The organism is Pedobacter nyackensis (assembly GCF_900176505.1).
Classification (GTDB): Bacteria; Bacteroidota; Bacteroidia; order Sphingobacteriales; family Sphingobacteriaceae; genus Pedobacter; species Pedobacter nyackensis.
Map to the genome: position 1 here is coordinate 173,014 of NZ_FWYB01000004.1, position 57,671 is coordinate 230,684.

Annotated in this window: 38 protein-coding genes (2 of these 38 only partly in view); 17 read left to right on the plus strand and 21 right to left on the minus strand. The window is 40.0% G+C overall.

The annotated features are described in order from the left end of the window. On the minus strand, window positions 1-145 hold the 5' end (the start) of the coding sequence (locus B9A18_RS10550; RefSeq protein ID WP_235005292.1) for a Fic family protein. It extends 677 nt beyond the left edge of the window; the window shows 145 of its 822 coding nt (coding positions 1-145); its start codon is at window positions 143-145; the stop codon falls past the left edge of the window. Between the two features lie 145 nt (window positions 146-290). On the opposite strand from B9A18_RS10550, the gene B9A18_RS10555 reads away from it, so the two are divergent. The 3 genes from B9A18_RS10555 to B9A18_RS10565 all read left to right on the plus strand — a co-directional run bounded on the left by B9A18_RS10555 (window position 291) and on the right by B9A18_RS10565 (window position 3,286). Continuing rightward, entirely contained in the window at window positions 291-671 is a 381-nt protein-coding gene (locus B9A18_RS10555) for a PH domain-containing protein (RefSeq protein ID WP_084289253.1), read from the plus strand. A gap of 46 nt (window positions 672-717) precedes the next feature. Further along, window positions 718-1,434: a YqjF family protein gene (locus tag B9A18_RS10560; protein WP_084289254.1), complete on the plus strand. Its 717-nt coding sequence runs from the start codon at window positions 718-720 to the stop codon at window positions 1,432-1,434. A gap of 184 nt (window positions 1,435-1,618) precedes the next feature. Then, window positions 1,619-3,286, plus strand: a complete 1,668-nt coding sequence (locus tag B9A18_RS10565) for a hypothetical protein (RefSeq protein ID WP_084289255.1) — start codon at window positions 1,619-1,621, stop codon at window positions 3,284-3,286. Here the strand turns inward: B9A18_RS10565 and B9A18_RS10570 are convergent. Genes B9A18_RS10570 through B9A18_RS10610 form a run of 9 tightly spaced genes read right to left on the minus strand, consistent with a single transcriptional unit; the run spans window position 3,276 to window position 12,843 of the window. After that, on the minus strand, window positions 3,276-4,757 hold the full coding sequence (locus tag B9A18_RS10570; protein WP_084289256.1) for an FGGY family carbohydrate kinase: 1,482 nt from the start codon (window positions 4,755-4,757) through the stop codon (window positions 3,276-3,278). The two genes, B9A18_RS10565 and B9A18_RS10570, sit on opposite strands and share 11 nt — an antisense overlap. After that, window positions 4,757-5,731, minus strand: a complete 975-nt coding sequence (locus B9A18_RS10575; RefSeq protein ID WP_084289257.1) for an ABC transporter permease — start codon at window positions 5,729-5,731, stop codon at window positions 4,757-4,759. The genes B9A18_RS10570 and B9A18_RS10575 overlap by 1 nt, the downstream gene beginning before the upstream one ends. A 1-nt stretch (window position 5,732) precedes the next feature. Beyond that, a complete protein-coding gene (locus B9A18_RS10580; RefSeq protein ID WP_084289258.1) occupies window positions 5,733-7,238 on the minus strand; it encodes a sugar ABC transporter ATP-binding protein in 1,506 nt (501 codons plus the stop codon). A 6-nt stretch (window positions 7,239-7,244) separates the two neighbouring features. Beyond that, window positions 7,245-7,877 (minus strand): DUF2291 domain-containing protein, encoded by a 633-nt coding sequence (locus tag B9A18_RS10585; RefSeq protein WP_084289259.1) that lies wholly within the window; start codon window positions 7,875-7,877, stop codon window positions 7,245-7,247. A gap of 1 nt (window position 7,878) precedes the next feature. After that, a complete protein-coding gene (locus B9A18_RS10590; protein WP_084289260.1) occupies window positions 7,879-8,811 on the minus strand; it encodes a D-ribose ABC transporter substrate-binding protein in 933 nt (310 codons plus the stop codon). Between the two features lie 39 nt (window positions 8,812-8,850). After that, window positions 8,851-9,813 (minus strand): transketolase family protein, encoded by a 963-nt coding sequence (locus tag B9A18_RS10595; protein WP_084289261.1) that lies wholly within the window; start codon window positions 9,811-9,813, stop codon window positions 8,851-8,853. A gap of 10 nt (window positions 9,814-9,823) precedes the next feature. Next, entirely contained in the window at window positions 9,824-10,651 is an 828-nt protein-coding gene (locus B9A18_RS10600) for a transketolase (RefSeq protein ID WP_235005293.1), read from the minus strand. Between the two features lie 17 nt (window positions 10,652-10,668). After that, window positions 10,669-12,075 carry an L-fucose/L-arabinose isomerase family protein gene (locus tag B9A18_RS10605; protein ID WP_084289263.1) on the minus strand — a complete coding sequence of 469 codons (1,407 nt, stop codon included), beginning with the start codon at window positions 12,073-12,075 and terminating at the stop codon, window positions 10,669-10,671. Between the two features lie 3 nt (window positions 12,076-12,078). Beyond that, window positions 12,079-12,843: a DeoR/GlpR family DNA-binding transcription regulator gene (locus B9A18_RS10610; protein WP_084289264.1), complete on the minus strand. Its 765-nt coding sequence runs from the start codon at window positions 12,841-12,843 to the stop codon at window positions 12,079-12,081. A 535-nt stretch (window positions 12,844-13,378) separates the two neighbouring features. On the opposite strand from B9A18_RS10610, the gene B9A18_RS10615 reads away from it, so the two are divergent. Both B9A18_RS10615 and B9A18_RS10620 read left to right on the plus strand, forming a co-directional pair. Beyond that, complete coding sequence (locus tag B9A18_RS10615; RefSeq protein ID WP_235005294.1) at window positions 13,379-16,690, plus strand: SusC/RagA family TonB-linked outer membrane protein; 3,312 nt, start codon at window positions 13,379-13,381, stop codon at window positions 16,688-16,690. Window positions 16,691-16,755: 65 nt separating this feature from the next. Beyond that, complete coding sequence (locus B9A18_RS10620) at window positions 16,756-18,810, plus strand: RagB/SusD family nutrient uptake outer membrane protein (protein ID WP_084289265.1); 2,055 nt, start codon at window positions 16,756-16,758, stop codon at window positions 18,808-18,810. A gap of 78 nt (window positions 18,811-18,888) precedes the next feature. On the opposite strand, the gene B9A18_RS10625 is transcribed toward B9A18_RS10620, so the two are convergent. From B9A18_RS10625 to B9A18_RS10655, 7 genes are all read right to left on the minus strand, one after another. Further along, window positions 18,889-19,434 carry an RNA polymerase sigma-70 factor gene (locus tag B9A18_RS10625; RefSeq protein ID WP_084289266.1) on the minus strand — a complete coding sequence of 182 codons (546 nt, stop codon included), beginning with the start codon at window positions 19,432-19,434 and terminating at the stop codon, window positions 18,889-18,891. Between the two features lie 91 nt (window positions 19,435-19,525). Beyond that, window positions 19,526-21,535, minus strand: coding sequence for a thioredoxin family protein (locus B9A18_RS10630; protein WP_084289267.1), 2,010 nt, complete (start codon window positions 21,533-21,535; stop codon window positions 19,526-19,528). 19 nt (window positions 21,536-21,554) lie between these two features. Continuing rightward, entirely contained in the window at window positions 21,555-23,111 is a 1,557-nt protein-coding gene (locus B9A18_RS10635) for a hypothetical protein (RefSeq protein WP_144009456.1), read from the minus strand. Window positions 23,112-23,140: 29 nt separating this feature from the next. Further along, window positions 23,141-23,860 carry a DUF4843 domain-containing protein gene (locus tag B9A18_RS10640; protein WP_084289269.1) on the minus strand — a complete coding sequence of 240 codons (720 nt, stop codon included), beginning with the start codon at window positions 23,858-23,860 and terminating at the stop codon, window positions 23,141-23,143. A gap of 24 nt (window positions 23,861-23,884) precedes the next feature. Continuing rightward, entirely contained in the window at window positions 23,885-25,318 is a 1,434-nt protein-coding gene (locus B9A18_RS10645; protein WP_084289270.1) for a RagB/SusD family nutrient uptake outer membrane protein, read from the minus strand. Between the two features lie 14 nt (window positions 25,319-25,332). Next, complete coding sequence (locus B9A18_RS10650; protein ID WP_084289271.1) at window positions 25,333-28,806, minus strand: SusC/RagA family TonB-linked outer membrane protein; 3,474 nt, start codon at window positions 28,804-28,806, stop codon at window positions 25,333-25,335. A 74-nt stretch (window positions 28,807-28,880) separates the two neighbouring features. Beyond that, window positions 28,881-29,954 (minus strand): FecR family protein, encoded by a 1,074-nt coding sequence (locus B9A18_RS10655; protein WP_144009457.1) that lies wholly within the window; start codon window positions 29,952-29,954, stop codon window positions 28,881-28,883. Window positions 29,955-30,530: 576 nt separating this feature from the next. Here B9A18_RS10655 and B9A18_RS10660 point away from each other — a divergent pair. From B9A18_RS10660 to B9A18_RS10715, 12 genes are all read left to right on the plus strand, one after another. Beyond that, window positions 30,531-33,443, plus strand: a complete 2,913-nt coding sequence (locus B9A18_RS10660; RefSeq protein ID WP_084289273.1) for a SusC/RagA family TonB-linked outer membrane protein — start codon at window positions 30,531-30,533, stop codon at window positions 33,441-33,443. Next, on the plus strand, window positions 33,443-34,969 hold the full coding sequence (locus tag B9A18_RS10665) for a RagB/SusD family nutrient uptake outer membrane protein (RefSeq protein ID WP_084289274.1): 1,527 nt from the start codon (window positions 33,443-33,445) through the stop codon (window positions 34,967-34,969). The genes B9A18_RS10660 and B9A18_RS10665 overlap by 1 nt, the downstream gene beginning before the upstream one ends. Next, entirely contained in the window at window positions 34,969-36,084 is a 1,116-nt protein-coding gene (locus B9A18_RS10670) for a fasciclin domain-containing protein (RefSeq protein WP_084289275.1), read from the plus strand. Before B9A18_RS10665 ends, B9A18_RS10670 begins: the two co-directional genes overlap by 1 nt. Before the next feature lie 27 nt (window positions 36,085-36,111). Next, complete coding sequence (locus tag B9A18_RS10675) at window positions 36,112-37,218, plus strand: DUF5007 domain-containing protein (protein WP_084289276.1); 1,107 nt, start codon at window positions 36,112-36,114, stop codon at window positions 37,216-37,218. Window positions 37,219-37,236: 18 nt separating this feature from the next. Continuing rightward, window positions 37,237-40,371, plus strand: coding sequence for a SusC/RagA family TonB-linked outer membrane protein (locus B9A18_RS10680; protein ID WP_084289277.1), 3,135 nt, complete (start codon window positions 37,237-37,239; stop codon window positions 40,369-40,371). Between the two features lie 11 nt (window positions 40,372-40,382). After that, window positions 40,383-41,930: a RagB/SusD family nutrient uptake outer membrane protein gene (locus B9A18_RS10685; RefSeq protein ID WP_084289278.1), complete on the plus strand. Its 1,548-nt coding sequence runs from the start codon at window positions 40,383-40,385 to the stop codon at window positions 41,928-41,930. A gap of 19 nt (window positions 41,931-41,949) precedes the next feature. Further along, on the plus strand, window positions 41,950-42,669 hold the full coding sequence (locus tag B9A18_RS10690) for a fasciclin domain-containing protein (RefSeq protein ID WP_159452627.1): 720 nt from the start codon (window positions 41,950-41,952) through the stop codon (window positions 42,667-42,669). A 37-nt stretch (window positions 42,670-42,706) separates the two neighbouring features. After that, window positions 42,707-44,329 (plus strand): DUF5008 domain-containing protein, encoded by a 1,623-nt coding sequence (locus B9A18_RS10695; protein WP_084289280.1) that lies wholly within the window; start codon window positions 42,707-42,709, stop codon window positions 44,327-44,329. Window positions 44,330-44,373: 44 nt separating this feature from the next. Beyond that, a complete protein-coding gene (locus tag B9A18_RS10700) occupies window positions 44,374-46,068 on the plus strand; it encodes a LamG-like jellyroll fold domain-containing protein (protein ID WP_084289281.1) in 1,695 nt (564 codons plus the stop codon). A gap of 31 nt (window positions 46,069-46,099) precedes the next feature. Beyond that, window positions 46,100-47,134, plus strand: coding sequence for a hypothetical protein (locus B9A18_RS10705; protein ID WP_144009458.1), 1,035 nt, complete (start codon window positions 46,100-46,102; stop codon window positions 47,132-47,134). Further along, a complete protein-coding gene (locus B9A18_RS10710; RefSeq protein ID WP_084289283.1) occupies window positions 47,131-48,171 on the plus strand; it encodes a PKD domain-containing protein in 1,041 nt (346 codons plus the stop codon). The genes B9A18_RS10705 and B9A18_RS10710 overlap by 4 nt, the downstream gene beginning before the upstream one ends. Before the next feature lie 197 nt (window positions 48,172-48,368). Continuing rightward, window positions 48,369-51,377: a LamG-like jellyroll fold domain-containing protein gene (locus B9A18_RS10715; protein ID WP_084289284.1), complete on the plus strand. Its 3,009-nt coding sequence runs from the start codon at window positions 48,369-48,371 to the stop codon at window positions 51,375-51,377. Between the two features lie 73 nt (window positions 51,378-51,450). On the opposite strand, the gene B9A18_RS10720 is transcribed toward B9A18_RS10715, so the two are convergent. The 4 genes in view from B9A18_RS10720 to B9A18_RS10735 are tightly spaced (at most 33 nt apart) and all read right to left on the minus strand, a layout consistent with a single transcriptional unit that may run on beyond the window. Further along, window positions 51,451-53,874, minus strand: coding sequence for a glycoside hydrolase family 95 protein (locus B9A18_RS10720; RefSeq protein WP_084289285.1), 2,424 nt, complete (start codon window positions 53,872-53,874; stop codon window positions 51,451-51,453). Further along, window positions 53,871-55,163, minus strand: a complete 1,293-nt coding sequence (locus B9A18_RS10725; protein WP_084289286.1) for an MFS transporter — start codon at window positions 55,161-55,163, stop codon at window positions 53,871-53,873. The genes B9A18_RS10720 and B9A18_RS10725 overlap by 4 nt, the downstream gene beginning before the upstream one ends. Window positions 55,164-55,196: 33 nt before the next feature. Next, entirely contained in the window at window positions 55,197-57,419 is a 2,223-nt protein-coding gene (locus B9A18_RS10730) for a DUF7133 domain-containing protein (protein ID WP_084289287.1), read from the minus strand. Window positions 57,420-57,432: 13 nt separating this feature from the next. Then, a protein-coding gene (locus tag B9A18_RS10735; RefSeq protein WP_084289288.1) for a ThuA domain-containing protein crosses the window boundary here: on the minus strand, window positions 57,433-57,671 show its end. Its footprint extends 505 nt past the window's final position; only the last 239 of its 744 coding nucleotides appear in the window; the start codon falls outside the window, past its right edge; the stop codon is at window positions 57,433-57,435.

The window sequence follows — 57,671 nt, forward strand, 5'->3', positions numbered from 1 at the left end:
GGGTTGAGCCTTCAATCCTGGTAGAATGGTGAACTATAGAAATGAGGTTGAATTTTTCATGATCTATCACCTGATCTATGCCAAGATGCTGATATTGCTTTATGAGTTCTATAATATCCATCGTATTCATTGCAAATGTAATCAATTTGAGGTTTTAATTCATCAGGTCTTTATTGCTTGTATATATCAGGAGTACTTAATGACATCAATTATATGAGAAATACAAAACGCTGTAACTTTTTTTATCCTGTTATCTCTAATCTTAAATCATATAAAAAAAAATATACGAAATGGGATTATTTTCAGCTTTAATGGGCAATGCAGGCGCGGTAAGTCAAGATGATTTAAGAAAAAATTATGGAACACTACTTATCGATAATGAAGAGATTGAATTGGGTTTTAAATTGATTAGGGATACTTTCATTTTTACCAACAAGCGGCTGATCATTGTTGATATTCAGGGATTGACAGGGAGCAAGACTGAGTATGTTTCTGTTGCTTATAAGTCGGTTTCCAGGTTTAGTATAGAAACAGCAGGCACTTTTGACTTAGATGCGGAATTAAAGATCTGGATCTCCAGTGAAACTATTCCAAGTATCCGGAAAAAGTTCAATAAATCGGTAAATGTGTTTGAGGTACAGAAAGTACTTGCACACCATGTGCTTGGATAGGATATATTCCCTTATCTATAAATTAAAATATAGTTATATTGCAAATATGAGCTTTTTAACAGCTGAATGGAGAAAGTTAGCCATAGCAAATTATGCAATAGATAGCGCGGTTTTAACGCCCTATATTCCCCTTGGAACAGAGCTTGACCTATGGGATAATACTTGCTATGTTAGCTTGATAGGTTTTTTATTTAAGAACACCAAATTAATGGGGGTTAGTGTGCCATTTCATTCTAATTTCGAAGAAGTTAATCTGCGATTTTATGTTAAGTATCTAGATCAGGGAGTTTGGAAAAGAGGAGTTGTTTTTATTAAAGAAATAGTGCCCAAGGTTGCACTTTCTCTAGTCGCTAATACAGTTTATAATGAAAACTATGTGGCCATGCCAATGAAACACAATTGGACAGAAACTGAAAATGAAAGAGAAGTTGAATATAAATGGAGGTGTAAAAAGCAATGGCAATCTTTTCATGTAACTGCTGAAAAGGAATTGTCTGCTATCGAGCCAGGAAGTAAAACCGAATTCATTACGGAACATTATTGGGGATATGCAAGGTATAATGAGTTTAAAACTAACGAATACGAAGTAAAGCATCCGAAATGGAACCATTACCACGTAAAGAAATATAATATTGATGTAGATTTTGAACTTACCTACGGAGATAAATTTAAGTTCTTAAACCATCTGCAACCGGCATCTGTAATGTTGGCGGAAGGATCAGAAATTTCAGTAGAGAGAAAGAAAATAATCCACGCTCAGTAACATGATAAGCCTTTAGATTGCAAGATTTAAAGGCTTATTTTACACTTGTCGGTTTTATCAAAAGAGATTTTATCTTCGCTTTTATATTTGAATATTATATTTATATTTAACGAAGAGCTAAGCCCAACGCTGTCCTGTTCATTTGTAAATAACATGAAGGATCTCAATTAACTTCAAAAACTACATGAAACCCTTTTTTAAAAGTATTTTCCGAACCTCATTGTGTTTATTTTTGTGCTATTACAGCGCTACCTATGCAAAAACAGCTATTTATGATACAAAATATGAAAAGCCAAAAGACTCATTATATCGATTAATAGGGCATGAATATAGTACCACTCGGTTATCAGAATTTGTAAATGTTTTTAGCGGCGCAAAAAATAGCGTTGCTAGAATCAGTAAAGAACTGGAAGGGCTAAAGGTAATAAAACTGCCATTATCAGATGGTATAGTAAAAGCAGGATCGATTAAATTCAACGTAAAAAACAGCTGCTATTTATTAATCGGGATTTTCAGGGATTCTGCAGCAAAAACAAATACGTCTTCATTGGAACGCATTGATTATGGTAAGGGTAGGTTAACAAAAGAACCGCTCATCAAAAATGCAATGAGTATAACTGGTTTACCTGATATTGATATTTACGCAATAGCATATAAGTCAGGAACGCATAGTTTGAAATGGACCGACAACCTTTTTATGATACTGGGGGCAGTACAGTCATTGAAAGATATTAAACATCGGGACGGTGGCTGCCCGGATGGCAGATTATGGGACCCTTTTATTATTGAAGGTTTTACCGCAAAAAAAGCATTGTTTGAAGTTGTTGAAGGGCCTGAACAACCGGTTCTGGATGTGGGAATGGAGGGTGCGCAAGATATTCAGGGTGGATTTGAAGGCGGGGTATGTGTTAAAATTAACGGTGTGTACCATATGTTCCCTACAGAACGTGCCGGAGAAAAAGGGATGGACTACACTTATGATCGTGTTAAAACCAGGATAGGACATTGGACTAGTAAAGATGCTGTAAAATGGAAACGGAAGTCGACTGTTTTTCAGGCAAGTGGAACTTATGCAATTACCCATGATGATAATCCATTAAATGATCGCAGAGGAGCAATTTGGTCCTATATGCCGGTATTTAATGATAAAACGGATACCTGGTACGGCTACTATTTAACTTATACTGTTGATAAGGATATAGCGCCTAATCATTCTTTTGGCCGGATATGGCGGACGGAATCTCAAACGAAAGGTATTGAGGGAATAGGAGGCCCCTACAATGAAGGTGTTGTAATTATGGAACCTGGCCTTGATACGCAATTGTGGGAAGGTCGGCAGGGAGTGGATTCCTTTTTCCCTTTTCAAATCAATAATAAGGAGTGGCTGGCATTTTATGGTGGTGCTTATCCATACCAGTCTTTTAAAGATTACCCGGATAAGCCGGGTAAAGGGTGGTTTATTGGTTTAGCGAAATCTAAATCACCTGAAGGGCCATGGACAAGAATGGATACAACTATAAACCCAATCAAAACAATCCACCCATGGTTTATCGAAAATCCGATTGTTTACAAGCTTTCTGCAGACTGCTACATCACAATTTTTGATGGAGGTCCATTATCCCGGGATGGATACAATTGGACAGAAGCTACTTATATACCGATCGAAACAAAGGTGAACAAATGGTGGGATATCATGCGAACACCAATGTGTTTGATAGATGAAGGGAATGACATGTTTACAATTGTATATGCTGCCATAAACCACAATAAACGCTTCCATCCGATTGGGAAAGTGAAAGTGAAGCTGAACAGGGAGGTTTTGAAAAACCGAACCGACTTAATTAAGCACTAATCATCTTTTTCCAATTTTCGTAATTCTTGTGAACCTGGTCTGTATTGCTGCCGGGCTGGTGAATGGATTGCTCTGAGTTCAAAGTTTTTAAATGGGCAATATCTCTAAAGATGCCTGTTTTTAATCCAGCCAAATAAGCTGCCCCTAAGGCAGATACATCCGGCATTCCCATGTTTACCACATTTTTTTCTAGCAAATCGGCAGTAAGCTGTAGTACGAAACTATTGCTGGCTATACCTCCGTTAACCGTTAGCTCCTCCAATTCTATACTTGTATCGTTGTACATCGCAGTGATCACATCCTTGATCTGATAGGGGATAGACTCTAATGCCGCCCTTACAATATGATTTTTATTTGCACCAAAAGTTAACCCATTGATCTCAGCTTTTCTATTCATGTCCCAATGAGGAGCCCCTAATCCGCTAAACGCAGGAATCAGATAAACACCATTGTTGTCGGATACAGATCTGGCCATACTTTCAGTTTCCCTACTATCCGCAAATAATCCCAATTCATTTTTAAGCCATTCTATAGTTGATCCGCAGGAAACAATTACTCCTTCAAGGGCATAGGCCACCTCCTCATCCGTACTCCAGCAAATTGTGCTGATCATGCCACTGCCCGACGATTTAAGCTCAGTACCAATATTCATCAGGATAGAACATCCGGTACCTAATGTAGCCTTTGCAGTTCCTGGAGCAAAACACCCCTCGCCAAATGCTGCCGCATGCGAATCGCCAATCATCGCAGTAATGGATATTCCAGCCGGAATCAAATCGTTAAAACTAGTTGTTCCGAAAAAGTGTGATGAGGGTTTAATCGATGGAAGATTCAATTTAGAGAGCTTGAAAATATCCAGCAACACTTTATCCCAGGTTAATTCTGTAAGGTTAAAAAATAGTGTTCTGGATGCGTTGGTATAATCCGTTAAATAAGATTGTCCCTGTGTGAATTTATACAGCAACCAGGTATCTATAGTTCCGAAATAAGCTTTTCCTGCGTCAATTTCTTTTTTAATGTTCTCATCATTTTGATACAACCAAATCAGTTTTGTGCCTGAAAAATAGGGGTCGATAATCAGGCCGGTTTTCGACTTTATGACTTCTCCTAATCCATCGGCAGATAGTTGATTACAAATGCCGACAGAGCGCTTACACTGCCACACAATAGCGTTGTGCAAAGGCTTCCCTTTCTCGTCCCAAATCACAAATGTTTCCCTTTGGTTAGAGATGCCACAAGTTTTGATATCGGCTAAGCTTCCGCCTTTTAATTTAAAATCTGCTAAACATTGTGCTAAAGAACTCAATACGTTCTGGTAAATCTCTTCAGGATCCTGCTCCACAAATCCATCTCCGTAAAAGATGCTTTTTAGCGGCATTGATCCCTTGGCAACAACCTTACCGTATTCATCAAATAGTAGTGTTTTAGTGCTGCTCGTACCTTGGTCTATTGATAATATATACTTGCTCATTAGTCGTTTTTAGAATTTGATTTATCGATGATTACTGCCAATAAAATCACGGCTCCTTTTACCACCTGTTGCCAAAATGGAGATACATTTAACAGGACCAGTCCATTGTTTAAAACACCGATAATGATGGCACCGAGTACCGTTCCTAAAATAGTACCCTTTCCACCTGATAAAGAAGTACCACCTATAACTACTGCCGCTATAGAATCCAGTTCATAACTACTACCGGCATTGGGTTGTGCAGAGTCCAGTCGGGAAGTAACTATTAAGCCCCCAATGGCTGCTAATGCACCGGATATTGCATATACAATTATTTTAACGCGGCTGATATTTATTCCCGATAGGCGGGAAGCGCTTTCATTGCCGCCAATGGCATAAATATATCTTCCTAATCTGGTTTTGGTGGTTAGGATTACCGCAAGTAATACCACAATACCCGAAATCCATACTGGAACTGGAATGCTTAGAAACCAGCCTGTTCCCAAATAGGCAAAATCATCACCCAAACCCGAAATTGGAAAGCCCTGAGTATACAATAGGGTTAACCCACGTGCAATGGTTAACATAGCAAGTGTGGCAATAAAGGCAGGGACTTTAAACTTAGTGATAGCCCAGCCGTTAAATGCACCAAGGAAGGTACCTGCCAGTACACCAACGAGCATTGCGCCTAAAATTGTAAACCCTATAAAAAGATCAGCTTGAGGAAATGCTAAACCATTTTTAAGTAATCCTGCAGTGAGGGCGCCGCAAAGTGCTAAGACCGAGCCCACAGATAAATCTATACCAGCCGTTAAAACAACGAGCGTCATTCCGACAGAAATGCAGATATTCACCGAAATTTGCCGCATGACATTCCAGCCGTTAGAAACGGTAAGGAACTTATCGGAGATGAGACTGATCAATAGGCAAAGAATAAACAGCGCTATTAAAGATTGAAATTTTATGAAAAAGGGTTTGTATAACTTTAAGTCCATTTTAGATTGATTTAGGAATTGCTGCTTTGAGGATACATGCTTCGTTGGCTTCGTTTATAGGGATTTGTGCAGTAATGATACCTTCCGACATCACCATTACCCGGTCTGATATCGCTAAGATTTCAGGCAATTCTGAGGAAACCATAATAATGCCCATTCCCTTATCGGCAAGGCTCAGAATTAACTTATAGATCTCGTTTTTCGCATTTACATCGATACCACGTGTAGGTTCGTCCAACAGCAAAATTTTAGGATGTGTAGCCAGCCATTTTGCAATAACAATCTTTTGCTGATTGCCTCCGCTAAGATCGCCGGCAGTTTGCTTCCCCGAGGATGTTTTGATTTTAAGCTCTGACCGGTATTTATCACATAATTGGGTTTCTTTCTGTATTTCGAGCATACCTAAGTGCTCCATATCTTTTAATGTCGTAATTCCGATATTCTTTTGAACATCAAGATCAAGCAGCAAACCGTCTTTCTTCCTGTCTTCCGGTACTAAAGCCAAGCCCGCTTTAATGGCATCCGCTGCGCAATTGATGGAAGTTGCTGATCCGCTGATCCGAACTTCACCGCTTCTGTATTTTGGATGAAGACCAAAAATAGCTTCCAGTAATTCAGTTCTTCCGGCACCCATCAAACCAAAAACCCCTAAAATTTCTCCTTTAGCAAGGTTAAATGATATGTTTTTAAGCAGATATTCCTGCTTTTGATTTGGGTTTCTAAGGCAAAGGTTTTTCACGGAAAACAACTCCCCGGTAGTGACCTTTAAGCTTTGCTTTCTGATCATCTGAACTTCCCGGCCAACCATTTTATGAATAACGTCGTCGGCGTTCATTTCCTGGATATTTCCACTTTCTATTACACAGCCATCTCTTAAAATGATATAGCGGTCTGCAATTTTAAATAACTCATCCAGCTTATGGGAAATGTAAACAATTGCTTTATTTTCTTTTCTCAGATCATTAATGATCTCAAATAAAACCTTAACCTCGTTGTCACTGATAGCCGAGGTAGGTTCATCCATAATAATAACCTCAGATTCTGTTAGCAAAGCCTTTGCAATTTCTACAACCTGCTGTTGTCCCACTTTTATATCAATGATCAAAGTATCGGGGTTGACGTTTAGCTTTAAACGATCGAGCAAGGACTGTGTTTTTAAGCGCATGGCTTTTTTATCCAACTCGCCCCAGGAGGTGGTAATTTCACGACCTAAGAATATGTTTTCGGTGACCGATAAATAGGGGATGAGGTTGAGCTCCTGATGAATAATGGAAATGCCACATTCCTGCGCTTGTTTCGGGTTATCAAAATTAACGGTCTTGCCATTAAAAATCACTTTACCCTCATAGTCTGGATATACGCCGGAGAGGATTTTCATTAAGGTGGATTTCCCTGCACCATTTTCTCCAATAATCGCAGTTACTTCGCCTGCCCGAATTTCGAGATTGATCTGATCAAGTGCCTTAATGCCCCCAAAATGTTTACTTATATTTTCTACAACCAGCATCTTTTATTATTTAAGTATTTTTAATTGAACAGGCGTAATCTCGATATCACTGAGGTTTAAAAATTTCTTATTTAGTTCAATGGCCCCAACAAATTCAATGCGGTCGCCACTAGCTATTCGCTTCTTAAAATCGGGTAAAACTTCATCTCTGATGATCTGGTTTATGCCTGCAGATATCTCATTAAAATCTGAGGTGTTGTCAAAATCATTCGTATTTATTAATCCCGAAGCATCCCTTACTGCATTTCCATAAACGTATTCTGTTGCAATATTGACAACCAGATTTTCCGTTGTTGCTGTACTGAGTAGCGCTACTTCATTTTCGTTGACCTTCATTACTTTTCCTACACCTTTAACCATGAAATATTTCAAATCACCTATTCCGAGTGCCTTGCCGTAAGTTGAAAAAGCTTTTTCAGGATCAGTTTTAAGCAAGGCTATCAATTCATTTAATGACAGGGCTTTATTTAACGATGGCAGTAGTTTTTTATTCCAGAATGTCCTGGTGTATTGACTAATGTTGATTTTTTCGGTGGAGGTGCGGGCGCTAACTTCCGTTAATTTTTTGAAGTAGACGGAGTGGTAACCAATAAACAGGAAGGCAATCAATGCAAGCAGGTATTTTAAAAACTTCTTCATATTAATTAGCGCTATAATTTTTAATATTTTCAGGAGTTACCAGTTCAACTGCCACAGGAACCTTTTGAGGAAAGTTGCGCTTTCCATTAAAATATTCCTGTGCATATAACGCAGCAGTTTCTGCCATAACTTTTGGATACTGCATGCCTGTGGCTTTTATTTTACCCTCTTTTATAGAATTGAGTACATCATCAGCACCATCAAAGCCGAATACCTGTACATGATTAGCTTTACCCGCTGCATACAGTGCCTGGTATGCACCCATTGCCATGGCATCATTTCCGCAGAAAACGGCGTCGATATCTGGGTTTGCCTGTAATATCGACTCCAAAACTTCCATGGCTTTGTTCCGGTCAAAATCTGCACTCTGCTGGGCTACCATTTTTAGCCCGGGATAATGATCAACAACACTATGAAAACCTTTAGAACGTGCCCAGGTATTATTGTCGCCCACTAAACCTAAAATTTCTACGTACTTACCTTTCTTATTTAGCTTTTTAACAAAATATTTGCCTAATGCAATACAGCCTGAATAGCTGTCGGATAAAATCTGTGACGTTGCAGATTTGTTAGAGTTGACCTCCCTGTCCATACAAAATACAGGAACATCGGCTGCTTTAGCTTTCGACACATTTGCAATAGAGCCGTCGGCATCCGTAGGATTAAACAAGATGGCATTAAAGCCTGAACTGATGGCGTTCTCAAAGTGATCTGCTTCTAAAGCAGTATTGTTTTGAGAATCAAAGATTTTGGCTTCATAACCCAATGCTCGTGCCTTAGCAGCTGCGGTTTCTGCTAGTACCACAAACCAGGGGTTGTTTAATGTAGAAACAATTACTGCAATTTTTTTCGGTTCTTCTGCAGTGGGTTTATTTCTGCAAGCGCCTATTGTCAGCAACGACAACACTAAAAAGAATGCATAAATTCTCTTCATAAGTTTACAGGATTATATTTGGTTAGGGGTGTTGTTGTATTAGCTTACGAGTTTCCGCGCAGCTGCCAGAATTCCGCTTTCGGATATTCCATAGTGGTTAAAAATATCATTTTGAGAACCAGTCACGGTATATTCGTCGGGGATGCCCATAATTTTAAAAGGATTTCTATAATTATTTTCCATTAAAAATGAAGCGCAGGCTTCGCCTAATCCACCAAAGATGCTGTGTTCTTCCACAGTAAGAATGGGCTTTCCACTTTCCGCAAGTCTGGCAATCAGTTCATAATCCAGGGGCTTAATGGTATGCATGCTTACTATAGTGGCATTGATGCCATACTCAGCCTGTAACCGCTCTGCCGCCTGTAAAGCAGGATGAACCGTTTCTCCTGTTCCAATAATCGTCAGGTCAGCTCCGTTTCTAATTATTCGCCCTTTACCAAATTGAAAGTCATTGCTTTCCGGCAAAAGATGTGGCATGTTCTTTTTTCCGAACCGCAGATAAATCGGTTGATTTAGTGCTGCGGCCTGTGTAATGGCCTGTTCAGTTTCATAGTTATCTGCCGGGGCTACAATGATCATATTGTTCACTGCTCGTAGCGCCGCGAAATCGTGTAAGCTATGGTGGGTTGAGCCTAATGCGCCATAACTCACGCCTGCGCTGATCCCAATTAAATTAACAGGGTTATCGGAATAAGCCACATCATTCTTAATTTGTTCAAACGATCTGGCGGTAAGAAAACATGCAGGTGATACCGCAAATACCTTTTTACCTGTGGAGGCAATTCCAGCAGCAACACCTACCAGGTTTTGTTCCGCAATTCCGATTTCAACAATCTGCTTAGGAAACTTTTCTGCAAAAGGGACCAATTTTCCTGAACCCCTTGAGTCGCTGGTTACCACAATAATGTCTTTGTCAAACTGTGCAAGCTTTTGAAGTGTTTCCGAAAAAACTTCCAGGTTTGCCTGCCCTGTTCCGGGTCTTTTATTTACGATTGTTTCCACTTTATTTAAATTATAATGACGCCAATGTATGATCTAATTCCTGTAGTGCGGAGGTGTATTCTTCTTCAGAAGGCACCCCATGATGCCATTTTATCTGATCTTCCATGTAGCTAACCCCTTTTCCTTTAATGGTGTGTGCAATGATCAGACTTGGTTTGTTTTCCTCAAAAGGCATACTGGCCAGAATCGCTTTTAGTTGCAGGTGATCATGGCCGTCGACGTGTTTAACCGACCAGCCGAAACTCTCAAATTTTTGATCGATAGGATCGGTATTACATACGTCGGACGTTTTACCGGTAATCTGAAGTTTATTATGGTCAATGATCGCACAAAGGTTATCCAGTTTATAGTGGGATGCTGTCAACGCGGCCTCCCAGTTAGAGCCTTCTGGCAATTCGCCATCTCCCAATAGGGTAAAAACTTTATAATCCTTACCATCAAGTTTTGCCGAAATGGCCATTCCTACACTTAGCGGTAAGCCATGTCCTAATGCACCTGTGTTTTGTTCAACACCGTTAACTTTCTTTGTCGGGTGTCCGATATAATGTGACTTATATTTACATAAGGTTTCAAGATCTGTCTCAGGAAAGAAACCTTTATCTGCCAACACCACAAAAAGCGCTTCCACACAGTGACCTTTACTTTGAACATAACGGTCTCTGTCTGCTGATTTTATATTTTCAGGCCCGACATTCATCGTCGTGTTGTAAAGCACATTTAAAATATCTACGCAGGATAAGCTGCCTCCGGTATGACCTGCTTTAGCACCGTAAATGTATTTCAGAATCTTTTTCCGGTATTCTATGGATTTTGTTTGAAGTTCTTTTTCCGTCATCATTATAAAATTAAATCAGGTTAATGCTGATAAATTTCCCATCCCATGTAGTTTTCGAAGGCTTCTTTTAATACACCTGCGGTTTTTGAAGCATTCATAACCACATGGTGCTCAAAACCATTTTTGCAAACATATTGCATCAATCCCTGTAGGTTGTTTATTTTGGCCACTGCTCTGTTCCCAAATGTGTTAAGTGGATCGTCAGTAAGTTCTCCTTCACCGAAATAGGCTTTAATCACACCTCTGGTGTCATCTGTACTGATTCTTCCATAAGTTAGCGGCATTGCAGGTGTGCGACCGTCTAGCGCGCCGTATGTGTTTTCTACGCCTACGGTAGTTCCTAAGATAGGGGCGTTGCTGATTTGTATATCCGGTAAAAATGATTTTGCCCAATTTCCACAATGGAAGAGCACACATTTTTCCTCATCAGCCGCGTAATTGTTATTCCAGTCTACCAATGCACTTGGCGAACCAGAGGCAAGCTGCATGGCATACATGGTCAACGTACCCGTAACATCAACTTCACAAGCGCTTGGTAGCATATTTTCGCTCATCATACTCATAGTGGTACATACATTACACCCAAAGTTTTGTTGTAATGAAGTCCAGCATTGAATGGCATTGGCATCCAGTGAATTGTCTCTCATAAAATCATTCAGCACCACATCCAGCTTTGCAATCTGTATCATGGCTTCGGAAGGGGTATTGCCAGAGGGCGCATAATTGTTGATCTTTTCAAGATGTTCTTTCACCACCTTGTCGTCTTTACTGAGCTTATTTGCATGGCCCAGGATTTCTGAAAGATCAGCAGTAACCACCGAAATACCATGGCGCTGTAATATTTTTTCACTGTAACGTACGGTGTTAAAACCTCCTGGTCTGGCGCCTATAGCACCGATACGCACATTTCTTAATCCTTTTACTACACGACATACTGCAGCAAAGTTTTTCAGGTCTTCGATAAAAGAAGGGTCTGAGGGATGAACGACATGTTTGGTTGTTAAGGTGTATTTAATGCCGAATTGGTATAAGTTATTACAGACAGAAATCTTACCGCACCAGGAATCTCTTCTTCGTGCTACATCTAGTTTATCCAGATCGTCAGGATAGGCCTGAACCAGAACCGGAACATTCAACTGAGCAAGTTTTAATGTTTCTGCAACACCTCTTTCATCTCCGAAATTAGGTAGAACCACTAAAATGCCCATGATCTCATCTCTGTGCCTTTTAAATAGTTCAGCACATTTCTGGGCATCATGGAAGGTCTCTACGCCACCAAGTTTCGACTGTGACTCTTCTAAAAGAATCGCTTTGATATTCGATTTACGCAATACTTCTAAAATTTCCTTTCTTGCGTCTGCTACCAAACGATCCGGGAAAAAGTCTCTGTTACCTATTATTACACCTAATGTCATTTGTTTTTCCATCAATTAATCCGCTATAATCAGTTCTATTTCATTTTCGTTTAATAAATTTTTGTATTTTTCTTCTATTCCGGCATCGGTTATGATATAGTCGATCATTGATAATGCGCCGAGACTGGCAAGAGAACTCTTGCCGATTTTGGTCGAATCAGCCACCAGATAAGTGGTCTCTGCTGCGTTAATCATTGCCCGCTTTACCACCAGGTCGCTGATACTTGGATAGGTTAAGCCAGCTTTAAGAGACAAGCCTGCAGTAGCTAGAAAAAGCTTATGAACATTTAATCCAGTGAAAAAATCAGCTGCTTTTTGTCCGGTTAGCGATAAGGTAGGCGGTTTAAATTCACCACCTGTCATGATCACTTCTATTCCGGGTTCTATGCCGAGCATCAAAGCGATGTTTAAAGCATTCGTAATAACCGTTAAATTTTTAATGCCTTTTAATTTCTTCGCAATCTCCGTGGTAGTGGATCCGGAATCTAATATAATGGTGTCGCCTGGGAATATAAACTCCAGGCATTTGTTTGCAATGAGTTCTTTTTTATCAAGATTATCCTGATGGCTTAAGGAAAATGTGCGGACCTGGTTTTCCATGTTTTTTAAAAAGGCACCCCCGTGTTCTCTAAGTATTAATCCTTCCTTTTCTAGTTTTTCTAAATCCTGTCGGACGGTAACCTCTGTGACTTTAAAAAGCTTTGCAAGGACAACAACTTTTGCTGACCCATCTTCTTTTAAAAGTTCTAGTATCTTGTCTTTTCGCTGGTTAGCAAGCATGATGTCTTCTCCCTTTTATTTTGTTTTTGTATTTGGTTATACTCAAAGTAAAACAATAAATAGTTAATAATCGAAGGAAAAAGAAAATAAACAAAGATTTAAGTTTGTGATTTGATAATATTCTACAATATTTAGGGAAGATTCTATAGCAAACAGCAAGGGTTGCGTTGCAGATTTGTAATAGCTGCCGAACTAATCAAATATTATTAACCTGAAATGCCGATAAGTATGATAAGGATTTGAAAAAGGTAAGACTTCCTTTGAAACCTTATATGGCGTTAAGAATAATAGTGATTCAAAGAAAATAGAAGAAAAAAGAAAATAAAAGAAAATCTTCTGTATATTAGATAATAAATATGGTCATGTGTCGCTTACTGCTTATCATAGCCTTATAACCAAGTATAAATATCTATGCGTGTTATTTATGAATATGTTATTCATAATAAAAAGTCTGATTGTTTTTATCTTTTGGTTGATAGGTATTGAATTTTGCGATTTATGAATCAAAACGTTTAACCAAATATTGATAAAAATTATGCAAAAAACATTACTCAGCAAATGCCATTGGAGGGCGCTATCAGGTACTAAGTTGCTACTGGCCATTGCAATTTTACCATGCTCCTCTATCGCAGCAGAAGAAATTACGGCTACTAATTACAGCAACGCTGTTTTTTTTGTGCAACAACGAATAACCGTCAAAGGGACGGTTGTTGATGATAAGGGACTTCCGCTGGTTGGCGTAAGTATCAAGGCTAAAAATGCGACTGGCGCAGCTTCAACCAATAGTAACGGTGAATTTAGCATCAATCTGGAAAATCAGAATAGCGTACTCGTCTTCAGTATGATTGGTTTTAAAACCGTAGAAGTTGTGGCATCGAATAACATGCGGGTAGTACTGGTGGATGATGTTGCCGAACTGGATGATGTGGTGGTGATTGGATACGGTACTGTCAAAAAACGTGACCTTACCGGATCTGTAGTGTCGGTAAAATCAGAGGAAATCACCGCCAGGCCGGGTCCGAATCCTATGGAATCGTTACAGGGAAGGGTGGCTGGTTTGGATATTACGCGCTCATCCGGACAAGCCGGAGAGGGTGTTAACCTGCAGTTACGTGGAACCAGATCAATTTCCGCCAGTGGCTTGCCTTTATTTATCATCAATGGCTTACCTGGTGATTATGCTACTTTAAACCCTAACGATATCGAAACTATCGATGTTTTAAAAGATGCGGCTTCAACTGCTGTATACGGTGCATCGGGAGCAAATGGTGTAATCATCATCACCACAAAAAGTGGAAAGGCAGGGAAATTAAACATCGATTTCAACGCTTATTATGGCAATAATGGCATGTCAGTTGTTCCTGATGCACTGACTAAAGATCAGTATCTGGATGCCAAAAGAGAGGCCTATAAATATAACTTCGATGGTGCAACCAGAAAGTGGGTGACCACTGCAGTTGCTGCAGCAAATGGATTTCCTGCAGCTGGTCCACCTCAATGGCGATCACCGGCAGATGATAAAGCAATTTTTGGCGATGCCAGATATGCGTTGTTCAACGATGGCAATTTTGTGAATTGGGCAGATATTTTCATGAGAGATAACGCTGCTTTGCAAAACTACAGCTTAGCTGCTTCCGGCGGTACCGATGCTACAAAAGCTTACGTTTCATTTAACCTAAATAATGAGAAAGGCCAGTATATTGGAGATGATTACAAGCTCTATTCTACAAGCATGCGTCTGGATCACAAGATTAGAAACTGGCTTTCTATAGGCGCCAATCTTCAGGCTTCTTATGTGGATAGAAATAAAGCGCAGGACAAACTGGAAAACGCTATTGTTACTGATCCCCTGGTACAACCTTATAAAGCTGATGGATCTGTAAACCCGGATCTGGGAAGTAATGTATACAATCTTTTACTCGATTATCAGCCAGGAGTTTATGGAAACGTAGACAACAACACAAAAGTGTTTTTTAATCCATATATAGAAATCAGACCAATAAAGGGACTAACTATTTTAAGCCGGGGTGGCGTACGTATGGATTATTTAAATACTTATCGTTTTGATGGGGTGGGTTCTGTGAGTTATACTTATGTAAATGCGAATATTGCCAGAGCCCGGATTAACCAAAACCGTTATCAGCAGTATCAGTGGGAAAACGTGTTGACCTATAACTACCTTCTTGGAAAGGACCATGACTTTACCTTTACCGGTGTTACCTCTTACTTTCACACTCAGGACACCAGAACCGAGATGAGCCAAGCCGTCGCCAACAACAAATTTAAATGGTACAGGTTTACCCCCGATGTGAACAGTACTGCCACATCATCTTATACGATGTCTAAGACCTTCGGTTTAATGGGGCGTATCAATTATGCATATAAAGGTAAGTACCTTTTTTCGGCTTCAGTGCGCAGGGACGGATCTTCGGTATTATACGAAACCAATAAGTGGGATAATTTTCCTGCAGTGTCTGCTGGCTGGAGGGTTTCTGATGAAAACTTTATGGAGGGTACAAAGAAATATATCAATAACCTGAAAGTTCGCGCTACATGGGGTATTGCTGGAACTGCCTATATTCCCGCTAATTCTTCTTCTAGTTTCGTAGAACAGGCCAATATGTCTTTAGGTGGTGAGTTGGTTCCCATTTACCGTAATTCACAATTTATTACCAATCCAAACCTGGTGTGGGAGAAGTCTAAAACCTTGAACCTCGGTCTGGATCTGGGATTGTTTAACAACCGTATTGATATGGCCCTGGATTATTACAATACCAATACTGACGGAGTAATCTATAACTTCAATTCACCTATCATTTACGGAGCATACAGATCCGGTAGCACACCTTATCAAACTTATCTCAATATCGCAAAGACCAATAACAAGGGTTTCGAACTCACCATAAATACACGTAATATTGTGAGTAAGAATTTTGAATGGACCTCTTCTATTGCTTTCTCGCGTAACCATGAGGAAATTTTAAAATTATCAGAAGGTACTGCTAACAACATTACCAATAATGTGGCGGGAGGAGATAACCGTGCAGGTGGAAATTACGCATTAACGATTGGTCAACCCATTGCTTCATTTAGAAATTATAAGATTGATGGAATCTGGCAAATAGGCGAGGAAGCAGATGCGGGTGCATTTGGAAGACGCCCGGGAGACTTAAAAGTAAATACGCCTGGTATTGTTAAATTGGCAGATGGGGTATTTACGAGGGAAGGCACAAACCTGTATTATTATACCAACCTTAGTGATGCGCAAAGATTTAATCCTGCATTAACTGCTGCATCTTCTCTCTACACTTACAATAATACGAATGACTTTCAGACTATAGGGCACAACACGCCTGATTTTTCATTGGGTTTCCAAAATAGTTTTAAATACAAAAACTTTGATCTGGGTATTTATTCTTATTTGCGTTGGGGACAAACCATCAACTACGTGATGATGGGATGGTATAACCCAAGTGCATTGGCGACTGTTGCCAGTCCGCCAAGAACGTTCCTTTCTGATTTTAACTATTGGACGCCAGAAAATCCATCCAATGATTTTCCTGTAATGAATATTCTTGCATCTCCTACATCTATGACCGGATTTTCGGGACTGAATTATGTAGACGGCTCATTCTTTAAAATCAAAAACATCACGCTGGGTTATACATTGCCAGAAAATATTGCAAAAAAGATTGCGATGCGTAAAGTACGTTTTTACAGCACCCTGACCAATCCATTGGTGATTACAAAAAGCCATTTCTTAAAAGACTACGATCCGGAAATGAATGGCGAGATGGATTACCCGTTGACTAAACAGTTTGTGTTCGGCTTGAATGTATCATTTTAATCGTTAAGTAATAAAATAGTTAGGAACAGTTGTTCTGTAGCCATAACAAATAAAAAATTAAACAGATGAAAAATCAATTTATAAAGAGGATATTTTGTGCATGTGGACTAGGCTTACTGATGATATTGAGCATACCATCCTGTAAGGTAGACGAATATAATCCTAATGCGCTGGGAGAAGAAGAAGTGCTCAGAGATTTTAACGGTTTCAGATCGTTTCAATCTAATATTTATACGGGGCTTTGGGGCACCTTGATCAGTATGCCATACGGGATCGTGTCTGAAGTTGGGACCGATTTATGGACGTCACCTACGAATTCTGTAAGTAACAGACAGGTAATGGCCTATGAGGAATTTACCAATAACTTTAACCTGGTAACCAACACCTGGGATTATGCCTGGGGCTCAATTAAGGATTGTAATAAAACCATACAGATTGCGCCATTAATAAAAGATGGAAATGCTACGGATATTAAAATACTTGTAGCAGAAGCACAGGTAATGAGGGCTTATTATTATTCTGTATTGGTTGCGCAGTTTGGCGAGATTCCATTGGTTACAACTGACGATCCGGTAAAGAATTTAAAACCTGTGCGTAATAGCATTGCCGAGATTTATACCCAGATTATCGCTGATTTAACAGCCGGTGCCCAGAATTTGCCAGTGACGCCTTATCAAGGGAATCTTCAACGCGTAACCAAAAAATCTGCGCTTGGTTTACTTGCGCGCGCTTATGCACAAGGAGGTGGCGAAGGCTTAATGGAGGGAACAAAAAGTTACTGGTTGAGGGCAAAAGAAGTTGCTGAAGATCTGATTCTGAATAAAGGAGCTTATGGTGCCACCATGTACCCTGATTTTGCCCAGGTATTTGCTGCTGCTAACAATAGAAATAATGCTGAAGTTTTATTTACTGCATACGGGCTAAATCCTTATAACGCGTCATACGATGCGTTTACTGGCAATAATAAGCCCAACCTTTATTTGCATTATTATCCGTCACTTGACAATGCATTCGGTGCAGGTACAGATCTTTTCAGGAGAGCTGCCGGGTCAAATACATCAAATGCTTATTACGGACGTCTGAACCAGTCGTTTATTGCGCCTACAAAATACCTGATCAATTGCTTCAATGCAACGTATGATAAGCGTTGGGAAAATTCATTCGTTACTGCATTTACAAACTATTCGGGTGTTCAGGCAAAAACAAGTAATCCAACCCCTCCAAGTCCTGCGAATGTGACTTATGCTGACGCTACAGTTACACTTAATGCTGCAATGTGTACCAAGTATGGTATTAATCCAGCATTTATTGGACAAAAGATCTATCCATACACAGATGTTGATGCTAAAAATGCTTCAGCGAATGCGACCTGGCAATACATTCCAAAAGTATGGCCGAAAGGCGTAACTACAGGAGCAACTTCTGCTTTGGTTACTGTGGCAAATGCCAACGTGCATCCGTATCCGCTGGATGTTGATGAAGACAGGTTTTTCGCATTTTTAAGTAAAGATCAGTTAAGCCCTGCGGATAAAGCACTTCGCAAATATGCAGTGGTTAATATCAATGACCTTTTTGATCCGTCAGACCCAACTGGTGCCAAATACAAAGATCCTACAGGTAATGGATTAACGCCTGCGAATATGGCAAACCTGTTCCCGGCTTTAAGTAAGTTCAATCATAATTTTGATGGTGGCTGGCTGGGTGGTAACTTCCAGCAAAAACTGGGTAATATTATGGTCATGCGTATGGCCGAAGTTTATTTACTTGCTGCTGAAGCTACGCTTAAATCTGGTGGAAATGGAGGTGTTGCTGCGGGATATTTAAATGAGCTGCGCAAACGTGCCTGCCGGAATCCTGCCGACTTTAATGCAGGAACAGGAATGATGTTAGCTTCAGCAACGATGAACGATGTTTTTGATGAGTATGCCAGAGAGCTTTGTGGTGAATTTAACCGTTGGGCGCTTTTGAAACGTCATAGAGCATTCGAAACGCGCTTAGCGCAATATAATCGTAGGGCTTCAGCAAGCTTTAACCCAACAAAACACTACAATAGACCTATTCCTTTCTCTTTCCTGAATACAATTAATAATGGAAATGAATTTGGCAACAATGGTTACTAGTTAAATCCCATCTAAAATTGGCAAAGAGGGTATCCGTAAGGATATCCTCTTTTTTTATATACGATAGAAAAAGAATTCCTAAAGGAACCAGATGCAATGCGTAATGCTATTCCTCAATATTTTTAGTGTAAGACTGATTTTCTTTTCTACAGTTTTTATGGATATGTTTTTATGTTTGGCGATATCAATATAGCGAAGCCCTTCTTCCCGGTTCATAAAAAATATCTCTTGATAATCATCAGGAAGAGTCTGCATGATCGAGTTTATTTGTCCTTGCAGTTCATTGAGTTCTATTCTTTCGATGGTAGAGTTTTCTAATGCAATGAGTTCTATTTTAGCCAGGACGGAGACTTGATACCTTTGGTTGCTGGCCTTGTGGCGTAGATGGCTTATGCAAGCATTTTTAGTAGCGGTAAATAGGAGGCTTTTCCCATCCTTGTTTTCTTGCATGTTGTCTATCCGACCCCATACCTTCGAAAATACATCTTGTACAATGTCTTCAGCATCATCTTTATCCTTAAGATAGCTCATGGCAAAGCCAATGAGGGCTGCTCGATATTTTTCAAACAACTGATTAAAAAGCAATAATTCCTTTTTTTTACTATCTATGTTGCTACTTTCCATTTTGTATCAAACAACGTATGATGCCAGATAATCTGTAAATATAAAGCAAGCAGTTAGCCCAATAACTGCTTGCTCTATAAGATTTGCCCGCTTATTTTTTTAGATCATTAATTAAAATTTTCATAGATTCCTTCCAAACAACAGCTTGATCTGCATCCGTTTTTTTGATCAACTCATAATTTGACTCCATTTCATCAACATATTTTGCTCTCAAATCTTTGTCGGTACAACCCATTTGTAAGCGTGATCCCCAATTCCAGGTCAGCATAGGACTGGCTTTGCCTTTATTCTTTTTCATATAAGCAATAGCATGTTGAGCATAACTATTCCAATCCGCTATAAGATGATAATTTTCCATCGTAGACGTCATCTTTACATAGTCATTTTTATCAATTCCGCTAGCGTCTAAGCGCTTTAAAAATTTATCATATCCTACTTTATCTAATACTTTTTCACCATCTTTTCCACTAACAAAAGACATCGCTTTGATTAACCATAACATTTTTTCATAGCTATCTACATCTCCTTTGCCTACATTTTTTTCAAAGATTTGTTTGTTGGTCAATACTTTTTGTGCCAGCTCAGAATCCAGATCTCTAACAAATTCATTGATTAAGTAAAACGTCTTTTTGTTAGCCAGATCATTCATAGATAAGGTTTTCAAATATTCTGAAGCCAAACCAGATGCCCGTTTTCCTTCATTGGCATTAGCCAGCATGGTGATGTATTCATTCATAAAAGCAGCCGATCTTTCTCCAACTTCATATCTCTTGTGGAATGAGTTTAGACCTGTATTGGCCATTACCCCTTTGTTCAATTCCGCCAAAAATGAAGGCACACTCATATAGCCCACAAATTTATGGATGAGTTCACCATTCTTATCTATCAATAAATGAGTAGGAAAAGCCGTAGAAATGTATTTATCTCTATAAACATTAGACAAAGCGCTGTCTATATCACACTCAAAATTGATACTGATGAAGTTTTTATTTAAATACTCTACAACTTGTGGGTCTGGAAAAGTCTTTTCCTTCATCATTTTGCATGGTCCACACCAGGTCGCACTCATATCCACATAAATGGCCTTATTCTGGCTCTTTGCCATTGCAATTGCATCGTTAAGACTTAATTTTTCAAATTGTACTGTACTTGAATTTACGCTACTACTATTACTACCCATTGCAGTTGCAGAGCTACCTGCAGCACTGTTACCTGCTGCAACACTGTTGCTCATTGGAGTTGATGTTGCACTTGTTGCCATACCTGTAGCTTGTGGACTGGAACTGCTACCTGATGTAGTTTGCACATCGCTTGTAGTACCATTTTTATGCGCGGCTAATGCTTTACCTCCCAATGCCATAAAATCATCCGGAGCTTTAAAGCCATCATCTTTTAGAATTAATGCTCCCGCAGCGTTGATGTACAAATATCCAGGGAATCCAAATACTTTAAACTTCTCACATACACGGTGTGGATCTTTATCACGATCAATTTGGATACAAATAAAGTTTTGATTGTAAAAGTCAGCTACCCTATCCAGGTTAAACACATTAACAACCATTCTTTTACATGGACCACAGCCTTCAAAATGACAATCAACAAAAACGGGCTTTCCACTTGTTTTCGACATTTCTAAAGCTTGCTTATAGTCTATGTCTAAAAAGTCAATTTTCTTAGTATTGGCTTTTTTTTCAAGATCTACTTTGATGGCCGCATCTAGTATCTTACCGAAGTTCTCATAACCACCTGTTATTGCATCCCAGTGACAAGAGCCTAGTGTATTCCCTTTTTGATTTAGAAATACCGTAACCGGGTAGGATAGATTAGCAATATACTCGGTAAAACTTTCATTTTCAGGCTTCATTAGATTGATGCGAATAGGAATAAAGTTTTTCAACAAAAGGTCGGTAGTAGCTTTATCCGAAAGTACTTTGTCTATATTCTCTTTATCGATTCTCCCGGAAATGACATCAACAATTAGCCCTTTGTTTTCTTTTTTAGCTCTTTCCAGCGCTTTTTTAATATTGGTCTCCTCGAATTTTACCTGCGCAAATGTGCAAATAGGAAATAAAACCAGAAGGAATAGAATAATTTTTTTCATCTTTTTATGTTTATTTATATTACTTTTTTAATGTTAAGTCCAGAATCTTTCCGAAACCATCGAACGTTTTTTTAGCGCTTATGTTTAATTGTCCACTTAGCGGATTGAATTCATATTGTAGTAGTGTTCCTTTATCTCCTTGGTTATAGGCTATATACAAAATAGCGTTGTCATAAGCCGGATTTTCCTTATCCTTCAAAATCTTTAGAACGGAGATTTTAGCATTAACAGGTAGATCGGCTATAGATAGTTCTGCTGTTTTGTTTTCATAGTTTAAAGTATAAATTTTGTTATCTGTTGCGAAAAAGGCTAATGGACCGCGTTCTGAAACTGCCCACAGACTTTGTTTTGTAATCTGATCAGACAAGGCAGATAGCGCAATATTATGGGTACAAGTTGCGGCCATTGGATCTGTGATATCAAAACGAATGTAGTTTATCGTTCCAGTGTTTTGCTCCATAATTGCATCGATATAGTAGTCTTTTCCTTTTGCCAGGTAGATTAAATTCATTTGCGTAGCTGATATGTCTACATCCGATTGACCCAAGTTTCCCGGAGCGTAAAAGAAGGGAGTTAGGTTTCCAAAATTGTCGTATTCAAACCTTTGAAGTGTTTTGTTGAATACCACATTGCTATATAATCTAAAGGTTTGCCTATCGGTTGGAATAGTCATCATATATGGTGCGTATGCCATACCAGCTTCGCTTAATTGTGCAAACTTAGGAACTGACGGGCCGCTGGTATAGTCAATACTAAATACTTGTTCATTCTGTACAAGGTATTCTGTTTTATTGCTGCCATTCATATGGCCTTGAGGCATAAAACTACCTTCAAGGGGAAAAGCAAAGAGGGCCTCTTTGTTGCTATGTTCCCATTGATGAGTCCTATAGTTGATTTGGGTTGCTCCATTCGCAGATATGGCAAATATTTGATTACTGTAAGTCGGGGCATTTACTTGCCTCAACCATAATTGGGTTGGATTTTCAACAGGATGAGTTGGGTTGAGACTGGAATATATCTGATGACGTACACCCATTTTATTACTGGGTAGACCAAGATTCATTTCCACAGTCCGTACCGAACTGTATTCACCCCGCTTGTTTCCATCTTCCTGGTACACAAGTAGTCCATTGATGGATTCTACCTCTATTATAAATTCCGAAAAGTAGGCGTCTCCATTATTTCTGTTGGTCAGCTTTCTATAGAGCTTGTATTTACCTGGTCCTTTAGAGAAGCTTTGATCAAAGTCTTTGGTTAAAGCTATTTGCGCCGAAGATTCGGGCATTGCTCCAGGTTTGAGAATAGGATCTATCTCATACATCATCCATTGATAGACCGGATCAACACCTCCTGCGATATCTTCATTGAAGCTGATCTGTAATCGATCATTTGTATTGATAATCAGCTTAGCTATGTCTTGGGGAGGTATAGGATTCCCATTGATCTGTATGGTATATCCTTTGCTACTGACTCCTGGTATCTCGTGTAACTCATAGTTGCCTTTATCTTTAACACAGCTCAATAGAACTGTCATGATTACAACCAGATTTGTTACCTGTAATAGTATTTTCTTCATGCTTTTAAGGTTTAATTTGAGGCTCGAATTTAGTCCCATGGATCAAATCGGAAGGCCAATGGTACATCTCCGTATTTATGTTCATACTTAGCTGGATTGAGATTGTAGTCCTCTATTTTCTTATTTAGATATTTGCTAATGTTATTTAGATCTCCATATAAAATGTCAGCTAAATCATAATAGCCCATCATATCGTAAAAGAATTGGTATTTAGCTTTTGTACACCTACCTAAAACGTAGGCTGCGAAAGAATTATTCACCCAATTGGTAGGTATGCCATCGGATAGGTTGATGCGAGCCCTGGTGGTATCGGGCACCTCAAACAGCTCATCAGCAACCAGACTTAAAGCAATGTTCTTCTGCGTATCCATAAGTGTTGGGTTTCGAATTATCTTACAAGGAACAAGCACATAATGTGCCCCAGCTGGCAACACCACATTTTCATTTAGTTCGTAGTCGCTGCCTTTTGTTGCAGAACCCGCTACCTTGATTTTTATTTTTCGATCTTCTTTGCCTGGTATTCCCTGCAAGCGAACCATAAAATTGATAGTGGTTTCTTGCAGATCAGTAAATCCAAATGAAACGTTTCGAACTGAGTCCATATCATTTTCAGGAGTACTTCTCTCATCCATTTTAACACCAATAAATAGTGCAGATTTCCCTGTGAACAAATCGATTTCATCTTCTTTGCACGAAAATGCCATGCTGATTGTGAAGATTAGAAAGCAGCGTGTTATTATCTTCTTCATAATTTTTTTGTTTAAGGTTGTGTGTTAGTTTGGTCGTGGTCTGTCACCAAAGTTGATTTCATCTGCTGGCATTGGTAATATATATTTGAATTGCTGGCTCCAACCACCTGCATTTAATGCGTTATGTCGTTTGTAATAATAAAACAGCTGTCCTTCTCCAAAAAACTCTTTTTTGTATTCCTTATAAATTTCCGCTTTTAGCATTTCCGGATCCAGATTTACCAACGCTGCGGGAATATTACGCGCCTGCCTTACTTTATTCAAATAACCTGCGGCTTCAGTTAGGTTTTCGGCCGTTTCTGCAGCTATATAATACATTTCTGAGATGCGGATCATGGGCATTTTGTAAGTGTATTTTTTCAATGGATCTACCTGCCAGAGTTTAGAAGGTACCGATTGTACAGTGCCATCTGTTTCGAAGAACTCTTTGCGGTAATCGGCATAGCCTTCAAATAAGTCTGTCAGTGGCTCGCGGGGAATTAATGCCAACCCACCTTGTACCTGACTTACATAGCCGGTAATAAAAGATTGAAGCGAACGGATATTTAAGGTAAATACCTGCTCTGTTGAAAAAGTTCTATCACGCTTGTTGCGCTCTACATTTGTAGCATCTACCGCCTGGACAAATGGAAACAATCCTTTAATCTGCTGTGCATCAATAACCTCTTTTGCACAATTAAAAGCTTCCCTATCTGAATTGCCACGGTAAAGGTAGGCGCGTGCCATAAGTCCTTTTGCCGCAAAGTAATTGAGATGATACTGTCTGTTTTTAAAATATAGATCGGTTAAAGGTTTGCCCGTAAGTATAGGATCGGCCTTTAATAGTTTTTCGGCATTGGTTAAGTCGATCAATAATTTATCCATAAAAGCATCATAGGATAGTGATTGGGACGTGTTTTTGCTGAATTCATCAACATAGGGCAACCATTTTTCAGTTTCGTTGTTTGCTATTTTGTGGGGAGCATACAGACGCAGCAAATCCAGATGTAAAAAGGCACGGATGGCTAAAGCTTCTCCTTTGATCAGTGCGTGGGAGGTTTCTGAGGTGAAAACGGGCTCATTCTTATCAATGAAAGCAAGGATGTTGTTTACATTCGCAATGGCATTAAATTGCTTATTCCATATGGCATTACTTAGCTGTAAGCTTTGGTCGATCTTAAACTCGAAGTATTGTGTGTAAAAATAAGGACTCATTTCATGTAGTGGTCCATATTGTTGTGCTATAACATCAGTTAAGCCGAATGTAAGTTCGCGACCATATAGTTCGGCCTCACTCATTAAGGTATACACTCCACTTAAAGCCTCTTGAAATCCCCTTTCTGTTGAGAACAGCTGTGTAGCTTCTGTCTCATTTTCAGGAAGCACATTCAGCCATTTTTTGCAGGCATAAAATTGGGATAAAATAGTAAGTATGAATATGCTTACAATAATTTGTCGTGTAATTTCTTTGTATTTCATAATTCAGATCTATTTTAAAATGTTGCCTGGATGGAACCTATAAATGATTTTGCATAAGGATAGGAGGTACCGCGTTCAGCTTTAACAGTAGAGAACCTTAGCAAATCGTTCATCGCAAATGATACCCTTAGTCTTTCCAGGAGCCTAGCATTCTTTATAAAATTTGTATGGCGAAAATCATATCCAATATTAAGTGAGGATAATTTTAACTCATTGTTGTCTTGAACAAATCTGGAGGAAGGCATAGTTGGACTGCCATTTCTGGATAGTCTTTTATATTTTGCCGGTATACCAGGAGTTTCGGGGTTCCATCTTTCTGTAAATACCCGTTGATCTACGTTGTATTGTAAGTCGGCGTTTTCTACCTGATTTACCAGCGTTTGATTATAGTCTTGGCCTCCTATTCTGTAGGAAATATTGGTAGATATAGACAGTCCCTTATAATCCAGATTAAATCCTAATGTACCTTGAACTGTTGCTAACGCATCACCAAGTACAACTTTATCTGCTGTATCCCATATATAGGTTCTGGTTCCATCTTTTTTCAAAAACACTTCCATCCCATTAAAAGGATCAATACCTAAAGAGCGTACACCCCAAATTGCACTTAACGATTCTCCTTCAGCATATTCTACCCTGGGCTGTTTTTTCCAACTGTTTTCCGGGTTGGGATCGATATCCGATTGATTCTTGTCGGTAGCATCATTAATGGCTGATAATGCATCTCCTATTTTTAACAATTTGTTTTTGTTATGGGCCAAATTTCCAAATACCGATAATTGGATATCTTGCTTCGTATTGGATATCAGGAGCACGTTTGCCCTTACTTCAATACCTTTATTTTCTGATTTACCCAAATTCTCGGTATAGTTATCGAATCCGGTTGATGGTACCACTTTGATTGGCGTTAGCAAATCTGATGTGGTTTTGGTATAAAAATCGAATGATAGGTTAAAGCGCTTAAATACAGATAGATCTGCGCCTATATTTTTATCCAATGTTTGTTGCCATTTCAGTTCCGGATTACTCAAAGCCAGTAGGTTAGCACCGATCACATCATCATATACACGGTCGTTGAAATAGGCATAGGTAGCCATGGCAAGGTAGGACTCAAAGTTTTGAGAGCCGGTGTAACCATAGGATCCTCTGATTTTTAGGTTGTTAATAATGGAACTTTCTTTTAAGAAATTCTCTTGATGAATATTCCAGCCCGCACCAACAGACCAGAAGTGTCCCCAACGATTATTTGCACCAAATAGGGAAGAGGCACTGGCCCTATAGTTGGCATCCAAAAGGTATCTTGAATCATAAGAGTAATTCGTTGAAGCAACTATACCCAACTCCCGTGCTTTAGTGTCTTTACCAAAGGGTTTATCATTTTCCATGTATTGCCTGGCTTGTGATATCGAAGTTGCATTATCTGCAAAACCCTGTCCTTTAAAACTCTCCATCTTGCTTTGGTTTTCTGAAACAGTATATTGGTTGTTAAAGAAAATCAAGTGCTTTCCAATCAATTTGGAATAGCTTAGTCCAACATCTGAGGATAGATTGAATCGGTTTTCATGTGATTTTGTATATTCTCCGCGTTTGTAATAAGCATCGTTTGCAGCATCTGGTCGCACTGCACGAAAATTATATGGAGAATTTGGATCTAAAGTCGCGTAATTGGACGGATAAAACAGATCTCCATCAGTTTTTAACTTAGTAATGCCAAGACGGCCAGTTAGCCTAAAGCCTTTTGGTAGTGCCCACTCGACATAAAAGTTGTTGGTTAGATCAAGATATGCTGTTTGGTTTAAGTACCTGGTATTGGCATTGAGCATAGGGTTATATATAGAGAACTCCTGATCAATGATCCCATCTCCATCAAGATCTGTAGCATGATACCTATCGTACACACCAAGGATGGGGATTAAGTGATCTCTTTCATCCTTCATTTTCCAATATGGGTTCATTTTTGAATAGTCTTCAAACGAGCCATAGGGAGATTCCTTGCCCTTATTAGATATAATAGAAAGCTGCTCTCTGAAAATGAGGTTTTTATAGCGGTATTGGAAACTAAAACCTCCCTCAAGGCTATTTCTGCTTGATCCCTTCATTACTCCTGCAATGTTATTGTATCCAACATTGAGGCTATACAAGACACTTTCATCCCCTCCATCTAATGATAGTGAATGTTTGTTTCCTATTCCTACCTGTGTAGGTTGAGCTAGCCAATCGGTATTCACACCTTTAAGGATATCGCTATGTATGGCCTGATATTTTTGGTCGAGGGCCAATTGTTGTTCCGGATAAGGGGAAGAGAACATACCTGCCAAGCGCTCGACTTCAAGTTTCTGACTTGCGTTGGTTAGTCTATAATCGCTTAGTACAGGAGCTTGTATATTTAAATCTGCCTTATAGGAAATGAGTAGCTTTCCCGGCAATGGCTTTTTTGTCTCAATTACGATTACTCCATTTGCTCCTTTTGAACCATAAATTGCTTTTGCTGTAGCATCTTTTAATAAAGTGATACTCAAAATCCGGTTGATGTCCATATCAAAAACCCGTTCAATAGATTGTTCAAAGCCATCGATGATAAAAAGTGGTTGATTGGGACTAGAAGTATAGCGCGCTTTCATGTCTGAAAAAGATGAAGCACCTCTCATTTGTATATCGGGAATAGCATTAGGATTGGATCCCAATTGATCATTTACCAATAATTGAAAAGATGGATCTAAGCGTGATATCGCTTCAATGATGTTTAAGCTACCAGTACGTTCAAGATCTACGGCTTTAAGCGTGTTAACTGCACCAGTATAGGTACTTTGCTTACGGGTAAACATACCTGTAACTACCGTTTCATCCAGTGCCGTTGCGACTGGATTTAAATGGACGGCAACGTTGGACTGATTCCGAATCGGAACATTTGTTGGCTTATATCCAATATATGATACCGTCAACGAGCTCTCAGTCGCATCTACAGGTATACTAAAGCTACCATCCGCTTGGGTGATTACCTTGGTAGGACTGGAGGGACTAGATATGGTAGCACCTGCCAATGGTTGCTTGGTTAATGCGTCAATGACATGTCCACTCAGTTTTTTTACACCAGGTGCAGAACTTGTCGGACTTTCATTAACCGGGGTTTTTTGTTGTCGAAAAATAGAAATAATCCCTTTTTCAATTTTATAACCAAGGCCAATAGGTTTTAGGCTTTCCTCCAGAATCTGATTGAGCGGTTTATTTTTGGCTTGGTAGGTAATCCTTTGATTTTCATCTAAATCAGAGCTGGTAAATACCAACTCTAATTTGCTAAGTTTTCCGATCTTGGTGATGAATTCTTTGATGGAAATGTTCTTAACAGAGATGGTAATACGTTCTTCTTGTTGCTGCACAAGCCCTGCGGCTTGCGAGTTGAAGACAATTGTAAAGAGGAGTAATATGGTCAGTATTGCTTTAGGCCCCTTTGACAAAAGTTTTTTGTAAAAGCGAGTTGATTGGTTCATAATTAGGTTTAGCGGTTCATCATTAGGTTATTGGTTCATAGTTGAATTGTTAAAATTTAATGCTGCGGTTTTTGTCATGGACTTACATTGATGACATTACCGCTTTTTTTGAATTTGATATGATTTGTTCGTTCCAGCGCAACAAGGATATCTTCGATTTTTCTGTCTTTTTTTATTTTAATGTATATTGGAATTGATTTGAGTGCTGTACTGCTGTATTCAAATTCTACCGAATACCATTTTTCTAGTTCGGTCAATACTTGCGCTAAACTTCGATCGTCAAAAAGAAATAGACCTTCTTTCCAGGCCAATACTTCCTCCGGATCAAATGCTGATACTTTTATGGGTTCGTTTTTTCGAAGTCGGGCTTCTTGACCAGGAGCAAGGGTTAGCACCTGATCTTCTTTAGCTACTTGTACCTTCCCCTCAATTAATGAAATTGCATCTGCACCCGCATCTTTATAGGATTTAATGTTAAAATGAGTTCCCAGCACCTTTACTTCTCCTTGATTGGTTTTTACTATAAAAGGCTTCTTTTTGTCCTTAGCGACCTTAAAAAAGGCCTCGCCAGATAAGGTTACTATACGACTATTGTCGGTGAATTTGGTCGGGAATATCAGTTTGCTATCTGCATTGAGCGTTACGGTTGTTCCGTCTATTAGGTCTATATCGTAGGTCTTTCCTTTGGGCACGATTAAGGTGTAGTCATTTTGCAAGGCCTGGTTTTTTACTTCCGGAATACCAAAGAGCTTACTTATTGCAGTACGGGGAACTTTTTTGTTTTTTTCTAGTTTTTCCGAAAGCTGATAGCTTTTGTTACCCGAAATGAGCATGATCTTGTCAACTGGTGTTTTGAGCGAAGTAGGGTTACCGGATTTCCAGAAAGTCAACGTGATGGTTGTCAATATCACAATAGCAGCGGCCACGCTGCCCCATTGAAACATCCTATATGTTTTTTGTTTTGGTTTGCTTTTAGGATTATACTGTTCCAGTATGTTTTGTAGCGTGTCTACATCCCTAAGTTTTACATATAACTCCTCATTGGCTTTAGATTCTTGAATCCAGTCATACAGAATTTTGGATTCCTCTTCGTCAAGCGTCCCATGTAGGGATTTCGTAATTAATTCTTTCAAAAGTATATTTTTCAAGGTTAGCTTCTTTTAGTTCGTATTGCCTTTATTGGGGGTAATACGCAAAGCCCCCGGCCTTACCCTACGCTAAAAGAAAAAAAATATATTAGGAAGTCCTCCATCATAGAAAGCAAAATAGTACCGAACTGCAAAACATTTTGTGGAATGGTACTGTTTTGTCGCATTTAAGCCATTAAACCTAGCTCAGAGCTAACAATTGCCTGTTAGCTGACAATAGATTCCCGAAATTAGAAACACGCTACGTAGATTATTTATATTTTAATGCAAATAAAGCATTGTAAATAGTCAATTTAATAGTAGTTAACAGTTCTTGCTTTTAGCAACTTACATATATTAATTTAATGTGTTATTGATTACCGCTCATCTAGTGTTAGTGCACTGGCCTGGATGATTTCTTAAATGAGTTTTTCTAATTTCTATGGGAAACTAAATGAGTTAATTACCTTAAAAACTAACCAAATGAACTATGTAAAAAACGTTACTCTTTCCTAAAGTCCAGATATAGCGATCCTGCTATTGGCGGCCAAGTATTTATTAAAATTACAAACACTCAATTCTATTAATTTCAATACTATGTGTATTAAATTACCACTATTGTTATGTGCATCGCTATGCATTAATTTTTCTTACGTCTATGGGAAAGAACCGGATAAAAGTCCGTTTCAGGTGTCTGTAAGAGATACCTCAAAGCTGAGTATAAAGAAAAAACTTATAAAGGAAGCAGGTGCAGCTGTATCATCATACAAGCTCGCTGAAATTCCTGCTGTTTCATTGCAACAGTACCTTAAGGGACAGGTCCCCGGCCTTAATATTCAGGAGCCAAGCGGAGAGCCTGGAACGGTACAAAACATGTTTCTGAGGGGCATTTCTTCTCCCTTGATATCTCCGGCAGATGTATTACAACAACAACCGCTAGTTGTGCTGGATGGGATACCTCTTATCGGGGAACATCCTTTTGCTTACGATATCCAGTTGTACAATTACAATCGGATAGGCACGGCAACAAATCTTCTGACGAATATTGACATGAACAATATTGAAGAAATCAAAGTATTGCGTGATCTATCTGCAGTTGCCATGTATGGACCTAACGCTGCCAATGGTGTAATTGTCTTGACTTCCAAAAAGGCAGGTAAAATCAGGAGAATCAGCATTAACAGTTATTTTGGCTTTGCTCCGAGACCAAACGTAGCTACTTTAAATGCTTCGTATGAAAACGCATTCAGAAAGCAGTTTTATGATCGGTATACGGCAAATGGGCGGTATTCTGATGAAGATATTTACCCGCAATACTTGAGCGATTCTTCGAGTACCATATACAATGGCCCATCGAATTGGACAGATAATTATTATCGGAACGCAATGGTTCATAGCATTTCGGCAGATCTCTCAGGCGGAAGTGAGCGGGCAAATTTCAGGTTTTCGGGCGGCAACATGCGGAATCAGGGAATTGCTGATTCTACCGGGCTGGATCGGTACAACGTGATGTTCAATATCAACATGAAGCCGCTGGAGTGGCTTACCGCTTCGCTAATGATCAATGCCAATCGTTTGGAGCGTGCCAGGAATCGGAACTTACGGGACCGGTACGCGCAAACCAACTATATTCCTTCGCTGGCTATGCCACTCGCACCTAACAAGGAGGTGTACCAGCAATATGTTAGCCAGTTCAATAATGGGTTCGATAATAACGTCAATACCATGCTGGATGGTTATGGAAAGTTGATGGTAAACTTGAAGAATTTACAAATATCATCAGGAATAGCAGTTGATTATAATGAAGCTAACCGAGACATCTTTTTTACAAAGCCAGTTATGGAAGGCAACAATTATGCTTCAAATTATTTTGGATATAATCAACGGCTGCTTTTTGAAAATGTGATTTCTTACTCGAAACAATTTGGGGCAGCTCATCACCTGAAATTAATCGGAGGCCAGGTGATACAATGGGATCTTTCAAAATACAATTATGGTTATGGCTATAGGGGAGTAAATGATTTGATTAAATTAAATCTGATTGATAATGAACTTACGGCAAAGTCGTTTCCTGCTAATCTATTGTTTAAGTTTTTAGATAAGACAAGTCATAACCTCTTTTCAGTTTATGGCCATGGCTCCTATGAATTCAAAGATAAATACAGCCTTTCGCTGCTCTTGAGGGGCGATGCCTCGTCAAATGCCCAGCCTACCAGCAGATGGTTTTTCTCTCCGGTATTGTCCGCAGGTTGGAATGTTAAAAACGATTTGTTATCAAACCAAAACAATATTTCAGCATTAAACCTGAGATTGAGCGCTGGCCGTCTGGGCAAATTAAATGCTTTTGATAATTATGGGCAGGGACCTCAGTATACATCAAATATCGGATATACTGGTAATGTAACCCTACCTGGATTCAATGGCTATTCAACACTTTCCCGCCCTTATAATTCTGGTTGGGTAGGATATGGCATTCCCTGGGCCTATACCGATCAGGTGAATTTTGGGATTGATTTTGGGATAAATAACGATCGCTTGCAGGGTAGTCTGAATGTATATACAAAAACAGATAAAAATCAATTGTTACGTATACCAGCCTATGCAGAATATGGGTACAAAGCTGCCATAGAACCTGGTTTGTCTGTGAATAATAAAGGGGCCGAGTTATCATTGAGTTATGCTCCTTTTCAAGCCGGCAATAGTGGTTTTTCATGGACATCTTCCTTCAATATCAGCTATAACGCTAATAAATTGCTGGCTTTGCCAGGTGGACTCAACGAAATGGTTATCGGCAACAGTCTTTTAAGGGTAGGCGAGGCAGTGGATCGTTATTGGTTGCTTTCCAATGAGGGGATATATAATTCTGTCAATGATATTCCTGTTAGCAATGGCACAACAATGAAATATACCGGAACCACACTTCAGCCAGGAGATCCTAAGTGGAAGGATCAGAATGGAGATAACGAGATCGATAATAAGGATAAAACTTTATATGGTCATAGTCAGCCGGTATCGGTTGGCGGTTTCAATAATGATTTCAAATTGGGAAAATGGTCATTGAGCATGAATTTTTATTTCAACCTGGGTCGTAGTGTGCTGAATCAACAGATGGCCAATTCTCTGGATTTTATTAACCGCGAGGGAAGTAATGCCATAGAGTCTGTAAAGGAGATCACATTTTGGGAAAAAAGAGGAAACAGAAACGATTATCCGCTATATAACCCATGGAGCAATGTAATTCCATACCGTATTGATCAGGATTTATTCGTGGAGAATGCATCTTTTCTAAAAATGCGGACGCTTTCAGTAGGTTATGACCTCACCTCGGCACTGGGTAAGGGGAAAATGAAAATCAATAGCCTTTATATATATGCCATGGCAAATAATCTTTTTACCCTAACCCAATATAAGGGCCTGGATCCTGAATTGGTGTCTTATACCGGTTACGACACAGGATATGGAATGCCTCTTCCCAGAACTTATACCCTTGGATTAAAAATGAACTTGTAATGAAAAGAAATATAAAATTAATGGCTGTTCTACTGCTTTTTATATTGATAGGCAGCTGTAAGAAAATAACAGATGTTCAATCAACCAGGGCAGTTGGTGAAGTGAATATGTGGAATAAACTCGAGGATACCCGGGTAGCATTATTAGGCATATATGGATTAACACGCGCCGCAATGGTAGATAATAATGCCCATTGGATTTATGGCGACTTAAGGGGTAAACAATTTGTTAGCACCTCCAGACAGGACCTTAAAGCGGTTACGGATAACAGGCTAAAGGCTTCCTATCAAACACTGGATGAACTTTCTAACTGGCGCAGATGGTACGCGGTAATTAATGCAGCAAATATCTTTCTCGAACGAGTAAATGATGTTAAAAAGGCTGATAAACGTTACACCGTCAATAATATGGAGGTTGATATCGCTCAGGCTCGTTTTCTCAGGGCTTTTGCTTACTTCTATATGGTGAGGGTATGGGGGGATGTGCCACTTATTATTTCCTCTCATGATGGCGAGTTTGAAAATAAGACTCAAAATAGTGGCGCTGAGGTACTCGCCTGGGCGGAGCGGGAATTGGTTGCGGTGATGGATATATTGCCAAATAAATATGGAGAAAATGATCCAAAGCAACCGGGACTCTATTACGGTGAGAACCTTGGCAGATGGACTGGGTCATTGGCCCGTCGCGTATCAGCTTATGCTGTTCTGGCCCACATTGCAGCCTGGCAGGGGGAATATCCGAAGGTAGCTACCTACACAACAAAAATGATCAATGAGGCTGGTAGTGCCGAGATTGGCTTGACTAGTGTAGATAATCTGACTAGTTCAGGGGAATTTTTTTCAGCAAAACGACACACCCATTTATTGGGATTCAATTTTACTTTTCAGCATGGGGAAGGCGGAATGTCTGGTCACATAGAAGAGCTCACACTTGCATTTCCATTTGTGAATAAAGCAATCCCTGATATCTATATGCCAAAGGACTCTATCCTTAAGGTTTTTAATGAAAAGAAAGATACCCGATTCGGTCAGGATACCCTGGGCCGTCCAACTACCGATCGTTACTTCTATAATTTCGACGCCAGATATCCGATTTTTAGTAAAATCAAAGTTATAATGGGGGGATCAGCTTCAACTTCAACATCCGATGCCAAGTTTAGCTTTTTTTCAAGTGTTGCTCTTTTTACACGTCTGGAAGATGTTTATCTCCTGCGTGCAGAAGCTAATTCTGTACTTGGTGACCGCCAAGCTGCCATTAACGACTTGAATGTGATCAGATCAAACCGGGGACTTCCAAATTATGCCGAAGCAACAAACGGATTAGTGATTGATGCCATTTTTAAGGAGAGAAAAAGGGAGTTGATGGGAGAGGGGCATTACTGGTATGATCTAATACGTTACAACAAGATCCGACATAATAACAGTGCTTTTACAGAGCTGATTAACTCCGGTGGTATATACTGGCCTGTAGCTGAGCAATTATTGCAACAAAATAAATTGTTAACTCAAAATCTTTATTGGAAATAATGGAAATCAATCGTATTAAAAAGCAATTGTTCCTAATTGGAATGATCGCTATAGCCATCATTGCTTGTCGCAGAGACTCCGGTTTTTACGATCACAAGGCATTGAGTCAGACAGTTCCGGTAAATACCTATGATTATCTGAAAAGCAAAAAAGGAATATTTGATTCCATGGTGCTGGTTATTGATCGTTTGGGACTTCAAACGACACTCAGGGATAGCAATATCACAGTTTTTGCGGTTACCAATTCGAGTTTTCGTTTGGCTGTAACTAACCTGAACAATACGCGCAAATTGGCCGGAAAACCACCCTTGAATTTATCAGGCATGGACTATATCCAGCTGGACACGATTATGACGCAATACATCATGCGAGGTAAAATTACTACTGAGGATATGAAAGACCAGGATGGCTTGCTTTTACGAGGTGTGCGATATGGCTATCAAATGAATGCGAGACTAAAGACTAATGCGACTTCCGGTTTTGAAAATGGTGGGCCTAAGACCATTATTTACAGCGATACAAGATGGACCCAGTTTCAACGTAGCTGGGCGAGTACCAGCACAAGCTCTACCAATATTATCGCTACGAATGGCATAGTACATACCATCAATCAGGACCACATTGCCGGATTTCAGGATTTTGTAAAGCGCTTTACGCTAAATTTTCCTCCTAAAAATTACTTCAAATTGTATGGTGGGAAGTTAACTGTTTCAGCGGAAGCACCGGATAGTCCCTACCCAGAAAAATCTTATTTTATGGTAGATGGATCGGCAATCACGAAGTTTCTAAACACTAATGCTTTAGTTACGAAGCCTTTTTGGATCAATATTGAATTTCCGACAGCTCAAATATGTAATGCCTACGCTTTCACTTCTGCTAATGACAACGCAGGAAGGAATCCTAGAAACTGGAATCTTCAGGGCTCACAGGATATGGTGACCTGGGAAAAGCTGGATCAGCAAATCAACCAGGATTTTCCTGAGTTTTTCATGCAGAAAGTTTACCGCTTTCAAAATACTAAAGCTTATAAGTATTACCGCATGAACATTACTGAAAATAACGGGAGAGCAACGGAGTTGCAAATAGCTGAATATATCCTTGGCTTTAAACTATAAACAGATCAAAAAATACAAATTACAGAAATGAGTTTCAACCTTAATAATAATCGTAATATTCAAAGGAAAAGCAAATGGTTGCTGTTTGCTGTGCCTTTTATTTTATCTTTCTCAGGCTGTAAGAAATTATTCGAGGTGCCTGGCGAAAAAGAATACATTAGTAATAAAATCAGTTATGGCACAAAATTCTTTGAGCCTATATTGGGTCGGACCACACTAATGGGAAGTTTCAATGCTGATAATTCAACACAGCCATTAACTTTTAGTATAGTTAATGCACGCTATGGTGATGGTCGACCTATCACGGATTTCTATAAAACAAAAGAAGTTTGGGTTTGGACAGGTGCTTATGATGGTAAAGAAAAAACGCTGGAAGAAATCAATAGTAAAAGAAAAAAAGAACTAAGACCACTTCTTGAGGTTCGTGCTTCGGGGCAGTTGATTTTATGGTCTTCCGCTACAGATGATCTTATTCCTGCCAGGAAAACCGATAGTACAAATTTGTTACAGGATCGTCGTTATTTTGATGTGAAAGTTTCGAATATCGGAGGAGAAGTGATCATAAAGGATCTCGAGTTCAGACTATGGCGTGAGCGTCCTTACGAGCCATCAAACGACTTTAATCCCTATACAGGAAAGATTGCAATAACTCCGGCCGATTTCCTGGATCCAATTAACAAACTGAATTATATCCGTCCCTCGCGTATATCCAATATCATAGGGAAAAGTACCCGGAAAGAATTGGTGTCCAATGATGTGGTCGTGTCTATCAGGCCATTTTCCGGAGGAAACGGTCATTCCCTGCGCTTCAGGTTCCTGGACAAGAATGCTGTGGTTATTAATCCTGCTAAGTTTAATGAAACAAAATGGGATCAGTTAGTTCATGGATTTAACAGGCAAACTACTGATGAATATGTACAATATGATGTTGCTTATCCTATTCCCCTGATCAATATCCCTACTTCATATGCAAGTGGTGGTAGGGCTAATGTAAACTTTAGCTATTCCAGATTGGGTTTTGGGGGTATTCGCCAGGTAGGATCTATAGGTCTGGATTTTAGTATTTATAGAGAAGGGGACTGGGAAATTGTTTTTCAATTCCGCAATGACAATCCAAAATTTGAAGATGAATAAACTAATACCTATAAGCATATGAAAATAAGAACAATTTTAAGGGTATTGGTTTGTATAACATTCTTATCCTTAAGCTTAAAAGCACAAGTTAAACAGGTTACCTTAAAGGGGACCGTAATCGATGAGGGAACAAAGCAGCCAATACCGGCAGTATCCCTAGTGAATAGTACCACAAATAAGGCTGTTACCTTTACAGATGGAAAGGGACACTTTAGTGCTGCAGCTCCTGTAGGAAGCACCTTGATTTTCAGATATGTAGGATATCAGCCCTACAGGTTGAAAGTAAGCACAGATCAGTTGAATCTGACTATCAGGCTTAAGGAAACCAACGCAAGTATGGATGAGGTAGTGATTCGGGGCTTTGTTGCCCGTTCCAAAGAAGTCACCACTGGTTCTTCCTTTTCCGTAAAAGGCGATGAATTGCAGGATATTCCTGTGGCGAATGTTGAGCAACTGTTGCAGGGAAAGGTTCCTGGATTGAACATCCAGAATAATACTGGGGCACCGGGATTTAGAGGGACTGTACAGCTTCGGGGCTTAGCTACTTTAGCCGTTTCCAATTCCAGTAATGAAACATTCCTGCAGCCAACCTCTCCGCTTTATGTTATTGATGGGATTCCTATTGATGCCGATAAAGCTTCTGAGATGGGATTTGACCTTCAGGGACCGGGCATTAGTCCTTTATCACTTATTCCTCAGGAGGATGTTGAAAGTATTGAAGTCTTACGTGATGCACAGGCAACCGCATTATATGGTTCAAGGGCAGCATATGGGGTTATTATCATTACCACTAAAAGAGGCCATTCCCAAATTCCTCGAATCAGATATACCAATAACTTTTTTGTAAGTACACCTCCTGCGTTAAGAGAAACGCTTGGTGGAAATGACGAACGGGCATTGAAACTGGAACAGATTTATGGAAATGCAAAAAGTTTTGCTGACATCATCAGAATCTCACAGACACCGATGCTATCGGACAGCTTGAACAGTTATTATAACAATTCAACAAACTGGCAAGCCATATTTTACAGGAAAACTTTTAATCAGACGCATAATCTGGCCATTGATGGTGGAGATCAGAAATTTAACTACAAAGCTAATATGGGATATTTTGCGAATAAGGGGATTCTAAAAAATACCGGATTTAGTAGATACACCCTGAACATGAATGCAGAACTAAGACCTAATGATCGTTTCAGGTTTACCACATTTCTTTCGGGTGGGATTGGAAAGCAACAAAAAGGGGATGGCCTTGGTTTTCTTCAACGTGGCGTAGCCGATAATGCTCAGTCCTCATCTTTACTTCCGGGGCCGTCTTTTTACCAATCCAGTGGTGGAGTGGTTAAATCTTTGGAAACAGTAAATGATAATGCAACCCGGAATATCCGGACCAGTATTGACGCGGAGTACACCTTACTTCCAGGTCTGAAAATCATGTCAACATTTAATTATAGTTTTTCATCGGATATTGAGGATACATTTACCCCCGCTGCTGCAAATCAGCAGTTTTCGAAGGTGTATGGATTTAACGGAAGAAGCAATTCTTTGTACAATAGGAATATGCTTAATTATAGCGCCACTTTTAAGGAAAAGCATAGTATCTATGTCTCTGTAGCTAATGATATCAACGAATCAAGAGGGCAGACCTCAGCGATCAGACAAGAGCGTACGCCAAATGATCAGTTCCAAGGTCCCTTGGGCTTTGATGCTTTTTTATCAAAAGGGGGTGGCGTTTTAACTTATAATCGCGGCAGGTTAGCCTCTTTCTGGGGATCAGCCTCCTATGATTTTATGCGCAAATATATCCTCGACCTCGCATATCGCATTGATGGAACATCCTCAAGCGGACTAAATAATCCATTTTCGAAAAATCCTTCTGTGGGTCTACGCTGGAATTTCGGTAAGGAGAACTGGATGTCTCATTTTGATTGGTTGAATTCCGGATCAATCCGGGTCAGCTGGGGAAAGAACATCACCCCAACAGGAAGTTTATCTAGCATTTATGGCAAATATAATATCGGTGGAAATTATAATAACCAGCAGAGTATAGGCATCGATTTTGGTTCGATACCAAATCCGAACCTGCAGCCTAAAACACGGGAGATGTACAATTTAGGTTTAGATTTTAGTCTGTTTAACGGTAAGGCCGATCTGAACTTTGATACTTATTTCAGTGAAATAAAAAATGAACTGTATACTCAAAATATGTCTAATACCATCGGATTTGGAAATTTCCCAAGTAATGAGACAGGAATGGTTAATTACGGATATGAACTGTATTTTGCCATCAGGCCATTATCCAGTAAAAACCCATTTAAACTTAACCTTTCCTTTAATGGCGCCTGGAATAATAACATTCTTACCAGGTTACCTGAGGGATATAACGGACAAAATATACTCTTTGCCGGTGCCGATGGTCAGCATACGATTTTACGCGTAGGGCGAAATACTTTGTCCAATTATCTGTACATCAATCAAGGGGTGTATGCGGTAGACAATGATGTTCCTGTTGATCCTGTGACAGGTTTTCGTTACCAGACAGGGAATCAGGTTTATAAAGCCGGTGACCCAAATATTAAAGACGTAAACGGTGATTATATCCTGGATAAGAACGATTATCAGATAACGGGGAATTCGCAGCCTTTAATCACAGGAGGTATGTCGGCCAGCCTTTCTTATAAGTCGGTGGGGATGAATATTTATGGTTCATATACTGCAAAAAGAACAATTTTAAACAATGCCCTGGCAAGTCGTCTGAGTATCATGAATGATCCATTTGGCGGAAAAGCGGTGATTTCGCTTCCGGATGTAGACATGTGGCGCAAGCCTGGCGATGTAGCCAAATATCCTTATGCCTATGATTATAATCGTTACAGTATTATTCAACCCTTCCGTTACGATCAGACTTTGTGGCAAGAAGATGGAACTTACCTGAAAATTAACAACGTAACCGTGTTTTATACGTTCCCCAAAAAATTTGCACAACGATTGGGCATAAGCAACCTTAGGGTGCAGATGAGTGCGAGTAACATCATTACATTTTCTAAATATTCCGGACCTAACCCAGAGAATGTAACGGCTCTCGGAAGAGATCTTTCTGCGGGTTATCCAAATTCCAGAGATTATATTTTTGGCTTTAACCTAGACCTTTAATTGAAATAACTATGAAAGTGATCAAAAAAAATATAGCAGCGGTCATATTGCTGATCTGTATGGTACTGCCTCTGGGCTGTAAAAAATACCTGAATCTTACCCCGCTTACTGAGCTTACCGGCAATAATTTTTATAAGTCTAAAGGAGATGTTGAAGCTAATATTTCCAGCATATATTTGAAATTCTTTGAAAAAATTAATGAAAGCTGGGTAATTGGCGCCACAGGTGAAAGCCGATCGGGAGAAGCTTTTGCAATTTCCACACATGAATTTTATCCTAGCCGAAGAGTGGTAGAAGTGCTGGGTAATAATGACCTGATGACTGTTATTACTGGTGCGGGCTCTGGTTCTGCATGGTCGGGATTTAAATTTAGTCTTATCACCAATTGGAAAGGCTATTACCAGGCTATTCAAGGTTGCAACATTCTGATCAGTAAACTCAAAGAGGGGGTTCCTAACCTTTCGGAAAATGAGAAGAAAAGATATATTGCCGAGGCTACTTTTATTCGCTGCTTCACCTATTTCTGGATGGTCAGGCTATATGGAGATGTGGTTTATTATACCAATCCATATCAATCTGAACCTTTGCCTCGTGAAAATATGGTCGCTGTGATGAAAGCATGTATTGCCGATATGAAGGAACATGTAAATGATCTACCCTGGACTTTTCAGGATCCTGCATTACGAGGTCTTAGGGCAAGCAAAGGTGGGGCACTTGCGTTGATGATGCACATGAATATGTGGAATGCTGGGTTTGACGATGCCGCTGCCAATGCATATTATGAAGAAACTGTAAAATGCGGACAGGAATTGCTCAGTCAAAATGGGAATGCTTATTCATTACTGCCACTTGAACGATGGCCGGAGGTAATCAAAGGCCGATCAGAAGAGAGCTTATTTGAATTTTATCAGAGTATTAATTATAGTGACAAAATTAATTATTTAGCCCCATTTGGAGAATCATTTCTGGGATATCCTTACAAATTTCCAGCCGCTAAGTACCAGACTTCATTAATGGCATTCAGAGGAGCTTATATGGAAAAATTATTTCCAAGGGACCTGGCTGACAAACGGAAAGATTTGTGGTATGTCGATATTTATGCAAATAACGGTCGCTTTATGATGCCAAAGTTTGCTGGTAACATTTATGCTTCTGGTAATGAAGATCAACTAGCCGACAACAGCTTTCTGATTTTTAGGCTATCAGATGCCATTCTTTTACATGCAGAGGCTTTAGCTGAACTTGGTAGGGATCCGGAGGCTATTAACAGTGTAAACCTGGTACGGGCAAGGGCCAGCGCAATTCCTTATGATATTGGCCAGGGTCCTTTGAAGGATTTTATATTCCTGGAACGTTGCAGGGAGCTTCAGGGCGAGGGGCATGCCTGGTTTGACCTTGTCAGAACAAAAAGGATTTTGAGCCAGCGATGGGCAAACCATCCACTGACACTTGACCAGTTTAACAGGGGAGCCTGGACATGGCCAATTGACAGCGAGGCTTTAAAGGATAATCCATTGATGACACTTAATGACTACTGGACCAACACAGTCGGAATCTAACGCTATAATAATGAATATAATGAAAAATCTAATCAATAAAACCTACCTGGTATTAGGATTCGTACTGCTTTTTAGTTTTACAGGCTGTAAAAAGGATGAATACTACCTGGATGGAGGTAAAGCAAATGCTAATTTCAATGGCACCATGCTGGAATACCTGAAATTCAGAGCAGTTCCATTTGATACCATTGCTACTATCGTTAAACTGGCGGGTATGGAAGATGTTTTTAATAAGGAGGACATTACCTTTTTTGCACCTACAGATTATGAAGTTAAAGAAATGATTGGTTCCGTTAAGAAATTTAATAGTCTTAATGCAGCTTTATACAGAAACGGTAAGGATACGATTAAAACACTGGCAGATATTGAAGGGGCTACCTGGGCCAAATTCCTGCAAAGACATATCTTCAAGGGCGCAAAAAAGTTAGCGGACTATCCTCAGCTTGATCCCGATCTGACCGCGGTTTATCCGGGACAGAACTATTATGCTTATAACAATACCGCAGCAAAAATCGGAGTTATCTATGGTGATGTAGGCGGAGTCAAATATATTGGCTACAGACGACTTACCATTACTTATATAGCCGACCTATCCAGCCCTGATCAGTCATTCAACACATTAAGGGTTTCTTCGTCAGATATTAAGCCGAATAATGGCGTGGTGCATGCTTTGCAACTATCTGGTGATGCTTTTGGTCTGGGCGCTTATGAAATGATTAATGAGATTTCCAATCGATAGGTTTATATATTAACCGATAACTAATTAGAATAAAGAAATGAAGATACGACAAAGAAATAGATCAATACTGGGAGGCATGTTTTTACTGCTGATAATGATGTCCTGCAGTAAAGTGACAGATCAGTTCTCAGAACCTTATTCGGCAAGTACCGAGGGTTTGGGAATTAAAATGGATCGGGTTAAAGTACCGCAACCTTCTGAAGGTGGGCCTGGGACGGTGGTGACTGTGCCAGCCACGGGTATGTTACCTTATAAGGACAAACTTGTTTTTATGTTTAATGGAGAAAAGGCAGAGGTGTTAGAGATTACAACAACCTATATTAAAGTGAAGGTCCCGGAATTTGCCAGCACAGGAGTGCTTTCTGTTGCCGTGGGAGATGTGCTCGCTTTTGGGCCTAAATTTAAGGTAAATGGTTTGATTAATCCTGACCCTACCTTTAAAGTGCCAAATGGAGCAAACGGAACAGTGAGTCAGGTACTTGAGCTCTTAGACGGTAAAAAACTGATTATAGGTGGTTTTACTAATTACAATAATAAAGGTGTAGTCAGACCTATCAATCGCATCGTTAGTGTTTTTGGAGATTTTTCTTATGACCCTAATTTACGTAGTGGCAAGGGATCTAATGGCCCGATCAGTTCTATCATTGAGTATAATGGGAAATATCTGATCGGCGGTGGTTTTAGTGGTTACAATCAACGTACTGAAAATATCAGTAACCTTACGATGCTGAGTAAAAACGGATCAATTGACACAATAGGCATACATACTTTTAGAAGACCGGATCAGACGGATACAATTAAGTATTTTCCAAAATTCAATGCGGGTACAGACAAAGCCATATCTCAATTGTATAAACAACCTGACGATAAGATTATTGTTTCCGGTGGATTTGATTTCTTTATCAGTCGACGTTATGACCAGCCCAACAAGCGAAGCGAAAAAGATACTATTATTCTGGATAGCATCAGGATGCCTCAGATTTTGAGATTAAATGCAGACGGTACACTGGATAAAACATATCGGTTTAATGCATCTGAAAATGAAGGTTTTAAAGCCGCGAATGGTCCTTCCAGAGCGCTCATTCATACCGATGGTAAATATCAGGGTAAAGTACTGATGTATGGTAAGTTTAGCAGTTTTGATGGGAAATCGGCTAAGAACATGATCAGACTTAATGCCGATGGGACTATTGATGATAGCTTTAATACTGGCGTAGGACCAGATAATTATGTTTACTCAGTCACTTATAACAACATACTTGACCGCTATGTCATTTGCGGATTGTTTAGAACATATAATGGCAAACCTTGTGAGTATTTGGCCATACTGAAATCCGACGGATCATTAGACGAAGGCTTTGCTCCAAAGAAATTTGATGGGCCAGGAGCAAGTTTTGCAAAACTGCTGAATGATGGTTTAATGGTGGTAAGCGGAAACTTTAATACCTATAACGGGATTACCAGAAATGGCTTTATGATCTTAAATAGTAAAGCAGAACTGGCCCCAGGCTATAACGCTACCGGATTGTTCAACGGATTTCTTAATGATGTTATTGAAACCAAATCAGATGACAATAAAAGAGCATTGTTGCTAATTGGTTTCTTCACAAGATTCAATAATGAACCTGTAAATAGTATTATTCGGGTTGTACTGGAATAATCCCGGCAGCAGAATTTAAAAATTGAAAATCAAATTATATACTGATGAAAACAAGCCACTATATTTATAAAAACATAAAGTCATCCTGGTTCTGTATTGGCCTTCTTGCTATACTGGGGGCCTGTAATTCTCCTTTTGAACGGATGATACCTGAACGGGAATATACAGACTCGGCTAATGTAGCCTTTAGTAAACCTAAGGTACTCTATATTATTGTTGATGGAGCCAGAGGCACTTCCGTTCGGAATGCACAGGCTTCAAACATCAACAGTTTATTACCAGCTTCCATTTATACCTGGAATGGACTTTCAGATATTGACGCAAGTACCAATGCGGCTAATTATGCCAGTATGTTAACGGGAGTAAAAGCACTAAAGCATGGTGTAAAGTCAGACGATTTTTCAGGTAATCACTTAGCAGACTTTCCTGTATTGTTCAAACGGATTAAAGAAACAGACCCTACCTTAAGGACTGTAGTATTTACCAGTTCTCCATTACTCAAATCTAATCTTTGTGACGGAACAACCCTTAGCACCCAGTTAAGTGATGATATTGCCGTTAAATCTGCGGTAGTCAATGATCTCGAAAAAGAAGCATCAAGCGTTGTTGTTGCCCAGTTTTCCGGGATTGATGAAGCTGGAAAGTCATCAGGCTACGACTTGTCATTTCCTGCGTATAAAGCAGCAATTCTTAAGTTTGATGGTTATGTAGGGGAAATGCTTACTGCCTTAAAAAAACGACCAAATTATAAATCAGAGAAATGGCTGGTTGTTATTTCTTCAAGTAAAGGCGGAACGTTTACCTTGCCTGCTTCTGAAAATGACAATACTATTTTTAGCAAACCAGAATTCAATACTTTTACTATTTTTTATAATGCTGGCTATTCTACGCGGATTCTCAGCAAGCCCTATCTTGGTAGTAGCTTTCCGGGGACTTTTTTGAAATTCACAGGAAATTTAAGGGCTTTGAATCCTGCCGGCGATAATTCCATTTACAATTTTGGTGACTCAGAATTTACCATTGAATTGAAGGTGAAGAAGAACGCACTTAATTTTACCTGGCCAAGCTTGATTGGAAAGCGGAAAGACTGGGTTCATGGTGAAATTGGCTGGAACATCTTTCTGGAAAACGCTTACTGGGTGTTAAATGCAAGGGGTGTTAAATCTGGAGCACAACAGATAAAAGGAGCCGATATGCCTGCAGGTACCTGGAATTCTATAGCTGTGGTTTGTTATTATAAAGCAGGTAAACGTTACATCAGAACGTTTACCAATGGGAAATTTAATAATGAAGCGGATATTACAGCTTTAGGAGTTTTAGATAATAATTTCCCTTTAACCTTAGGGAAGTTCCCTAGTAACGGATCAATGGATGGCTATATCAGTGACGTTAAAATTTGGAAAGCTGCTTTTTCTGACGAAAAGATGGCACAATTTTCCTGTGATACCTATGTTGATCCAGGACATCCTTATTACGACTATCTGATCAGTTACTGGCCAATGTTAGATGGTGCAGGAAATAGCATTAAGGATGAGGGAATTGCAAAAAACAACCTTACAGTTCAGGATGGAACGGTTACCTGGGGAAAACTTTCTGATCTGCTTTGCTCACCACCAGCTACCAATTTAGCTCTTCTGGTACCCGGTGCAATCGATATTCCCGCTCAAATTTATAGTTGGCTAAGGATACCCAGACAGGAGAGCTGGTTGTTAGACGGACGGGTATGGCAGGATCAATAAGTTAATGGAGCATAATATTAAAGATAAGATAATGAAGAAACTAAACCACAATATTTATAAGTGCCTCGTTCTGATGGCAATCATCCTTGTACAATCCTGTAAGGAGGAGAGTCTGGAGAACTTTGCAAGCAAGAAAGGAATTTCTGCCAGCGTTTCTGTTAAGGGACTGTCCGGACAAATTAAGAAAGATGCAGAAAATGTAAGGATCCCGATTGAAGTTCAGCTTTCTGCTAGTGCAACTCAAGCTTTTGATGCACATATAATGCTGGATGAAAATACCGTTGTTAATGCAATTAGCAATAACTTGTTGCCAAACACCCTGGCATTTCCAGTGGGATCAATAGTCATCCCACAGACGGTAACTATACCTTTCGGTTCAACCAGCGTGATATTTGAAGCGGTAGTGAGTGTTGCTGCGCTGGAGAAATTTTATTTCAGCAGTAAAAAATTAGCCTTTGCGGTGAAGTTAACTGAGGTAGCTAAAGGGAATAGCATAGATGAGAAAAAAAATGTAGGAATTGTTTCCATAGATCCTTTAGCAATTATTGCGGCCCATGAAATGCATACGATTTCTATTACAAATGGCGGAGGCAGCAAATTAGACGTTTCAGGAAGGAATAATTATGCGCCAAGTGTAGCTTCAATTGGTATACCATTAGGGGTAACCTTATCTGGAGTAGCTTCTCTTTCTTTTAAAGTCAATGTGGCTATTAACAACGATACCGTTGCAGTACTAAAGTCGAAGGGCCTTCTTCCACTTAACGCAGTGGTGATGCAGGCGGGAGAATTTGAACTGCCTGCTCAGGTGGTAGTAGATCAAACTGCCAATACTGGTAAACTGGAGGTGACCATTCTTTCACAAACCCTATTAAAATATAGAAATGATAAAATAGCCTTGGTGGTCCAATTAACCGGCAGTAGCAGGCATATTGTCCATCCGGTTAACAGAACGGTTATTTTGTTGATTGATCCGGCCAGTATCATTATCGCAAACAGTTATGCGGCATGGTTTCCCACAGGCAATAAATTACAGTTTTATTCACTTTACAAGAAATTCAACTCATGAGAAAGAAGTATACGCTAACAGCATTTTCAATTCTTTTGGCTTTTGTAATCCTATCAGGCGGTTGTAAAAAGGCTGTCGATCCCCCCGTTACTGAAGCGGAGGAGCCGAAACCACAAGTAACATTTACCATTGGTGCGGCTACTCAAAAAGATCCTTTTACCTATTCTTTTAAAGGAGTGGTTAAAAATTATAAAGAGGTAATCTGGTCCTTTGGTGATGGGACTTCAGCTTATGATACTGAGGTAACACATACTTACTTAATACCTGGCACCTATAAAGTGATTCTGAAAGCACTTAATAGTTTAGGGTATTGGGCCCAACAGGAAGCACAGGTTATCATTCGAGCACAGGATATAGTTAATTTTACAGCAGAACCTCAGGTAGATGGTAGTCTTAAATTACAGCCAAAGATGTCCGCAGAAATTCAGGATTTTAGTTGGTATATAGGAACTGCAGCAACTGGTGTACCAATAGCAACCACACAAACGGCAATTATTCCAAAGCTTACTACGCCTGACTTTACGTATATTACACTAAAGGTTAAAACTGCTAAGGGAGCCGAAGCCTATTATTCAAAGATAATTACCAATTTTGGTGATTTGAAAGACATCACAGGAAATGGAGTCGACCTTAGCGTTTCACTTGAGCACTCTGCAGGATCAACATCAGCGGAAGGTTCATTAAAGTTAATAGACGGGTCGAATACGACAAAATATTTGATTTCAGGCTATACCAATACCTTCTGGATGCAGCAGAAAGTTAAAAGTCCTGCAGTTGTTAATGCTTACGTATTCGTTTCGGGAAATGATGTGGTAAACAGGGATCCTATGACCTGGGATTTCGTTGGCTCTCAAGATGGAATAACATGGGTAACACTTGATTCCCGTAGGGATATCAAAAGTGATGTCCGTTTTGAAACAAGGGCCTATGCTTTTAATAATACAACTGCTTACAATTATTATAGGGTTAATGTAAAAGCAGTCCGAAGCGGAACATCGATACAATTGTCGGAGTGGAGGTTAATGAGTACGTATTAAATTTCAGTACAATATAAAACATTCCCCCTTTGCAGTATACTGGGGTGGTACATTCGATCCCTTACGATAAAATAATTTCGCTCTATATAAATACAGGTATAAGTTGGGTGACTCAGGTCGCTCAGCTTATTGCCATTTAAGATGAAATCAAAAAATAGTATAATTTAATCAACACACACACACACACACACACACAAATGAACTTATCTGTAATTCAGGGATTTAAAGTCCTTTTCAGGCGCGTCTGCTGCGTATTTGCTGCGATACTCCTTTTTAATCAGGCTAATGCACAACAATTAGTCGAAGCGCATTACAATATGGGACGGTCTGGCGAAATTTCGTATGCTACCTCTCCAGGCTCGCTTAAAGATATGAGCAATAAGGGACATGATTTAAAACGAGATGGAACGCCTGTGTTTTTTGCCGATGCTCCGGCAGATAAAAAATTAAATGGCGAAGGTGCTATTTTGTTTAAAGATCGTGGGATATATAGCATTGCTGATAATTTTGGCAAAGCCAATCAGCCCTTCGTATTGGAAGGTTGGTTTCAGACCAACAGTCGTCAAGGTTCAAAAGATGCAGGTCGTAGCAAAGGAATTGTTTTGGCCTATGGGGATGATAAAAGCGGATATGTTTTATGGCAAAAGGACGATCAATGGGTTTTGATGATAGATGGGAAAGAAAGTCCTAAGCCTGTTGCAAAGGCCATTCCCGGAGAGTGGATCCATCTTGCCTTAATTAATGATGGTAAGGGCATTTCAACGCTTGCCAACGGTGTAAAAACTTTGAATGCTTTACCGGTAGCCAAATCGGTAGCTGCCAATTTCTCGATAGGGGCATTGGGTAAAAGTAATTATTTTAATGGATTGATTTACGAAGTAAGGCTTTCTTCTTTAAACAAGACCAAATTTGATGCAGTCAAACATTTGTTATTTAATGCCAAACAGGTAGCGCAAAAGCAAAAACAAGCAACAGATGAGCAACGCGCATTATTTGCCGCACTCGAAGCTAATAAATCAATTGTTAAGGTAAAGACTTTTCCTGCTTCCGAAAATTCAAATGACTGGATGGTTAGTCCGGTTAAAACACCCGTACAATTATTGCTGCAAAAGGAGCCAGGTCAAATGTCGGCAAAACTGTTATTAACCAATGGCTTGCTGAGTCGTGAGTTTTTTATTGCCGAAAATTTAGCCTGTGTAGGTTTTAAAAATGAATATACTGATGCCCAAATCCTGAGAGCGGTAAAGCCTGAAGCAAGAGTGATGATTGATAGTACCTGGTATAATATTGGCGGATTTAGCGGACAGCCGGAAAAATCATACTTACTGGAAAGCTGGTATAGTAATTTAATAGCTGAACCATCGGCATTTCGTTTTGCAGGTATTGAGGTGATGCAACCTACAGCACGCTATCCATGGCAGCAAAAGTATAATGCTGCGCACACGGATTGGCCGCCTAAAGGCTTACATGTTTTAATGCATTATAAAGCCCCTCTGAATAAGAATAACTGGAAAAGTACGGTACAGGTTACCGTTCATTATGAATTGTATGAAGGTATGCCTGTGATTGCAAAATGGATAACTGTCGACAACAATACCAATTCATCATTTGTAGTACGTGAAGCAGAATGTGAAGTTTTAGCAGTAAATCAGGATCAGATAAAGCGTATACATGTGGAAAGTGACTTTTCTTTTGCCCTGGCTAATGCTGATCCTGAAGGATCAGCACTGATGCACTACAATGGAACTCCTCCGGCTTATCAAACGGGAAAGAGTACAACTACATGGAGAACAGACCGTGAATACAATACCTGGGCTTCTCACAACCAGGCTGAAGATAAATTTCTTGGATTTCCGCATCACAACTTGTTGGTGAGCAGGGTGCCAATGGGACCTTCTGAAACGTTGAAGCCAAAAGAAAAGTTTACTTCTTTTACCACCTTTGAATTATTGCATGATGATGATGACAGAGAGCGTCAGGCCTTGGCGCACCGTAAATTCTACAGAAAGCTGGCCCCACAGGTAACGGAGTCCTTAATTGCAGCTGGTATTACCTCGCACGATAAAAACAAGCTGAAGGGCTTTATTGATCAAATGGGCGAATTGGGGTTTGAAAGATTGGATATTATGGCCTGGCCTGGTATTTCCCATGATAAACTGGATGCGGATTATGTTGGCTTATGGAAGGATATTTCATCTTATGGAAAAGGAAAAGGAATTGTAATGGGAGGTTATGAATTACAAACTGCCTCTAGAGGTAGGGGAGCCCAATATGATTGTATTGATCCAAAAACTAATAAACCAGGTAGTTTATTCGGTCAAAGTGTTTGTATTGCAAGTGAATGGCAAGACAAATATTTTAACGACATGTGGAAGTTTTATGATCAAACAGGACTGATGACTTACAATATGGATGGCCCTTATCATGGCGATGTATGTGCTTCAACAACACATCCACATCATAGTAATTTATACGATTCTCAATGGCAGCAGTGGAAACAACAGGTAAAGGTACTGCATGAACTTCAACGTCGTAATATGTATGTGCCAATTCCGGATTGGTATTTTCTAAATGGCCAATCATCAACAGGTATGGGTTATCGTGAGGCGAGTGCGAATTTAACTCCACAACAACAATTGCTATTGGGTCGTCAGTATATCTTTGATGGTACATGGCACAAAACGCCAACAATGGGCTGGTTAACTTTACAGCTGGTAGGATTTTATACCAATGATGCCAGGGTAGGTTTGGAGCCTTTAGCTGAAAACCTGGACAGGTATGAAGTTGGTCTGTTTCAGCATCTGGCTAGTGGCTGCCAGTTTACAGTAAGAGGTAACAGGCTTTATGATACTCCTGAAACTAAGGCAATGGTAACCAAATGGGTAAATTGGTTTAAAAAGCATCGTGAAATATTAACTTCTGATATTATTCACGTTTCTCGTCCTAACGGCAGAGACCTGGATGCAATGTTACACGTGAATCCTCAAATTGATGAAAAGGGGATGTTTGTGGTATTTAATCCAACAGACAAAGCCATTACCAAGCAGGTGAAGGTACCACTTTACTATGCTGGATTAAAAGGCAAGGCAACAATTACAGATCAGGAAGGCAAAAGTAATGTGTTGAAACTAAATGATAAGCACGAAGCGCTGCTAACCGTAAATATACCAGCCGGAGGATTCGGTTGGTACCTGGTTAAAGAATAATTAATACTCAAAACAACTACAACAAAAACCCCCAGACTGATATAGAATGGGGGTTTTACTTTTTCTGAAATATTTACAAGCTACTGATAGCATAGGTTTTACCCGTCACCGTATCAAAGCTGATCAAATGATCAGAAATTTTCTTGTAAGGGACTGCCCTTCCGGCGCTGGTTAAAACTGCAGTGCCAATACCTGCGTAATTTAACATACAGCTATTTCCTTGAAGAGATTTTAGCTTTGCAGTAAGAAGCTTTCCTTTTTCCCATTGCATGGAAACTTCAAAATTGCCACGTGCTTTTAAGCCGGTAACATTTCCTGTCGACCAGGCTTCCGGAAGCGCAGGTAAAAGTTCTATAACACGGTTCCCGATTTCACCGTCCTGACTTTGAAGGAGCATTTCTGCTACACCCGCGGTATAACCAAAGTTACCATCGATCTGGAATGGAGGGTGCTCATCAAACAGGTTATAGGCAATACTTTGTTTAAATAGCGCCATGATATGTTCATGTGCACTATTACCGTCCTTAAGGCGTGCAAAGAAATTAATGGTCCATGCCCTGCTCCAGCCTGTACCAGCACCGCCATTTTTTAACCGCTTGGCCAGTGTTTTTTTTGCACCTTCAAATAGTTCCGGCGTCTTAGCAGCCGTGATCTGATTGCCCGGATGAAGGGCAAATAAATGTGACACATGTCTGTGCCCGGGTTCTACTTCCTTATAATCTTCAATCCATTCCTGTATAGAGCCATCTTTTGCGAGCTGTGTTGGTGCCAATTGTTTCATGGTAGCCATTAGGGTATCCCTGAATTTTTCGTCCTTCTGAAGCACTTTACTTGCCGCCATTGTTCTGATAAATAAATCATTTATGATTTGCATGTCCATGGTCGGCGCATAGGTAAGCAAGGCTCGTTTTCCGGTAAGCGGATCTATGTAAGAGTTTTCTGGACTGTAGGAAGGTGAGGTAACCAGACGGTTCTTTTTGTCGCGGATAAGGATATCAAGGACAAACTGCGACGATTCTTTCATCATCGGGTAGGCGATATCTTTTAAGAAAGCTTTGTCGCCGTTAAATTCATAATGTTCAAATATGGGCTGAGTCATCCAGGGACCACCCATTGGAAACAAACCATTCACTACGCCATCATGCACCGCTGTATGCCCAAAAGCGTCTGTAAGATGGTGTACAGTCCATCCACGGGCACCGTACATCTGTTTAGCTGTTACCTTTCCCGGAACTTTGAGCATTTGCATAAAATGGATTAAAGGCCGGGCAGTTTCTGTCATATTGGTTACCTCTGCCGGCCAATAATTCATTTGCAGATTGATATTGGTATGAAAATCTGAATTCCAGGGAGCCTTAAGGTCTTTATTCCAAATGCCCTGAAGGTTTGCAGGGAGCACGCCTGGCGCAAGTGAACTGCCCATCAGCAAGTAACGGCCATACTGAAACAGGAGGGCTTCCAGTCCGGGATCAAAAACATTATTTTTCACCCGCTGTAAGCGCTCGTTGGTAGGCAAATGACTTTGTGTATCAGGTCCAAGACTGAGCTCAACACGGTCCATTATGCGCTGCTGCGCTGCAATATGTGCAGCTTTAAGTGCAGTGTAAGATTTACCGGTTAGCGCCTTCAGTATGTTTTGGCTAATCAGATCTGGATCTTTAGTCAGATCTATATCCATTTTATCCGCATTGTAATTGGTGGCTGCGGTGATAAGAATGGTAACCGCCTTTGCATTTTGTATCTTAAGCTTTCCCTGCCCCTCAATTAATTTTCCACCTTCAGTACTTACCTGCGCTATGGTTTCAAACTTCATTCCTGTACCGTCGATCTGTCCTTTAAGGATCAGTTGGTTTTTAATGCTGTGTACAACGGCATCTTTTTGTCTCGACATACCCAGGCTCAGGTTAATGGTTTGAGGACCTTTGGTTTCCAGGCGCATAACGATGGTGTTGGCGGGAGCCGAAGCAAACACTTCTCTGGTATAGCTCTGCCCGCCAATATGATACATCACGCTATGGATGCCTGTGCTAAGGTTCAGTTCTCTTTTATAATTTGAAGCTTCAGCTGCATCATCAAAATCTAAGGTCAGGTTGCCCAGAGGTTGATAGGATTGAACACTGCCTGGGTTTCCGTTAAGTGATTTATTGGCTAGTTTTAAAGCCTCATCAGTTTTCCCTTCAAAAATGAGCTTTCGGATTTCTGGAAGATTCTGTAAGGCTTCAGGGTTGTTGTTATTCATTTTCTTGCCCTGCCATACACTTTCCTCATTCAGTTGCAATTGTTCCTGCTTTACACCTCCAAAAACCATGGCGCCAAGCCTCCCGTTTCCTATCGGGAGGGCTTGGCGCCATTCGTCTGCAGCTTGTTTATACCATAACTTCAAATCTGGTTTGGAGCTGGTTTTACTTTGCTGCGCATTGGAAGGTAAGTTAGCGAAGCCTATTGCTGCAATTATAAATGTAGATACATAACCGAAGCGAATAGAGACAGATTTCATATGGTTACTGCTTCATCACTATAACTCAGCCTTTTGTTAGCTTTTCTTGAACGCATGTATACAACTAACCCTGCAAATGCCACAATTAAAACTAAAGGAATAACAAGGGTTGCCTGTAAAATCTCCGGACCTGCCAGGTTTTTGGCATTGGCTAAAGTCTGAGCAGCAGGAGTGCCTTCGGCTGCTTTTAAATAGGTGTCTAAGGATCCGTCAGATGGTAAATGTTTAACGATCAGATCGTCATAAAAACTGCCCATAAATATGGTGTAAACAGAAACGGCAAACATCCCTGCACCACCCATCAGGTTTATGCCTAATGCCCCTGACTGAGGGATATTTTCGGAGACAAAGCCAATCATTGTAGGCCAGAAATAGCAAACGCCTATACCGAAGATGATTGCAGCAAAGAAAATGGAATTTCCCGTAAAGGTGCTGAGCATGTAAAGGCCTGTTGCCGCAAATATGGCAGATAGGAGTAATACACCCTGAGGAGCCAGACGTTTTACCACAGGCTCAGCAAATCCACGTCCGATGACCATGATACCTGTAGTAAGGGTGAGCAGTAAAATTGCATTATCCGTTACGTTTTTAAGCAGCAGTCCAATCCATTGACCGGTAAATAACTCGGTAATGGCAGTGCCAAACATGCATATAAACATAAAAATAAATAACGGAGAGCACACAGCTTTATACATATCCGCACTGGAATACCCTGATGATACCCTTTCAGTTACCGGGAAATCCAATTTGGAAAACAGGTAGCCATAAATTAGAGTAGGAATGATCATCATCGCCACTTGTACCTTCCAGCCGAGGCCAAGATGAACAAATAGGGTAACCAGCAATGTACCAATTACAATACCGCCCGGGAACCATAAATGAAAATGATTTAAACGGGTTGTTTTGTTGTTTGGGTACAAGGTTGCAACCAAGGGATTACATGCTGCTTCTACTGTTCCATTGGCAATACCAATAAGCAGGGTAGAGAAAAACAGCGTCCAGTAACCTTGAGCAAAAATGGTGAGTACAATTCCGGCCAGGTGAAAAACGAAGGCCATAACCAGCAGACGTTTCATCCCAATGAGATCGACAACGAAGCCGCCCACAACAATAGCCAGGGGAAATCCCCAGAATGCGGTGGCAGTGATGGTGCCCAGTTGGGTAGCACTTAGTTGAAAATCGATCCCGAGCTGATTCATCATGCCCGCCCGGATCCCGAAGGAAAGGGAGGTCACCAGTAAAGCCAGGCAGCTTGCCCAGAATAGTTTGTTGGTTTGAATGTTAAGCATGTGTTTAGGTTTATATTTGGTTATAAAATCGGATTATTTTTTTGCGGTTTCCAATTCTGTTTTTGTCCAGGATTTATCCCTTCCGTTGGTTTCCTGTCTTACTTTCTTAACATCGGCTGGTTTTACTACCGAAGCTTTATTACCAATGTCATTCCGGATAAAACTGATTACTGAAGCAATATAGTCATCATCATTTGCGCCAAGTGCCGGCATTACATCGGGGTAGGTTTTGCCATTTATAGGTCCCGATAATCCGTGAAGAAGAATTTTAATTAGTTTTTCCGGATCACCAGTAACGTTGGATGAATTGGCAAGGGCAGGGGCAACCATGTTCTTTCCTCCAATTGCTACACCCTTTCCGTCAGCACCATGGCAGGTTGCACACAACTGATTAAAGATCAGTGATCCCTTGTTAATCAGTTTTTGATCCGCTTCTTTTAAAAGCAGTGCATTCCTTTTCGACAAAGCTCTGGCATCCATAATGCTCTGGTATTTCTTTTGCGATGTTGTAATGACTTCATTGTCGGTGTTATTTGCCAACAATTCTTTAGTCAATATACCTGCTTTTTCTGAATTACTGAAACGTAAAGTTAAAGCAAGTTGAAAACGTACATCAGCACTTGGATCATTGATCAATGGTTTCATGGCAGCAATCAATTGATCATCTCCATTTAGTACCCTTTCTTCACTGGCCCAAATGGTTGTTTTTCTGATTTCAGCGTCTTTATCCTTCAGCATGCTAAGGATCGTTTCGTTGTCTAATGCTTTTAAGCCATTTAATGTCCATAAAGCATGGATGCGGCCAAGCTGCGATGTGCTGCTGTTTAATACCATTGCTTTCAGTTCAGGAACAACTGACTTGTCGCCACGAATGACGATCAGCTTTTGTGCATTTTCGCGCCACCAACCATTGGCATGACTTAAATACTGTACCAATTGGTTAGAGGACATATCCAGCATTTTTGGTGCTGTTTTGTCTGGTTTTATTCCATCGTATACCAGTCTGTAAATTCTTCCGCGTCCGATGTTTTGATCCAGTTTTCTTTCTAAAATTTTCTTGCGCAGGAAGGATCCTTTTCTTGTCCATTCCCCTTCCTGGATGATACCCCGGTACATATCTAAAATATATAAACAGCCATCGGGCCCCGTTGCCGTATTTACAGGTCTGAAGTTCATGTCAGTTGAAGCGAGAAATTCTTCCTTCTCAAATATATTTTTTAAAGTGATTTTCCCTTCGGTATTGGTCACCTTAGCCCTTCTGATCAGGCGTCCTACAGGTTCACAGATAAACAGGTCGCTCAATACATCTTCAGGTAATGAATTACCTCTGAATACGGATTGTCCTGTAGATGCAGTAAAATGATTTAAAGTGCTGTCTGCTCTAAGTCTTCCTAATCCTCCTTGTACATCTGGAGTAGAGATAATTGGCCATACAGCTTGAAAGTCTTCATTAAATTGATCTTTAAGATCAAGCCTTCCATACATTGGGTTTTGCTGAAAGGTGAGTGCGGGTACTTCACCACCTGCTGATGAATAGAATAAACGACCGTAATTGTCATTGGTTAACCCCCATTGTCCACCTGGACCTTCCGGAAGGTTTTCCGATTTGATCATTCCATCTTCGTAAGAATAGCGTTTGTTTTCTACGGTGACATACATTTTATTATCGAGATTCCAGATCAGTCCGCTTTTCTGGTGTTCCAGGTTACTGGTGTTAATGGCATCGTTTTTATATACGAGTTTCTTTTCATCAGCTATACCATCACCGTTTGTGTCGCGATAGCTGTGGATATGATTGGAATTGGTTTCATTCACCAACAGACGGTCGTCCAGCGTCTGGATCATCCGGGGTAATACCAGGTTTTTTACAAATACAACAGATTTATCCATTTTTCCGTCACCATTCGTGTCTTCCAGTCTTTTGATAGAGCAAATAGGTTTCATTTCACCGGTACCGTCTACATCCTGCATATAGGTATTCATTTCAGCAACGTACAATCTGCCATTGCCATCCCATACCATGGCTACGGGTTCATGGATCATAGGCTCGGCAGCAATCAATTCCAAACGATAGCCTTTTGGTACATGTATCGTTTTAAGACTTTCCTGTGGGGAGAGATAGGCTGGTGAAGGTGCTGTATTTACGATGATTTTGCCTTCAGCATCTCGTTTTATCACTTGTTGAGACACCTTGCAGGTGTAGGTAAGTAAGGACAGTCCAACTAAACCGGCTAGCCATTGTTTATTTCTTTTCATTTTTTTGTTCGGTTTATTTTTTCAGACCCATTGCATATTTAATTCCACCCAGTAAGTGGTTCAGGAACTGCGGTTCAGAAAAGGATTCTTCTGTATGACCAAGTGCGGTATAAAAGGACCTGCCTCCGTCATATGGGCGATACCATGCCATGGGGTGATTTCCCATTTTTCCTGATCCGGGATTATAGCTGTTTTCATCTATAGTCATCAGGATATTTAAGCCTTTAGCCACCCATTTGAAATTGTACCACT

Bases quoted from the DNA above. Each gene is read 5' to 3' on its own strand.
- B9A18_RS10555 (WP_084289253.1), top strand. From the start codon at position 291: ATGGGATTATTTTCAGCTTTAATGGGCAATGCAGGCGCGGTAAGTCAA.
- B9A18_RS10560 (WP_084289254.1), top strand. From the start codon at position 718: ATGAGCTTTTTAACAGCTGAATGGAGAAAGTTAGCCATAGCAAATTAT.
- B9A18_RS10565 (WP_084289255.1), top strand. From the start codon at position 1,619: ATGAAACCCTTTTTTAAAAGTATTTTCCGAACCTCATTGTGTTTATTT.
- B9A18_RS10570 (WP_084289256.1), bottom strand. From the start codon at position 4,757: ATGAGCAAGTATATATTATCAATAGACCAAGGTACGAGCAGCACTAAA.
- B9A18_RS10575 (WP_084289257.1), bottom strand. From the start codon at position 5,731: ATGGACTTAAAGTTATACAAACCCTTTTTCATAAAATTTCAATCTTTA.
- B9A18_RS10580 (WP_084289258.1), bottom strand. From the start codon at position 7,238: ATGCTGGTTGTAGAAAATATAAGTAAACATTTTGGGGGCATTAAGGCA.
- B9A18_RS10585 (WP_084289259.1), bottom strand. From the start codon at position 7,877: ATGAAGAAGTTTTTAAAATACCTGCTTGCATTGATTGCCTTCCTGTTT.
- B9A18_RS10590 (WP_084289260.1), bottom strand. From the start codon at position 8,811: ATGAAGAGAATTTATGCATTCTTTTTAGTGTTGTCGTTGCTGACAATA.
- B9A18_RS10600 (WP_235005293.1), bottom strand. From the start codon at position 10,651: ATGATGACGGAAAAAGAACTTCAAACAAAATCCATAGAATACCGGAAA.
- B9A18_RS10605 (WP_084289263.1), bottom strand. From the start codon at position 12,075: ATGGAAAAACAAATGACATTAGGTGTAATAATAGGTAACAGAGACTTT.
- B9A18_RS10610 (WP_084289264.1), bottom strand. From the start codon at position 12,843: ATGCTTGCTAACCAGCGAAAAGACAAGATACTAGAACTTTTAAAAGAA.
- B9A18_RS10615 (WP_235005294.1), top strand. From the start codon at position 13,379: ATGCAAAAAACATTACTCAGCAAATGCCATTGGAGGGCGCTATCAGGT.
- B9A18_RS10620 (WP_084289265.1), top strand. From the start codon at position 16,756: ATGAAAAATCAATTTATAAAGAGGATATTTTGTGCATGTGGACTAGGC.
- B9A18_RS10625 (WP_084289266.1), bottom strand. From the start codon at position 19,434: ATGGAAAGTAGCAACATAGATAGTAAAAAAAAGGAATTATTGCTTTTT.
- B9A18_RS10630 (WP_084289267.1), bottom strand. From the start codon at position 21,535: ATGAAAAAAATTATTCTATTCCTTCTGGTTTTATTTCCTATTTGCACA.
- B9A18_RS10635 (WP_144009456.1), bottom strand. From the start codon at position 23,111: ATGAAGAAAATACTATTACAGGTAACAAATCTGGTTGTAATCATGACA.
- B9A18_RS10640 (WP_084289269.1), bottom strand. From the start codon at position 23,860: ATGAAGAAGATAATAACACGCTGCTTTCTAATCTTCACAATCAGCATG.
- B9A18_RS10645 (WP_084289270.1), bottom strand. From the start codon at position 25,318: ATGAAATACAAAGAAATTACACGACAAATTATTGTAAGCATATTCATA.
- B9A18_RS10650 (WP_084289271.1), bottom strand. From the start codon at position 28,806: ATGAACCAATCAACTCGCTTTTACAAAAAACTTTTGTCAAAGGGGCCT.
- B9A18_RS10660 (WP_084289273.1), top strand. From the start codon at position 30,531: ATGTGTATTAAATTACCACTATTGTTATGTGCATCGCTATGCATTAAT.
- B9A18_RS10665 (WP_084289274.1), top strand. From the start codon at position 33,443: ATGAAAAGAAATATAAAATTAATGGCTGTTCTACTGCTTTTTATATTG.
- B9A18_RS10670 (WP_084289275.1), top strand. From the start codon at position 34,969: ATGGAAATCAATCGTATTAAAAAGCAATTGTTCCTAATTGGAATGATC.
- B9A18_RS10675 (WP_084289276.1), top strand. From the start codon at position 36,112: ATGAGTTTCAACCTTAATAATAATCGTAATATTCAAAGGAAAAGCAAA.
- B9A18_RS10680 (WP_084289277.1), top strand. From the start codon at position 37,237: ATGAAAATAAGAACAATTTTAAGGGTATTGGTTTGTATAACATTCTTA.
- B9A18_RS10685 (WP_084289278.1), top strand. From the start codon at position 40,383: ATGAAAGTGATCAAAAAAAATATAGCAGCGGTCATATTGCTGATCTGT.
- B9A18_RS10690 (WP_159452627.1), top strand. From the start codon at position 41,950: ATGAAAAATCTAATCAATAAAACCTACCTGGTATTAGGATTCGTACTG.
- B9A18_RS10695 (WP_084289280.1), top strand. From the start codon at position 42,707: ATGAAGATACGACAAAGAAATAGATCAATACTGGGAGGCATGTTTTTA.
- B9A18_RS10700 (WP_084289281.1), top strand. From the start codon at position 44,374: ATGAAAACAAGCCACTATATTTATAAAAACATAAAGTCATCCTGGTTC.
- B9A18_RS10705 (WP_144009458.1), top strand. From the start codon at position 46,100: ATGAAGAAACTAAACCACAATATTTATAAGTGCCTCGTTCTGATGGCA.
- B9A18_RS10710 (WP_084289283.1), top strand. From the start codon at position 47,131: ATGAGAAAGAAGTATACGCTAACAGCATTTTCAATTCTTTTGGCTTTT.
- B9A18_RS10715 (WP_084289284.1), top strand. From the start codon at position 48,369: ATGAACTTATCTGTAATTCAGGGATTTAAAGTCCTTTTCAGGCGCGTC.
- B9A18_RS10720 (WP_084289285.1), bottom strand. From the start codon at position 53,874: ATGAAATCTGTCTCTATTCGCTTCGGTTATGTATCTACATTTATAATT.
- B9A18_RS10725 (WP_084289286.1), bottom strand. From the start codon at position 55,163: ATGCTTAACATTCAAACCAACAAACTATTCTGGGCAAGCTGCCTGGCT.
- B9A18_RS10730 (WP_084289287.1), bottom strand. From the start codon at position 57,419: ATGAAAAGAAATAAACAATGGCTAGCCGGTTTAGTTGGACTGTCCTTA.